The following is a 57,671-nucleotide window of genomic DNA, read 5'->3' on the forward strand; positions in this document are numbered from 1 at the left end:
GCGCCTAACCCCGCGATCCGCCTGGCGCCGAGAGCCGGCCGGGCCGGTTCACCGTTCATCAGTGTCCTGCGGCCGCCGGCCAACCCGGCAGCCGCAGGACCCCACCCCCGGCGGCGACCCCGACCCCGCCGCTCAGTCAGCCCGCCGATCCCTGACTGAACGCCGCGTCGAACGACGCCCGGGGCGGCTCGATCGCCGCCAGCCCCCGGACGAACCCCAGCGCCTCCGGGGCGCCGACCAGGCGGTCCATGCCGGCGTCCTCCCACTCGACGCTGATCGGGCCCTCGTAGCCGATCGAGTTCAGCATCCGGAAGACCGCCTCCCACGGGACGTCGCCGTGCCCCGTGGAGACGAAGTCCCAGCCGCGCCGGGGGTCGCCCCAGGGCAGGTGCGAGCCGAGGCGGCCGTTGCGGCCGTTGAGCCGGCGGACCGCGTCCTTGCAGTCCACGTGGTAGATCCGGTCGCGGAAGTCGTACAGGAACCCGGCTGCGTCCAGGTCCTGCCACACGAAGTGACTCGGGTCGAAGTTGAGCCCGAAGGCCGGCCGGTGGCCGACCGCCTCCAGCGCGCGCACCGTCGACCAGTAGTCGTAGGCGATCTCGCTCGGGTGCACCTCGTGCGCGAAGCGCACCCCGACCGAGTCGAACACGTCCAGGATCGGGGTGAAGCGCTCGGCGAACTCGGCGTAGCCGGCCTCGACGACATCGGCGGACACCGGCGGGAACATCGCCAGCAGGTGCCAGATCGGCGAGCCGGTGAAGCCGACGACGGTCCGCACCCCGAGCTCCGCCGCTGCCCGCGCGGTGTCGGCCAGCTCGGCCGCGGCGCGCGTCCGGACGCCCTCGGCCTCGCCGTCGCCCCAGATCCGGGGCGGGAGGATGTCCCGGTGCCGGCCGTCGATGATCGCGTCGCACACGGCCTGGCCGACCAGGTGCGTGGAGATGGCGTACACCTGGAGCCCGTGCTTGGCCAGCAGGGCCTTGCGACCGGCGACGTAGCCGGGCTCGTTCAGCGCCCGGTCCACCTCGAAGTGGTCGCCCCAGCAGGCGATCTCCAGGCCGTCGTAGCCCCACTCCGAGGCCAGCCGGCAGACCTCCTCGAACGGCAGGTCGGCCCACTGGCCGGTGAACAAGGTGATGGGCCGGGTCATGGTTTTTCCTCCGTGGTCACAGCGGTCCACGCGGACCGGTTCGCGGCACTGTCCTCCACCGCCGCCAGCACGCCCTGCACATACAGCCCGTCGGCGAACGACGGCACCGGCGGCTTCCCGGCCGCGATCGCCTCGACCAGGTCGCGCTTCTGGTTGACGAACGTGTGGTCGTACCCCAGACCGTGCCCCGGCGGCCACCACGCGTCCAGATAAGGATGCTGCGGCTCGGTCGCCAGGATGCGGCTGAACCCGGCGCCGGCGGCATCGGCGGTCGCGTCGTAGAACTGCAGCTCGTTCATCGCCTCGAAGTCGAACGCGACGCTGCCGTCAGAGCCGTTCACCTCGATCCGCATCGCGTTCTTCCGCCCCGGCGCGAACCGCGTGGCCTCGAACGTCGCCAGCGCCCCGCCCTCGCAGTCGGCGAAGAACACCGCCGCGTCGTCGACCGTCACCCGGCCCCGCTCGCTCCCGGCCGCCCCGCTCAGGCCCGACGCCGACGTCGCCAGCGGCCGCTCCTCCACGAACGTCCGTGTCAGGGCACTCAGGCCGGTGATGCGCCGACCGGTCAGGAAGTACGCGAGATCGACCAGGTGCGCGCCGAGATCGCCGAGCGCCCCGGACCCCGCCTCCTCCTTGCGGAGCCGCCAGACCAGCGGGAACTCCGGATCGTTGATCCAGTCCTGAAGGTAGACGGCCCGGATGTGCCGGACGTCGCCGACCCGCCCCTGCGCCACTAGATCCCGCGCGAGCGCGAGCGCCGGAGTCCGCCGGTAGTTGAACCCAACCATCGACAGGACCCCGCGCGCCGCCGCGTCCTGCGCGGCCGCCGTCATCTCCCGCGCCTCGTCCAGCGTGTTCGCCAACGGCTTCTCACACAGCACGTGCTTGCCCGCCGCCAGCGCCGCCAGCGCGATCTCGGCGTGCCGCGCGCCGGGGGTGGTGATGTCGATGACGTCGATGTCGTCCCGCTGGACCAGGGTGCGCCAGTCGTCGGTCCAGGACTGCCAGCCCCAGGCGCGCGCCGCCTGCTCGACGGCCGCAGGGTTGCGGCCGGCGATCGCGGTCAGCTCGGGCACCAGCGGCAGCTCGACGGCGCGGCCCACGGCCTGCCAGGCCAGCGAGTGCATCCGGCCCATGAAGCCGTGGCCGACCAGGCCGACGCGCAGTGGCGAGGCTGAAGTGGCAGGCACGGTGTTCTCCGCGCTCACGATCCGGCCGCCGGCATCAGCTGCGCCATGTTGAACTCGGCGACGTTCTTGTTGTCCCCGATGCCGCCGCCCCACTGCAGGTAGCCGTTGCGCACGCCGGTGTCGACGTTGTTGAACATCGCCGAGATGGAGAACACCGAGTTCGCGGTCGGCTGCAACGAGGTGAGGTCGGTCCACGGGATCGCGAGCTCGTACAGCGTGGTGTGGTTCGTGTCGTCCCGGGTCACATTGACCGAGGCGTCGGTGACCAAGCCAGAGCCCTGCGACGGGCTGAACCAGCGGTACAGCTGCGAGCCCGCCGGAGTGAGCGCGGCCCCGTACTCGTAGCGCCCCTCCAGCGAATCGTTGCTTGTGGCGACCGACGATCCCGGGACCCCCGAGGTCGCCGACACCTGAAGGCTGTCACCCTTCCAGATGTCACCGCCGGTGTTCGTCTGGGAGAACGCGGCCTCTGTCATGTCGGCGGTGATGTAGAGGTTCTTGGCGTCCCAGTTGAACCACATCTTGCCGGACAGGTATGACGCGCCGCCGTAGGGCAGAGAGCCGACCAGCGACCCCCAGGTCCCGTCAGCAGTGGTCGCCATGTCCACATACGGGCCGTCCTGCACCTGCGCCACCGTCCAGGAACTGCCCAGGCTCTTGTTGACCACCGGCAGGAAGGTGATGTGTCCGCCCAGGTTCTCCGAGGACAGGCCGCCGGAGATGACGCTGGACACCGTGAGCGGATAGATGGTCGCGAAGCTGATGCCGGTCACCGGGACCGTGACAGTGGTCGACGATCCGGCCGGGATCGTGGCGCTCACCGGCGCCGTGCCCGACAGAGTGCCGAGCTGCCATTTGACCGCGGTGACCGTCGTAGCGGTGTCGGAGGGGTTGTTCAGCACGACCTGGAGCGATCCGGCGGCCGGGCTGGTGCCGGTAATCAGCGGCGTGGCCTGCTCGGGGGTGGCACCGGAGGTCACCGTCACCGGGCCGACCGTGGTCTGGGTGTCGGGGCCGGCGCCGCCGGTGAAGGAGCTGACCGCGTCCAGCTCGGTCTGCGTGCCGGGGCTGGCGCTCGCCGGGATCGCGACGCTCCAGCTGGCCGTCACCTTCTGGCCGGGGGCCAGGCTCGGCACGGAGACCGGCGTGGTGGCGGTCGCGGTCCAGCCGGTCGGCGTGGTCAAGCCGAGCTTGAGACCGCGCACGGCCTTGGTGCCGGTGTTGGTGAACGTCTCGGTCGCGGTGACGCTGGTCGCCGGCTTCACGATGCCCGGGGCGGCCAGGGTGAACGGGTCCTGCACGACGATCGGGGCGGTGCCGGTCACGCCGTTCACCGTCACCTTGATCGACGCAGCACCCGGCGCGCGCATGGTCACGACGCCGGAGTCGCTGACCGTGGCGACCCGCGGGTCGCTGGTGCTGTAGCGGACGTGGGAGTGCGAGAGGTCGGCGAAGGACTGGTCATCGTTCACGGCCTCGACGACGTTGGCCGCCGGGGCGTGGTTCTGCTCCAGCGTGGCGTTGGTGTCCGGGGCGATCCAGGGGTTGGCGGCGGTGAGGTCCAGCGTCTGGCCGGCGTTGAAGACCACCTGGTCGGGCTGGACGGCGACGGACTGCACGTGCGGGGTCGTCGTACCGTGCACGGTCACGGTGCCGGAGCCGGCGGCCGTGGCGGAGTCCGGGCCGACGCGGAACTGGTAGGCGCCGTCGGCGACGACCTGCTTCAGGGTGCTCTCGTCCCACCGGCTGAGGCTGGAGACCTTGACCGACAAGGAGATGTGCTGGGACTGGCCGGGCTGGAGCGTCTTGGTCTTCTGGAATCCGGCGAGCTGTTCGCGGGCGGTGTCAGCGGTGCCGGCGCCGGGAGGCGCGGCGTAGAGCTGCGCGACGGTGGTGCCGGCGACGGTTCCGGTGTTGGTGACGTCGAAGCCGACGCGCACGGTCCCGTCCGCCGACGTGTTCTGCGGGCCGACCTGGACGTGGGAGTACGCGAAGTCGGTGTAGGACTGGCCGTAGCCGAACGGGTAGGTCGGGGTCCCGGTGAAGTACTGGTAGGTCCGTCCCAGGCCGGCGGTCTGCGAGGGGGTCAGTCCGTAGTTGTCCATCGGCGCGAGCTGTGCGTCGCCGGCGTACCAGGTGAAGTTCAGGTGCCCGGCCGGGTTCTGCTGGCCGAAGAGCACCTGCGCCAGCGCGGTGCCCTGGCTCTGGCCGTTGTAGCCGCTGAAGACGATCGCCGGGAAGTCCTTCTGGGCGTCCTGGATGTCGTAGGGGCCGTCGGCCTGCATCACCAGCGCGGTGCGCGGGTTGCCGAGCGCCGCGACCTGGGTGATCAGCGAGTCGTAGTCGCCCGGCAGGGCCAGGGTGCTGCGGTCGTTGGCCTCGTCGGCCACGCTGGTGTCGGAGCCGGCGACCACCAGGACCAGGTCCGCGGTCTTGATCGAGGCCTGGGTCGCCGCGGAGCACGCGGCCGGCGTGGTGGCCTTGGTGGAGGTGCCGCAGGCGTCGAAAGTGACGGTGGCCGAGGGGTTCGCCGCCTTGACCGCCGCGGTGATGCCCTGCACGGCGTTCACCTGGTACGTCGGCTCGCCGGAGTAGCCGCCGAGGGTCACCTTGTTCGCCAGGTCGCCGACGATCACGATGCTGGTGGTCTTCGCCGGATCCACCGGCAGCAGCTTCGAGGACGTACCGGCGACGGTGCTGTTCTGCAGCAGAACGATGTCGTTGGCGGCGACCTTCTCGGCCAGCGCCTGGTGCGCCGGGGACTCGATCTGAGTCTTGGTGATCTTCGCGTACGCGACCTTGCCGGCCGGATCGAACTCGCCGGTCTCCATCCGCACCGTGAACAGCCGGGTCAGGGTGGCGTCGACGACGCCGGTCGACAGCAGGCCGAGGTCGATGGCCGCGCTGATGTTCGCCGAGGTCATCTCCCCGCCGGCACAGTTGAGCTGGGTGCCGGCGCGGATCGCGAAGGCCTGGCCGCCGGCCGCCGCCGGGATCTGCTTGCCGGTGGCGGTGTTCGTCCAGCTGGTGCCGTTGCTGGTCCAGCCGGGCGGGGCCCAGCCGTGCGAGGCGGCGCCGTAGACGTCGCCGATCGCGCCGCAGTCGGAGGTGGTGTAGCCGGCGAAGCCGTAGGTGGCCTGCAGGAGTTCGTCGACGGTGTAGGTGTCGGCCGGGGAGGGCGTGCCGTTGACCGCGTTGTAGGAGGTCATGATGCCCGAGACGTGGGCGTTCTCCACCAGGCTGGCGAACTGCTTGGTGTAGTAGTCGCGGATGTTGGCGTCAGTGGTGTTGGAGCTGCCGGTGTGGCGGCTGTCCTCGACGTTGTTGAGCGCGTAGTGCTTGGCCGTGGCGGCGACCTTGAGATAAGGGGTCTGCTGCTGGCCGCTGATGGTCTCGCCCTGGTAGCCGTCGACGAACGCGCCGGCCATCGCGGAGGTGAGGTAGGGGTCCTCGCCGAAGGACTCGTTCGTGCGGCCCCACAGCGGATCGCGGTCCATGTTGACGTTCGGCGCCCAGAACGTCAGCGCGCCGTAGTCGCTCGCGGACGGGCCCAGGTTGTTCTGCCCGGTCCCCCACAGCGACTTGTCCAGTTCCCCGCGCACCTCGTCGGAGATGGCGGTGGTCTCCTGGTAGGTGAGCTCCGGATCCCAGCTCATCGTCGAGGCGAAGTTCACCGGGAAGCTGGTCGCGTGCACCCCGCCGGTGACGCTGCCCCGGTTGGAGTCGGCGCCCAGCGTGTTGATGCCGTGCTGCCCCTCACTCCAGTACGTGTACTCCTGCACCCCCAACCGCGGGATCGCCGGCGCGCTGTTGGTCTGCAACTGCGCGACCTTCTCCGGCAGCGTCATGCGCGACACCAGATCCGCCGCCCGCTCGGCGAACGTGTAGTGCGTGTTCAGATAGATCGGCTGCGCGGCCGCGGCGGCCTGCGCATCGGAGGCGGAGGCCGCCTGCGGACTCGCGTACGCGGCGGCCGGCACGAGGGCCAGGGCGAGGGCGGTACAGAGGAGTGTGCGAACTGGGCGCATCATGGGATGCATATAAAACCCACGCTGTTATCGGGGGCAAGGTTGCCGGGGAGTCTTTCGCGCGCAGGGCTCTGATCTGGGATAACGCCACTTCAATCAGCACTGGATAACGCGTGGGGCGGCGCAGATTGTCAATTAAGTGGCTTACCCTCGGCGGCGCGGGGGGGTTGGTGTGCGCACACCGTAACCTGTCAGTGCCGCCAGCTATCGTCGAATCAAACGCCACCGACCACCAGCGGCGAAAGGTGTGTGGACGATGACCACGTTCGTACTTGTCCCCGGTTTCTGGCTCGGCTCCTGGGCCTGGGACTCGGTCGCCGAGCGGCTGCGCGCCGACGGCCACGAGGTCCACGCGCTCAGCATGCCGGGGATCGCCGAGCGCGCCGGTGAGGCGACGCCGGAGACCGGGGTGCCGGCCGAGGTCGCCGACATCGTCGAGTACCTGCGGCGGCATGCGCTGCGGGACGTCGTGCTGGTCGGGCACAGTGGGGGCAACATGCCGGTCACCGGGGTGGCCGACGCCGTGCCGGAGCTCATCGCCCGGCTGGTCTATGTGGACACCGGCCCCATGCCGTCCGGGCTCGGCGTCATCGATTTCGGGCCGCCGGAGGCCCAGGAGGCGCAGCGCAAGCTGGTCGCCGAGCAGGGCGAGGGCTGGCTGCTGCCGCCTTCGGCGTTCGACGCCGCCGAGGATCCGGTGAACCTGGCCGGCATCAGCGAGGCGGACCTGGAGCGGATGCGGACGCTGGCCAGTCCGCAGCCGTTCCGCACCGTCACCGACACGCTCGACCGCCCCGGGGACGCACTGCCGGTGCCGGCCTCGGCCATCACCTGCACGTTCAGCCCTGAGCAGGTCACGCAGCTCGCCGGTGTGAGCCCGATCTTCGCGCTGATGACGAAGCTCGACCTGCACCACCTGCCGACCGGGCACTGGCCGATGTTCTCGCGGCCCGATGATTTGGCGGTGCTGCTGGCGGAAATCGGGAGTTGATGAAGGTCTTCATCTCCTCCGACATGGAGGGCACGGCCGGGGTCGTCAACTGGGACCAGTGCCGCCCCGGCCAGCACGACTACGAGCACTACCGCGCCCTGCTCCAGGCCGAGGTCAACGCGGCGATCGACGGCGCGAACCTGGCCGGCGGCCCGCACGAGTTCCTGGTCAACGACTCGCACGGCCGGATGGCGAACCTGCGCCCGGAGCAGCTGAGCGGCGAGGCCGCGTACCTGTCCGGGCACCACAAGCCGCTGTACATGATGCAGGGCCTCGACGAGTCCTTCGACGCGGTCTTCTTCGTCTCCTACCACGGCTCCGCCTCGGCCGGACCGGCCACGCTGTCGCACACGTACAACCCGGCGGCGATCGCCGAGGTCCGGCTCAACGGCGTGCTCGCCGGCGAGTCCGGCATCAACTCGCTGGTGGCGATCGCCTACGGAGTGCCGGTGGTCCTGGTGACCGGCGACCAGACCACGGCGAGCGAACTCCAGCCGTTCTGGCCGGAGGCGCGCGCCGCCGTTGTCAAGCAGTCGATCTCCCGCTTCGCCGCGGAGAGCCTGCATCCGGCGCGCGCCAACCGGCTCATCGCGAACCAAGCAAAAGAAGCGGTCGAGGCCCTGCGCGAGTCCGGCAGAAAACCGCAGGGCCGTATCGAACGCCCCGCCACCCTCACCGTGCGCCTGCGCAACCCGGACATCGCCGAGATGGCGACCTGGCTGGAGCGCGTCGAGCCGGACCAGGACGACCCCACCGTCGTGCAGCTGCGCGACGACGACCTCATCCGGCTCTACCGCACCTTCATCACGCTCGTCCTGCTCACCCGCGGCATCGCCGAATAGTCAGCGCACAGCCCCCGCCGTGCTCTCCCGCACCTTCAGCGCGAACGGGGCTCGCACGTCCTCCGGCTCGGAGCCTTTCTCGCCACGCCCGCCGCGTATCGGGTCGACCCGCCGGTCGGCCAGGTCCACCGCGGCCTCGGCGATCGCCGCCTTGTCCGGCGCGATCGTGGTCAGCGACGGCAGGCTGTAGCTCCCCTCGGCGATGTCGTCGAAGCCGGCGATGGCGACCTGCGTGGGGATGGAGACACCGCGTTCAGCGCCGGCCCGCATCGCGCCGATGGCCAGCAGATCGTTGCAGCAGAAGACCGCGTCCGGCGGCTCCGGGAGCTGGAGCAGGTGCGCCATGGCCTCGGCGCCGTCGGCGCGCTGGTAGTTCTCGACCGGGACGACCAGCGCCGGGTCGTACGGGATGCCCGCCGCGTCCAGGGCCTGGCGGTGCCCGGCGGTGCGCAGCGCGGCCGTGCCGCCGTTCTTGCCCGGCTGGTCGCCGATCACCGCGATGCGGCGCCGGCCGATGCCGATCAGGTGCTCCACGACGGTGCGGGCGGCGGCGACGTTGTCGATCGCGACGTGATCAGCCGGGCCGGGGATGTCGCGTTCGCCCAGAAGGACCAGCGGAGTCGCCGGATCCGCGCTCAGCAGGTCGTCGGGCTCCATCGCCAGCGGGCTCAGGATCGCCGCATCGATGCGCTGCGGCCCCATCGAGGTGATGACAGCCTGCTCGCGCTCGCGCGAGCCCTGCGTCTGCTCGACCAGCACGGTCCACTGCCGGCGGTGCGCGGCGGTGATGACCAGGCCGGTGAGCTCGGCGAAGTACGGGTTGTCCAGCTCCGGCACGGCCAGCACGATGAAGCCGGTCCGGCCCTTGCGCAGGTTCCGCGCGCCGAGGTTGGGGCGGTAGCCGGTCTCGGCGATCGCGCGCTGCACCCGCTCGCGGGTGGCATCCGTGATGAAGGCGTAGCCGTTGACGACGTTCGAGACCGTCTTGATCGAGACGCCGGCCCGTTCGGCCACGTCCTTCAGTGTTGCGGGCACCTGTCGGGACCGCCCTTCCCGTGAGTTCCGATCGGCTCAGCCTACGCCTTTACAACGTTGTAGACAACGATGTAGAACTGACCCCACCCCGATTTCCAGCACGTGACGGGGGTCACACGGCCGGAACGTATCGGCCGGTGTCAGACACGTCGTAGACAAGATCACAAGAGCTTCCAAGACCCTCACAGATTTCGAGGAGCCATGAAGACGCACGTGAAAGTCGCCGCAGCGGCCGTCGCCGCCGGCTTGCTCGCCGCCGCGGGTTGCAGCTCCAGCTCGTCCAGCGGCTCCGGGTCCGGGTCCGGCGGCGGCGTGGTGAAGCTGTCCGTGCTGACCGGGTTCACCGGCCCGGACGGACCCTCCTACCAGGCGCTGGTCTCGCAGTTCAACGCCTCGCACCCGAACATCAAAGTCACCATGGACATCCAGCCGTGGGACGCGATCGGCCAGAAGCTCCCCGCCGAGTGGGCCACCGGCCAGGGCCCGGACCTGGCCACGCCGAACTTCGACCCCGGCGTGATCTTCAACTACATCAAGACCAACTCGGTGCTGCCGCTGGACGCCTCGGTCGGCACCGGTGACGCCCAGATCAACTCCAGCGCGTTCCCGTCCTCGGTGACCAAGGCGTTCACCGTCAACGGGCACTTGTACGCGGTCCCGGCGAACCTGGCGACCGTCGCGCTCTACTACAACAAGGCGATGTTCACCGCCGCCGGCATCGCCGACCCGCCGAAGACCTCCGACGAGTTCGTGGCGGACGTCAAGAAGCTGACGCTCGGCGGGGCCAGCCCCACGCAGTACGGCATCTCCCTGGCCGACCACCAGACCATCGAGATGTGGCCGATCCTGCAGTGGATGAACGGCGGCGACATCGTCGGCCCCGACGGCTGCGCCACGATCAACTCCGCGGCCAGCGTGCAGGCGCTGTCGACGTGGGCCGGCCTGGTCCAGAACGACCACGTCAGCCCGGTCGGCCAGACCGGCGCGGACGCCGACACGCTGTTCTCGGCGAAGAAGGCCGCGATGGAGCTCAACGGCCCCTGGGCCGCCGACGGCTTCCGCAAGGCCGGCATCGACGTGGGCATCGCGCCGGTGCCGGTGGGTTCGGCGGGTCCGGTCACCATCGCCTCGACCGTGCCGATGATGATCGCCAAGAACACCAAGCACAAGACCGAGGCGCTGGAGTTCCTGAGCTGGTGGACCGGTAAGACCGCGCAGGCGGCGTTCTCCAAGAGCTCCGGCTTCCCGCCCTCGCGCACCGACGTCACGGTCGACGACCCCAACGTCGCGGTGTTCGCCCAGGCCCTGCCGACCGCCCGGCTGTACCTGGCGGGCCTGCCGTCCTCCTCGCAGATCGACAGCGACGTCTACACGCCGCTGCTGGGCCAGCTGACCCGGGGCGCGGACGCGCAGAAGTCGGCCGACGCCGCGGCCAAGTCGATCAACCAGCTGACCGGCTGCAAGAGCTGACGACGCAGGCGGGCCGCGAAGAAGGATGAAGAAGAAGGCAATCGATGGCACATCTCGCTGAACCAGCGGCCGAGGCGGCCAACCGGTCCGCACCGCGCGGACCGGAGCGCCGGGAACGGGGCCGGAGCCCGCGGTCCCGGTTCAACCCCGCGTACCTGTTCGTCGCGCCCGCGCTCCTGTTGGCCGCCGTCTTCATCGTGTGGCCGATCATCCAGTCCGGCTGGATGAGCCTGCACGACTGGACGATCGGCGACGACTCGCACAAGTGGCTCGGCTTCGGCAACTACACCGAGCTCTTCCACGACTCACGCTTCTGGAACTCCCTGAAGGTGACGCTCGTGTACGCGGTGTTCGTCGTCGTCGGCCAGGTGACGATCGGCCTGGCCCTCGCGCAGTGGCTGCGCCGCACCACCTGGTACACGATGCTGCTGCGCTCGGCGTTCTTCTTCCCGACGATCGCCTCGCTGGCCGTCACCGGCATCGTCTGGAAGTTCCTGCTGGACCCCCAGGTCGGGCTGGTCGACGGCTGGCTCGGCAAGCTCGGCTTCCACGCCCAGGCGTGGCTCCAGGACACGCATCTGGCGCTGCCGGCGCTGATCGCGGTCGGGATCTGGAAGAACTTCGGGTTCTCGATGATCGTCCTGCTGGCCGGCGTGCAGGGGGTCAGCAAGGAACTGCTGGAGGCCGCGACGCTGGACGGCGCCGGCGCGGTCGCGCGGTTCCGGCACGTGACGCTGCCCGCGCTGCGCCCGGCGATCCTGTTCTGCGTCGTGATCGGCACGGTCAACGCCCTGCAACTGTTCGACCTGACGTACGTGATGACCGACGGCGGCCCGCTGTTCCACACCGAGTCCATCGTCATGTACCTGTACCAGCGCGGATTCGTCGACTTCCGGCTCGGCTACGCCAGTGCGATCGCCTGGGTGCTGTTCCTGATCATCATCGCCGTGTCCGTCGTGCAACTCCGAATGCTGAGGTACCGCGATGACGACTGAGATGCCGACCGGCGCGTCCGCGCTCGCGGCCGCACCGTCCTGGGCCGCCCCGCTGCTGCGCGCGGCCAGGACCACCGCCAGGGTGCTGGCCTGGACGGTGCTCTCGATCGCGGCGCTGGCCACGGTCGTGCCGTTCCTGTGGATGCTCGGGGTGGCCTTCCGCACCCCGGCCGACCTGTACGCGGACCCGGCCCGGCTGTGGCCGGACCACTGGTCGGTCTCCGGCTTCCACGCGGTGTTCACCCAGCTACCGTTCCTCCGGCTGGCACTGAACAGCATCGTGTTCGCCGGCGGCACCACGGTCCTGCTGCTGCTCATCGACTCGCTGTGCGCCTACGCGCTGGCCCGGCTGCGGTTCCGCGGGCAGAACCTCGTGTTCTGGACCATCCTGCTCACGCTGATGGTGCCGTTCCAGGTGATGCTGATCCCGCTGTTCCTGACCGTGTTCCACCTCGGCTGGCTGAACACCTTCCAGGGCCTGATCATCCCGCGCTCGGTGAGCGCGCTGGGGATCTTCATGCTCCGGCAGTTCTTCGTGAAGATCCCGCGGCAGCTGGACGAGGCCGCGCGGGTCGACGGAGCCGGGCCGCTGCGCATCTACTGGCGCATCATCCTGCCGTTGGCGCGGCCGGCGCTGGCCTCGCTGTTCGTCATCCAGTTCATGGCGCTGTGGAACGACTTCCTGTGGCCGCTGGTCATCTCCAGCAGCACCGACATGCGGACCCTGCCTTCGGCGCTGACGTTGTTCTCCAGTACGTCCGGCGTGGACCACGCCGCACTCATGGCCGGCGCCGCCATCTCCCTGGCCCCCCTGGCCATCGCCTTCCTGCTCGCCCAGCGGTTCTTCACCGAGGGCATCGCCGCAACAGGTATCAAGTAAAAGGAACATCCCCTTGCTGACAGCACATGCCACCCTCGACCCGGCCTTCCGGATCGCCCCGGTCGACCGCCGCCTGTTCGGCTCCTTCGTGGAGCACATGGGCCGCTGCGTCTACGGCGGAATCTACGAGCCCGGACACCCCGAGTCCGACCCCGACGGCATCCGCCTGGACGTCCTGGAACTCACCCGCGACCTGGGGATAAGCGTCATCCGCTATCCCGGCGGGAACTTCGTGTCCGGGTACCGCTGGGAGGACGGCGTCGGCCCGGTCTCCGAGCGGCCGCGCCGGCTGGATCAGGCCTGGCGCTCCATCGAGACCAACGAGTTCGGCCTGAACGAGTTCATGGCCTGGACCAAGCTGGCGCACGTCGAGCCGATGATGGCGGTGAACCTGGGTACGAGGGGGATCCAGGAGGCCTGCGACCTACTGGAGTACGCCAACCACCCGGGCGGCACGTACTTCTCCGACCTGCGCCGCAAGCACGGCTTCGAGCAGCCGCACGACATCAGGCTGTGGTGCCTGGGCAACGAGATGGACGGCCCCTGGCAGACCGGCCACAAGAGCGCCGAGGAGTACGGCCGGCTGGCCGCCGAGACCGGCAAGGCCATGCGCCAGGTCGATCCCGGCATCGAGCTGGTCGCCTGCGGCAGCTCCAACGCGATGATGCCGACGTTCGGCTCGTGGGAGTCCACGGTCCTGGACCACACCTTCGACTACGTGGACTACATCTCCCTGCACGCCTACTATGAGCAGCACGGCGAGGACCGCGCCAGCTTCCTGGGCGCGGCGGTCGGGATGGACCGGTTCATCGACGGCGTGGTGGCCACCGCGGACCACGTGGCGGCGAAGAAGAAGTCCCGCAAGAAGCTCAACCTCTCCTTCGACGAGTGGAACCTGTGGCAGGAGAGCCGCTTCGCCGGGCACACGAACCTGGACTGGGAGCAGGCGCCGCGGCTGATCGAGGACACCTACACCGTGCAGGACGCGGTGGTGTTCGGCAGCCTGCTGATGTCGCTGCTGCGGCACGCCGACCGGGTCGCCATCGCGTGCCTGGCGCAGCTGGTGAACGTGATCGGCCCGATCCGCGCCGAGCCGGACCGCCCGGCCTGGGCGCAGACCATCTACTTCCCCTTCGCGCTCACCGCCCGGCACGCGGTCGGCGAGGTGCTGCGAGTCGAAACAGCGACGGCCGCGTACGACACCGCCGAGCACGGCGACGTGCCGCTGGTGGACGTGGTGGCCACGCACGACCCGGACAGCGGGCAGATCACGGTGTTCGCGATGAACCGCGCCACCGACGGCCCGGCCCGCCTGGAGATCGACCTGCGGGCGTTCGGCGAGCTGGTGGTGGCCGAGCACGTGCACCTCGGCGGCGATCAGGACCTGGACGCCGTGAACTCGGCCGAGGCGCCGCAGGCGATCGCGCCGGTCGGCGTCGAGGGCACGACCACCGAGGGCCGGCGCCTGACCGCGGCGCTGCCGGCGGTGTCGTGGAACATGATCCGGCTCGTTCCCGCCAGTCGGTAACGCAGCCGCCCCAGTCTCCCCGGCCAGTGACCTGCCGATCGCTGGCCGGGTGAGCCACATCTGGCGTAACCGGCGGACCCTCTTCCCTCCCGCCGGTGAACATTGCTCGGGCGCATCCGTCCCACTCCATCGAGCAAGTGATTGGAACCCTATGTTCAATCGCTCCGCCTCGGCGTCGCCACGCCGATTGCTCTCTGTTCTGGGCGCGCTGCTCGCAGTCGCGTCCATGCTGATCCTCAGTCCACCTTCACAGGCCTCTGCGGCTCCGAAGCCGACAGCGGCGGCCGCCTCGACGTCCCTCCCCTGTGACGCCTTCAGCAACGGCGGCACTCCGTGCGTCGCCGCGTACAGCTCCGTGCGCGCGATGTACGCGTCCTACAACGGCCCGCTCTACCAGGTGACGCGCGCCTCCGACGGCGCGGCGTCCGACATCGGGCTGCTGGCGGCCGGCGACTACGCCAACGCCGCCGCGCAGGACGCGTTCTGCGCCGGCACGGTCTGCACCATCACAAAGGTCTACGACCAGTCGGCCAACCACAACGACCTCACCATCGCCCCGGTCGGCGACGCCGGGTCCAGCGACGTGGGCGCGCGCGCCGACGCGCTGCCGATCACGGTCGGCGGGCACAAGGCGTACGGCATAGCCACGTTCCCGCGCACCGGCTACCGGCGCTCCGTGGGGACCGGGGTGGCGACCGGGAGCCAGCCGGAGTCGATCTACGAGGTCGCCAGCGGCACCAACGCGACCAACGGGTGCTGCTCGGACTTCGGCAACGTGGAGAACGCCTCGAAGGACACCGGCGCGGCCCACATGGACGCGCTGATTATCTCGACGTACTGTTCGGCGTCGCCGTGTTCGGGCCCGGGTCCGTGGATCCAGGCCGACCTGGAGAACGGCGTGTTCATGAGCGGCGGTTCCAGCAACCCGGCCAACACGAGCCTGCACAGTCCGTTCGTCACGGCAGTGTTGCGCAACGACGGGACGGCGAACTTCTCCCTGGACGGAGGTGATGCGACGCAGCCAACTGTGCCATCGCTGTACAGCGGCTCCCTGCCATCGGGCTACGCACCGATGAAGAAGGAGGGCGGCATAGCCCTGGGCACCGGCGGCGACAACAGCAACGCCGCCCCGGGTGCCTTCTTCGAAGGCGCGATGACGACCGGCTACGCCTCGAACGCCACCGTCGCTTCGCTCCAGACCAACATCTCCTCCGCGGCCTACACCGGGACCTCCGGCGGCGGCCCCGGCGTCGGGATCACCGGGCCAGGCGGCAAGTGCCTGGACGTCTACGGGGACGACAACGGGGCCAACGGCACGAACGTCGACCTGTGGGACTGCAAGCACGACGCGGTCGACCAACACTGGGAGTACATGCGGAACGTGCCGCTGGTCTACATCACCGGCGGGACTCCCGAGTACCAGAACGACCTGAAGACCCTGGGCCGCTGCCTGGACATCAAGGGCAACGGCACCGCGTCCGGGACCCAGGTCGAGCTGTGGGACTGCAACGGCGTCGGCGGCCAGCAGTGGGTGCCGCAGGCCAACGGGACGCTGCTGAACCCGCAGTCAGGGCTCTGCCTCACCAGCCCCGGCGGCAGCACCGCCAACGGCACGGTGCTGGACATCGAGGCCTGCACCGGCAGCGCCGGCCAGCGGTTCATCGTCTCCCCCGGACCGGTGTTCCAGAGCACGCCGATCAACGCTCCAGCCGGCAAGTGCGTCGACAACGCCAACGGCACCTCCGGCGCCGACGGCGCGAACGTCGTTCTGAACGGCTGCGCCCGCGAGGCCAACGGCCAGGCCTGGTGGAAGAACCCTGACGGTTCGATCACGACGCTCGGCCTGTGCCTGGACATCAAGGGCAACGTCACCACCTCCGGCACGCAAGTCGAACTGTGGGACTGCAACCAGGTCGGCGGCCAGAAGTGGGTGCAACAGGCTGACGGCTCCCTCCTGAACCCGCAATCAGGCCTCTGCCTGACCACGCCCGGCGGCAACACCGGCAACGGCACCGTCCTGGACATCGAGGCCTGCTCCGGCTCCGCCGCGCAGAAGTTCTTCGTGTCCGGCGGCGCGCCAATCAACGCCCCCGGCGGCAAGTGCATGGACGTCCAGGGCGACGACCGCTACGGAGGCTTCGGCTTCCCGGTGCAGCTGTGGGACTGCCAGCAGACCGCGGTGGACCAGCACTGGGTGCACACCGCGGCCAACACACTGGAGACCCTGACGCGCTGCCTGGACATCGACGGCAACTCGACCGCCGTCGGCGCCAAGGTGGAGCTCTGGAACTGCAACGGCATCGGCGGCCAGCAGTGGGTGCAGCAGGCCGACGGGACCCTGCTGAACCCGCAGTCGGGCCTGTGCCTCACCGACCCCGGCGCCAACACCGCGAACGGCACGGTGCTGGACATCGAAGCCTGCACCGGCGCGGCAAGCCAGGTGTTCACCTACCAGAGCACATCGGCACTGACCCCCGGCACGGAGGTCTCCTTCCGCGCCACCACACCGTGCTGCACATCGGACTACATCCGCCACCAGAACGGAGTGGCGAAGATCTCGGCGATCAACGGCGGCAACCCGACGCTGGACAAGCAGGACGCCACCTGGATCGTGCACCAGGGGCTGAGCAACAGCTCATGCCTGTCCTTCGAGTCGAAGGACTTCCCGAACGGCTACCTGCGCCAAAACGCCGGTGCGGTCTACCAGCAACAGAACGACGGCACCACACAGTTCGCCTCCGACGCCACCTTCTGCCCCGCACCCGGGCACAACGGGCAGGGCACATCGCTGTCGTCGGCGGCCAACCCCGCGCTCTTCCTGCGGCACTACAACGGGTTGGTGTACATCGCCAGCAACGGCGGACCCGACGCCTGGGACAACGCGACGTCGTGGACGGACGACACCAGTTTCATTCCGACGCCGGCCTGGGCTCCGTGATGCGCGACTGATGGGAGATGAGGCGCCGGTTCTGGGGACGGTCTACGTTCCTGGAACCGGCGTCGAGCTGCCACGCCACACCGGTCATCCGCTCCGACGCGTCCCACAGCCGGCGCGCGAGGTCCGCATCCTTCGCAGCAGCAGACCGGCCGATGAGTTCAGGAGCCCCGCGCATGTGCACGAGACGGCTCGGGCCGGCGAAGCTGTTGCCCGGGAGGTCGGCCACGGCCGCGTAAAGCACCGGAAGCGCACCCTGATCAGGGCTCTGAGCCAGCAGCCGCTGCAAGACCTTCGAGACGCGCCCGCTCTCGCTGTAAATCTCCGTCGCGACGAACCCCGGGTGCGCCGCCTGCGCGAGCACTTCGGATCCGGCGGCCTCCAGGCGCCGCTGAAGCTCCGCGGTGAACAGCAGGTTCGCGAGCTTCGCCGTCCCGTAGGCACGTGACGTCCGGTACTCGCGGCGTTCCCAGTTCAGGTCGTCGACGTCGATCCGCCCCATCCGCTCGGCCTGCGAGGCGACCGTGACCACGCGTCCGACGACGTGCGGCAGCAGCAGGTTGGTCAGCGCGAAGTGGCCGAGGTGGTCCACGCCGAGTTGCAGCTCGAAGCCGTCGGCGGTGCGGGTGAGCGACTTCGGGCCGGTCGCCGCCGCGTTGTTGATCAGCAGGTCGATCGGGTCCTGCCAGGCCGCGGCGAAGGCCCGCACCGACTCCAGGTCGGCCAGGTCGAGCACGCGGACCTCGGTCCGGCCGGGCAGACCGGACCGGCCGGACACGGACGCGGCAGCAGCCCGGCCCTTGTCAACAGCTCGCACGGCGAACACGACCCGCGCGCCGGCTCCGGCTAGAGCGCGCGCCGTGGCCAGCCCGATACCGCTGTTCGCACCGGTCACTATGGCGGTCTTCCCGGTCAGATCCGGCAGGTCGGCAGCACTGAATCTCGTCATGCCCCCAATGTAGGCAGCGTCTACAATGTTGTCAACGTCTACATCGCGATAGGCTGCCCCCGTGCCGGAACCAGAGCCGTATCGCAGCGGGGATAAGCCCTACCACCACGGCAGCCTGCGCGCCGCGCTGCTAGCCGCCGCCGAGCGCACACTGCGCGAGCAGGGCGTCGAGCAGGTCACGCTGCGCGAACTCGCGCGCCAGGCGGGCGTCAGCCACGGCGCGCCGAGCCGCCACTTCCGCGACCGCCAGGCACTGCTCGAAGAGCTCGCCGCCGTCGGATTCGCACGCCTAGGGGACGGGATCACCGCCGCGACCGAGAAGACCGGCGGGGATTTCGCGGCGCGGCTGCGGGCCGCCGCGACCGCCTACGTCCGCTTCGCCCTCGACAATCCGGCGCTCTTGGAACTCATGATGACCGGCGGCGGCACCGACGGACGGGAACCGGCGGCCAAGGTGTATCAGCGCCCGTACTTGATCCTCAAGGAACTGATCCGGCAGGGACACGAGTCCGGGGAACTGCGCCCCGGCGACCCCGAGCGACTGCTGCTGATCATCATGGCCACGTTCCAGGGCATCGCCGGGCTCGTCAGTTCCCTGAAGATGCCCCTGGAACAGGCCGAGGCGCTCGTCGCCGACGCGACCACGCTGTTCGTCGGGGGGCCTGCGGGCGGGTCCTGACCTCGAAGACGTCGTACGGCGGGCACACATCCTCGCAGTCCGGGCACCGTCGGCCTCAGCCCCGCACGTGCAGCCCGAACCCCGAGCGGCCCGCAGGCTCCAGTCCCGCGTTCAGCTGCAACGAGGGAATCTCGTAGTCACCGAAGTTCTGCGGCCGGAAAGCGATCGGCTCGGTCGACTCCAACGTGAGCAGGCGCCGCTCCCAGGCCTTGGCAACGTCCGGATAGTCCGCGTCGGTCATGCGGTCGGTCCCGTACAGCACGAACGGCGGCAGCACCTCGATGCCCGGGTAATACAGGATTCCGTGCTGGATCGGGAACAGCAGATCCTCAATGGGCCCGTTGATCCCCCGCGCCGCATAGTGCGACTCCGGTCCCCCGGCAGTCACCGACAGCAGCGCTCTCCGGCCGGCGAGGGTGCCTTCGCCGAAGCGTTCGCCGTACTTGGTCTCGCTGTGTTCACCGACGCCATAGGCGAAGTGGTAGGTGAACACCCGGTCCACCCAGCCCTTGAGGATCGCAGGCATCGCATACCACCAGAGCGGGAACTGAAAGATGACCGTGTCAGCCCACAGCAGCTTCTCCTGCTCGGCGCGGACGTCCGGGGTCAGCGTGCCGGCGTCGAAGGCCCGGCCGGAATCCTGGGCGACCTTCAGCGGATTCGAGGCGTCGGGGCCGTAGTCCGCGGCGTCCACGACCGCCTTCCAGTTCATCGCGTACAGATCACTGATCCGCACCTCGTGCCCGGCGGTCTCCAATGTGGAGACGGCCAGGTCCTTCAGCGCGGCGTTGAGCGACTTCGGCTCCGGGTGGGCGTAGACGATCAGGGTCTTCACGGGCACTCCTTCAGATCGGGTGCCCTCGATTCTGGACATCGCGGCGCCCGACATTCAGGGGCCCGACTTCCCACGGACTGGACTTCCTGGTAACGGCAGGACCACCCTCACGGGCAGCGCGCAGGCCGTACCGACGGTCATACTGAAGGTCATGGACGATCTTGCGGGCTTCCTCCGGACCCGGCGCTCCCGAGTCGACCCCGCGCTCGTCGGCATCCCCGTCGACAGCCGCCGCCGGGTCGAGGGGCTGCGCCGTGAAGAGATCGCGCACCTGTCCGGTGTCAGCGTCGACTACTACGTACGTCTGGAGCAGGGCCGCGCGACCCAGCCCTCCGAGCACGTCCTGGACGCGCTGGCCCGGGTCCTCGGCCTGGACGAGACCGAACGCGGGCACCTGTTCCGCCTCGCCCGGCAACGCCGCCGCCGCGCGAAGGCGCCGAGCGGACGGGTCCGGCCGGAACTGCTGCGCGTCCTCGACCTCGTCCCCGACGCCCCCGCGCTGATCATGGACCACCGCATGGACGTCCTCGCCGGCAACCGCCTCGCCGGGCTCCTCTACGGCCGGCCGATACCGGGCCTGAACACCGCCCGGCACCTCTTCCTCGAAGAGGCCGAGCACGGCCTGTACGCGGGCTGGGAGAACTGCACCCTCGACGTGGTCGGGCACCTGCGCCTGGCGGTCGGCAAATACCCGGACGATCCCCGCCTGGCCTCCCTCATCGGCGAACTCGCGATAGGCAGCGAACGCTTCCGCCGCCTCTGGGCCCGCGCCGACGTGCGCGCCCGCACGCACGGGCCCAAGTTCTACCGGCATCCCCTGGTCGGGCTGCTGGAGCTGCACCAGGAGAACTTCGCGCTGCCGGACGAGTCGAGCATGGAACTGCTGGTGCTGTCCCCCGCTCCCGGCAGCCCCTCCGAGGACGCGCTGCGCCTGCTCGCGGGACTCGGTGCCGACAGCACCTCCGGATCCACCAAACGGAACACGCTCCGGTTGTGCTAGCCTCGCTAACCGGAGCACGATCCGTTTCGCGACGGCTCCGCGAACCCGAGGAGATGCGAACCATGCAGCAGCACCACGACCGGCAGCGCAACGGCACGAGCCGGGCGGTCCGGTTCGAATCGTTCGGCGGTCCGGAGTCGCTGACCGTCCAGGACGTCCCCGAGCCCCACGCGGGCGCGGGACAGATTCGCATCCGCGTCGCAGCGGCCGGACTGAACCCGATGGACTGGTTCATGACCTCGGACGCGAAGACCGCGGCGCGGTTCGGCCTGAGCTTGCCCTGCGGATTCGGAACCGACTACGCGGGAGTCGTCGACGAGGTCGGTGCGGACGCGAGCGGCTACGCGGTCGGCGACCGGGTGTTCGGGACGGCCGTGTCCCGGGCGGTCGCCGACTTCGTCGTGGTCGACGCGGACGGGACCATCGCCGACGGCGTCGCGCACCACACCCCGGACGGCGTCGACGACCGCACCGCGGCCACGCTCTCGATCGCCGGCAGCACCGCGGCCGCCGCCCTCGCCGTCCTCGGCCTCGGCCCGGACGACACGGTGCTGGTCGGCGGCGCGGGCGGCGGGGTCGGGGTGTTCGCCGTCCAGCTGGCACGCATCGCGGGTGCGCGAGTCATCGGGACCGGGTCGCCGTCGACGGCGGACCACCTGCGCGCCCTCGGCGCCGAAGCGGTGGCGTACGGCGACGGCCTGGCCGACCGGGTGCGCGACCTCGCGGCGGGCCCCGTCACCGCGGCACTCGACCTCCACGGCACGGACACCGTGCACGCCGCCCGCGAGCTGGGGGTTCCGGACAGTCGCATCTGCACCGTCGCGGGCATGGTCGACGGGGTCCCGGCCGTCAGCGGCGCCAGCGCCGGGCCCGCCGCCCTCGACGACATCGCTCGCCTGGTCGCAGCCGGCCGCCTGCGCGTTCCCATCGCAGCGACCTACCGCGTCGAGGACATCCGCGCGGCCGTCGAGCTCCAGGCGGACCGACACGTCCGCGGCAAGGTGGTCATCGATCTCTGATCTCGGCGCCGCACCGGACCTGCCAGACGCCGACCGCAGCCAGGGCGGATACCTCGGCCCGCGCTCGGCCCGCGCCACCAATCGATCTCTGATCTCGGCGCCGCGCCGGACCTGCCGGACGCCGACCTCGGCCGGGGCGGATGCCTCGGGTTGTGCTCCGGTTGTGCCACCAACCGATCTCTGATCTCGGCGCCGCGCCGGACCTGCCGGACGCCGACCGCAGCCAGGGCGGATACCTCGGGTTGCGCTCGGGTTGTGCTCGGGTTGTGCTCGGCCCGCACCACCAGCGGCTCGATCCGCCTCCGGGGTTCGCAGCACCCTGACCGGGGAGCCGCCGCGTCAGCAGCTCCCCGGTCCTCGCTCCTTCAGGTGGCTATCCGGCTATCCGTGGGTCCACTTCTGGTTGCTGCCGCCGTTGCAGGTCCACAGCTCCAGCAGCGTGCCGTTGCCCGTGGCCGCTCCCGTGGCGTCGAGGCACAGGCCGGACTGAGCGCCGGTGATCGTGCCGCCGGCGTTCAGCGTCCACTTCTGGCCGGCGCCGCCGGTGCAGGGCCAGATGTCGACCTTGGTGCCCGCGCTGGTGCCCTGGCCGGAGGCGTCCAGGCAGTCGCTGCCGTAGACCCGCAGTTCGCTGGCGGCGGTGGCGGTCCACTGCTGGTTCGTCCCGCCGTTGCAGTCCCACAACTCGACCTGCGTGCCCTGCGTCTGCGAGGCGTTGGGCACGTCGACGCACCGGCCGGAACCCGTGCCGATGATCTCGCCGCTGCCGCCTCCGCCACCGCCGGAGCCGGGCGTGATCGACAGGTTGTCGAACTGCGCGGTCTCGCCCTGGCTGGTGGCGTAACCGATCTGACCGGCGCCCCACGTGTTGCTGTTCGCGGTGCCGACCTGCGTGCCGTCGATGGTCGCGGTGATGGTGCTGCCGGAGAAGGCCAGGGACAGGCTGTGCCAGCGGCCGGTGCCCAGCGCCGCGACGGTACCGCTGGCCAGGGTGCTGACGGTGGCACCGGTGTTCGTGCTCAGGATCGACCACGCCCCGGCGTCACTGACACGCAGATGGTAGGCGTTCAGCCCGCCGGCTCCGCCGTAGGACTGGGTGTTGGCCCGGCCCATCAGCTCGGCGTAGCCCGACTTCTCCAGCAGCACGTCCGAGCCGACCGTGTAGTTGCTCCAGCCCACATCGCCGAGCAACGCATGGGGATCGGACAGCGTGTCCCAGGTGATCGGCGCCTGCGGGCTCATCTGCCGCACACACTGCCCACTGCGACCACCGCCACAAGCAGCGACCTCGAAGGAACCCTGCCAGTCCATCAGGTACTTCGCTTCGCTGCCGGTCGCTTCGCCGTCGAAGCCGTCGCTGTACGGCAGGCTCATCGGCGCGGAGGCGGGACCGGCCGCCGTGCCCTTGCCCTGCCCCGTCGTGGTTGTCAGGGAGTAGACATAGCCGGGCTGCACAGTCAGGCTGAAGCTTCCGCCGGACGGCGTGACGTCAGTGGTGTGGACGAAGTAGTCGGCGGAGTTGTTGGAGTTGACGTTGGTCGCCCACACGTGCACCTGGCCGGTGGACAGTCCCCCGGCGACGGTGAAGTTCAGCGTCTGTGCGCCGCCGGCGTCGATCGTCTCGATGATGGTGGAGTAGTCGCTGTTGTTCGGCGCCTTGAGCGTCACATAGCTGCCGCTGCCGCGATTGCCGCCGATGTAGCCGCTGGAGGAATCCAGGTACTTCCAGCCCGGCGCGGTGAACTGCGTGGTCTGCGCCATCACCCACGCGTTCTTGCCCACCGAGTACGAGCCGGACCACGGCTGCGGCGCGGACGCCACACCCATCGTGGGATACGGCAGGTTCGGCGTGATCGCTGCGACGACCGGCCAGTTAAGGTACGCGGTCATCCGCCCGTCGATGTAGCCGCGGTTGATGCCGCGCGCCATCGCCTGCGCACCGGCGTTGTAGTCGTCCGAGCCGTTCTCGCTGGCCCACAACTGCTTGCCGGACGAGCTCGCGGCCGACGGCACGCTACAGCTGGACTGCGCCGAGCGATAGCCGCACGGATAGTGCGCCCCGAGGATGCCGACAGCGGAAGCGAAGGTCGAGTTGGAGTCGACGTCGTTGGCTATTGTCCAGTCGGAGTCCGCCCCCACGATCTGGACGCCGGCGTATCCGTTGGCGTTGAGCGCGCTGCGCAGCTGCTCGTACCAGGCGACGTTGTACCCGCGCTCATTCCAGCCGCCGAGGTAGTCGATGGTCAGACCCTGCGACTTCGCACATCCCAGCCAGGAGACCAGGTAGTTCACCATGTCGGTGGACCAGAAGTTCCCGCCGCCGATCCACCCGGGCGCACCCCACGCCAGGCCGTACAGCTTGATATTCGGGTTGCGGGCCTTGGCCTGCTCGGCGAGCCAGAACTCGTAGCCGACGGTGCAGTTCACCGCGCCGCGGCTGTGCTCGATGCTGGGCTCGGCGCCCGAGGTGGAGTTGGTGTCGCCGCCGATCTCGATCTTGAGGATCTGCGCCGCCGCGCCGTAGTCCGGCTTGAACATGTAGTCCAGGATCTGGCCGCGCTCGGGGTCCGGATAGTCAATCAGCAGCCTGCTGTTGCCGCCTCCGCCGCTGATCGCGCCGACGCCGTCGAAGGTGCGTCCGCCGGACGCGCCGTTGAGGGTGATGGAGGTGGCGGCATGGGCCGGTGCGGCCACGACCGCGACCACACCGCTCGCGGCCAGCACGAGGCCGGCGAGCGCCGCCGTGGAGGATCGCAGGCGTCTGAGGATTCGGCTGAGTCCTGACACGATCGCTTTCCCTTTCAGCTCGTGCTGCACGTCAGTGTGGGCGAGCTGTTAGTACCCGAGTAGCCGCCCTGGAAGCCGAACGACGTGTTGCCACCCGGGGCTATCGAGCCGTTGTAGCCCGCGTTCGTCACGCTCACGGCCGATCCGCTGGTGCTCACGACGCCGTTCCAGAGGCTCTGGATCTGCTGGTTGCCGCCCCAGGTCCAGGCCACCTTCCAGCCGTTGGTGGGTGCCGTCCCGGTGTTCGCCACGGTCACGTTGGCTGTGAACCCGCTGTTCCACTGGCTGGTCAACGAGTAGGTCGCGGTGCATCCGCTGCCTCCTCCTCCCCCGTTCGAGGTCGTCGTCGCGGTCACGCCGGCGGACTGCGCCGAGACGTTGCCGGCCGCGTCGTAGGCGGCGACGGTGTACGTGTAGCGCGTCGAGGCGGACAGGCCGGTGTCGGTGAACGTGGTGCCGGCGGTGGTGCCGGCCTGCACGCCGTTGCGGTAGACCCGGTAACCGGCCACGCCGACGTTGTCGGTGGACGGCGACCAGGACAGCGCGGCCGAGGAGGCCGTGGTCCCGGTGACCGCGAGGTTCGCCGGCACCGACGGCGGCGTGGTGTCGCCGCCGGAGCCGGTGGTGGCCGCGACCGAGAAGCTGTTGGTGCCCAGGCCCTGGCCGCCCTGCCAGATCTCGAAGCCGGCCTCGACGTCGAGCAGATAGTTCGAGGGGTTGATGGAGCCTCGGGCGACCGCGTCCTGGAACAGGGCCTTGAGGTCGAGGTTGGAGACCGAGGTGGCGCCGGGGTTCAGGACGTAGGAGATGATCTTCCACGAGGTCTGCTGGCCGGTCCACACGTTCCAGTTCATGCCGTCGACGTTGGTGTTGCCGGTCTGCGACCCGAAGGGCTGCACCCCGCCGCGGCTGTTGATCCAGATCATCACCTCGGTGCCGTCCGGCTGGCCGGTGGTGGTGGGCGTGGAGTTAAACCAGATGTCGTAGGCGACGTCGTACGTCCCGGACGAGGGCTGCGTGGTGTTCCATGAGCTGACCGCGCTGCCGAGCTTGCTCATCTGGATCGGGAACTCACTGTTCCCGGTGCACAGACCCCAGTGGCAGCCCTTGTAGATCGACGGATACGTGGCCGGCGCGCCACCGCTGAGATTGAAGTTCGCGGTGCTCACCGTCCACGCGGTCCCGCCGTTGTAGGTGACGCACTGCGGCGCGGTGGAGTTCCACTCGTTGGCCTGGATCACGTAGTCCCCGGCCGGGATCGTGCCGGTGCCCGAGCACGTGGTCGTGGCGGCCTGCGCGGCCGGCAGCGCGACCGCGGACAGCGCCGCCGTGAAGGCGATCGCGAGGGCAGCCGCGAGAGCACGCGCCCTGAGAAGACGAGCCATCTGGTCCTCATCCTTTCGAACATCCGCCGACGTACACCGCGTCGCCGGTGAAGGTGCCAAGAAGGCACCCCCACCGCAAGCTGCGTCGAACCGATTCGCTGCGGATGATGTCAGGCACATGTCGGACGCCGCAGGTCACGCGTCGTCGAGGCGCTTGCTGCCGGCGCACGGCTGCCGTGCGGCGCGGCGAAACTTTCAGCTGACCCCGCGGCAGGCACGCGCAACGGGCTCGCTTCAGGAACGAAGGCTCCTGAGACCGGTGCGGATCTCGCTGATCAGGATCTCGGGCTGCTCGAAGGCTGCGAAGTGCCCGCCCCGGCCGGCCTCGCCGTAGTGGATCAGGTCGGCATAGGTGTCTTCGATCCAGCTTCGAGGCAGGCGCGGGATGTCGCGCGGGAACACGGTCACCGCGACCGGCAGCGTGAGCTTCGGCCCGGCGAAGCTGCCCGACTTGTTCTCCCAGTAGATGCGGCCGGATGACGCGGCGCTGTTGGTGAACCAGTAGAGCGAAATCGCGTCCAGCATGTCATCGGTGCTGAGAGCGTCCTCGGCGAGCCCGCGATTGTCGGTCTTGGATTGGAACTTTTCGTAGATCCAGGCCGCCTGGCCGGCCGGGGAGTCGGCCAGAGCGAATCCGACGGTCTCCGGCTTCGTGCCCTGAAGATGGCTCGATCCACCCAGATCACCGTTGTAGAGGGCGAGACTTTCGACGGCATAGCGTTCTTCAGACGACAGCGTGTCGGGTATCTCCGCGGGAAAGGCGAATTGGGTGTTCAAGTGAATGCCGAGAAGCCCCTCAGGCCGCATGACGCCGAGGGCGGTAGTGACGACGGCACCCCAATCACCGCCTTGAGCGGCCCAGTTCTCATAACCGAGACGCGCCATGAGCTCCACCCAAGCGGCTGCGATGCGGGAGACAGTCCACCCCGCCTCGGTCGGCTTCTGCGAAAACCCAAATCCGGGCAGCGACGGGATGACCACATCGAAGGAATCTTCGACGTTCCCTCCGAACGCCACAGGGTCGGTCAGCGGGCCGATCAGTTTCAGGAATTCGACGATCGAACCCGGCCATCCGTGCGTCAGGATGAGCGGCATCGCGTTCGGATTCCTGGACTTGACATGGATGAAGTGAATATCGAGCCCGTCGATCGTCGTCAGGAACTGCGGGAACCGATTGATCTCCGACTCGAATCGACGCCAGTCGTACTCCCGCCCCCAGTAGTCGATGAGCGATTTGGCATTCTCCAGCCGGACACCCTGCGACCAGTCGGGAACGGTCTCCGGATCCGGCCATCGCGTCCTGGCCAGCCGCTGCTTCAAGTCTTGGATCTCGGAGTCCGGGATCGCGACGGTGAACGGGCGGACGAGGGCTGAAGGTGCCGGTGCGGGCGCGGGCGTCGATGCGGTCATTGGCCTGTTCTCCTGAACTCTTGCTCCACGGTGCGACGGCGGCGGCCGTTGCACACTCGTGTGCATTGCACACCGGTGTGCAATCTACCTCGTTGCACACCGGTGTGCAATGATGGAGCCGTGCAGACCGAACCCGCCCGGCCGCGCTCCGTGAACGACACCCGGGACCTCATCCTCGACGTCGCACTCGACGTCCTGGGCCAGAACCCGAACGCCGGCATGGGCGACATCGCCACCGCCGCCGGCGTGGTCCGCCGCACCGTCTACGGCCACTTCCCCACCCGCACCGACCTCGTGCGGAGCCTCACGCAACGGGCGGTCGACGAGATGGTCGCCGTGCTCACCGAGGTCAACGCGTCCGACGCAGCCGCCGAGACGGCATGGGTCGATTTCATCGCCCGCGTGTGGCCGTTGGCGCGCCGGTACCGAGTGCTGCTGACGCTTCGGCGCGGCGAGTACGGCGAGGAGATCCACGCCCTGCTGGGACCGGTCGACGAGATCCTCGCCGACCTCGTGCGACGCGGCCAGGACACCGAGGTCTTCGGACGACACCTGCCCGCGGACACTCTCAGCCAGGTCGCCTACGCCACCGTGTTCACCATCGCGGACAACCACCGTTCCGACGAGGCCCTCGATGTCCGCGCGGCGACGATCACCAGTCTGCTCATCCTGGGAGTCCCCGAGCCGCGCGCACAAGCGCTCGTGGACGGACAGCCCTGACGCGCGGCTACCGACCGGATCGTCGGCTTCATGAACCCTCCCCCACCAGCGCTGTAAGCCTCCGGTAAGGCAGCGCGACCTAGGGTCCGGACCGCTCCCGTGGGACGGGACACCTAGGAGGGACTCATGGACAAGATCAGCGGATTCCTGCTCCGGCATCGCGGGCTGGTGGGGCTCGCCTGGCTGGTGATCACCGTCGTCGGCGTCGTGCTGGCGCCGTCGGTGTCGGGCCGCCTGCAATCCGGCGTGCACGTGAACACCGCCGCCTACAACGCCAACGTACAGATCGCCAAGCAGTACGGCGGGGTGACGGAAGACCCCGGCGTGCTCGTCCTCAACCTGCCGGCCGGGCAGACGGTGACCTCGCCGCAGACCGCGGCCGAGCTGCGGGCCGTGGACGCCGCGCTGGCGAAGGCCGCGCCGGACGTGCGCACCGTCTCCTACGCCGCGACCGGCAGCCCGGCCCTGGTCGGGACCGGCGGCAGCAGCACCATCGTGCTGGCCTACCCGCCGCACCAGGGCGACGACGTCAGCACCGCCGTCGTCGACCAGCTGACCGCCGCCGCGAAAGCCGCCGCGCCGGGGCTGACCGTCCACGGGACGAGCGAGAAGGCGCTGGAGGCCGGCAACCAGTCCTCCGGCGGCAACTCCAGCGTCCTGGGCGAGCTGCTCATCGGGGCGATCGGCGCGCTGGTGGTGCTGGCCTGGGTGTTCGGCTCGTTCCTGGCGTTCCTGCCGCTCATCATGGCCCTGATCTCGGTGCTGACGATGCAGCTGCTCATCTACGCCCTGACCTACGTGATGCCGGCCTCCTCCCCCATCGCGCCGGCCGTGCAGTACATCGTCGCGCTGCTGGGCCTGGGGCTGTCGATCGACTACTCGCTGCTGGTGGTCAACCGCTGGCGCGAGGAGCGCGCCGCCGGGCGGTCCAACGATGAGGCCGTGCGGGTGGCGATGCGGCGGGCCGGGCACTCGGTGTGGTTCAGCGGCATCGTCGCCTCGCTCGGCCTGTTCGCGCTCACCGTCGTCCCCAACTCGCTGGTGCGCGGGATCGGCGTCTCAGGGCTGTTCATCCCATCGACCGCCACGCTGGTCGCGCTGACGCTGTTGCCGGTGGTGCTGTCGAAGATCGGGCCGCGCGTGGACTGGCCGCGGCGCAAGAAGTCGGGCAGCGCCAGCCGGTTCTGGAGCGCGTGGTCGCACGGCGTCATCAAGCACCGCGTGGCCGCGGCCGTGCTCGGCCTGGGCATCCTCGGCGCGCTGGCCGGGACCGCGGCGACGATCAACATCGCGCAGCCCACGACCGGCGCGCTGGCCTCGTCCGGCGCGTACACCGACGGCCTGCACGCCCTGACCGCCGACGGATTCCCCAGCGGCACGCTCACCGCCGTCCCGAGCTGGGTCCCGGATGCCACGCGGGCGCCGTCGATCGTGACCTCGCTGGACCACGTGACCAGCCTGTACGGCGCGGTCGCGCCGACCGGGTCGGGCTGGAACCCCGGCGGCAGCGCGATCGTCGTGGCGATCCCGTGGCACGAGGTCGGCACCGCGCAAGCAGGGACCTCGCTGGCCGACATCCGGAACGCGGTCCCGCCCGGCACGCTGACCGGCGGCGACGCGGCGTTCGAGACCGACCTGGTGAACTCCACCTACAACTCCTTCCCGCTGCTGTTCGGGATCGTCGCGGTGGTGACCTTCCTGCTGCTGGCCCGCGGCCTGAAGTCGATCCTGCTGCCGGCCAAGGCGGTACTGCTCAACATGCTGTCGGTGGCCGCCTCCTACGGTCTGCTGGTGCTGGTGTTCCAGCACGGCATCGGCATGCAGGCGCTGTGGGGCACGAGCTCCTACGGCTCGATCGACCGGCTGGCCCCGGTGCTGATCTTCGGGTTCCTGTTCGGGGTCTCGATGGACTACGAGGTCTTCATCCTGGCCCGGGTCCGGGAGGGCTACGACCGCACCGGTTCGACGCGGGACGGGATCGTGGAGGGCGTCTCGCGGACCGGGCGGCTGGTCACCAGCGCGGCGCTGATCCTGTTCTTCGCGCTGGCCGCGTTGTCCACGGCGAACGACATCACCGTGCGGCAGATCGCCGCCGGGCTGGCCGCGGGCGTCATCCTGGACGCGGTGGTGGTGCGGATGCTGCTGCTTCCGGCGCTGGTGTCGTTGTTCGGGAAGGCCAACTGGTGGATGCCGGAGCGGGTCGCGCGGCTGCTGCGGCTGCCCGCGTCCGACTCCACGGCCGAATCCGAGTCTGAGTCCGTGTCCGAGCGGCCGATCACCGAGCTGTCCGGAACCCCCACCGGAAAGGACTGATCCCGTGCGGATCCTGGTAGTCGAGGACGAGCCGGCCATGGCCGAGTCCCTCACCTGGGGACTGGAGCAGGAAGGCTATGTCGTCGTGGTGGCGGCGACCGGGGAGACCGGGCTGTGGCTGGCCGAAGAGGCCGCCCCGGACGTGATCATCCTCGATGTGATGCTCCCCGGCCTGAACGGCTACCAGGTCTGCGAACGCCTCAGGAAGAACGGCGTCTGGACCCCGATCCTGATGCTGACCGCGATGGACGACGACCTGGACCAGGCCGAAGGGCTGGACATCGGCGCGGACGACTACCTCACCAAGCCGTTCTCCTACCCGGTCCTGCTCGCGCACATCCGGGCCCTGACCCGGCGCGGCCTGCGCGAGCGGCCGGCGGTCCTCACCGCCGCCGGCCTCACCCTGGACCCGGGCAGCCGCTCGGTGACGCGCGACGGCGTCGCGGTGGACCTCCCGGCCCGCGAGGTGGCGGTCCTGGAGTACCTGATGCGCAGCCAGGGGCGCGTCGTGTCGAAGGCCGAACTGCTGGACCACTGCTGGGACGCCGCCTACGACGGCGGCCCGGCGGTGGTCGAGGTCGCCGTCCACCGGCTGCGCCGGAAGATCGACCCGCCGGGCGGGCCGCCGGTGATCACGACGCTGCGCGGCGAGGGATACCTGATTCGAGCACAGGACGAACGGTCATGACTTCTCCTGCCCACCGCGACGCCCGACGCGCGCAGGCGGCGGACGCCGAACCCGCAGACGGCGCCGGACCGGGCTCGGGCCGACCGGGTTCAGGCCAACCGGGCTCGGGCCGACCGGGTTCAGGCCAACCGGGCTCGGGCCAACCGGTTTCAGGCCGCGGCGCCGGTCCCGCCGCCCGGCAGCGCACACCGTGGCGGTCCCGGCTGCGCGCGATGCGCTCCATGCGCACCATGCGCGCTCGCGTGACCGTCGTGGCCGGATCGGCCATCACCGCCGGACTCGTGGCCGGCCTGCTGCTGATGTACCTGCTGCAGATGAACTCGGTCCGCAGCACCATCGACGGCCAACTGCGCACCTACGCCGTGCAGATCGAGCAAGCCGGCGAGTCGGGCACCTGGCCGCGCCCGCTGCCGCCCTCCACCATCGACCCCAACGCCGCGGCCCAGGTGACCGACGCCGAGGGACACGTCCTGGCCGCCACCGCCACGCTGTCCGGCGACCCGGCCCTCTACCGCCTCGCCCCCGGCTCCGACACGCCCACACGGCTGCCCGCAGCCGACGGCCGGCTCCCCGGCGAGGTCCGCGTCTACGGAACCCGAGCCACGGTCGCCGGCCAGCCGGTGAGCATCATCACCGGCACCGGCACGGGGCTGCTGAACCAGGTCAACGAACAGTCGGCACACGCCCTGCTGTTCGGGACCCCGGTCCTGCTCCTGCTGGCCGGCGTCACCGTCTGGCTGATCACCGGCAGGGCTCTGCGACCGGTGGAACAGATCCGCCACGCCGTCACCGAGATCACGTCGGCCAGCCTGACCCGGCGCGTGCCGGAACCCGGGACGGACGACGAGATCGGCCACCTGGCCGTCACGATGAACGACATGCTCGCGCGGCTGGACGAGTCCGCTCAGCGCCAGCGGCGGTTCGTCGCCGACGCCTCGCACGAGCTGCGCAGCCCGCTGGCCGCGATCCGCACCACGCTGGAGGTCGGCCTCGCGCATCCCGACGCCGCGCCGTGGCCGACGATCGCTCAACGGGCCGTGGAACAGGCCCGGCGGCTGGAGGACCTCACGCAGCAGCTGCTCGCGCTGGCCAAGACCGACGATCGGCAGCTGGCGGCCAGGGCACGACCGGTCGAAATCACCCGGCTGCTCGACGACATCCGCGCCACGAGCACGACGACCGCGACGAGCACGACGGCCGGGGACGCACCCATCGCCATCGCCGTCACCGCGGCTCCGGGCAGCATCGTCGGCGACCCGAACCATCTGGAACGCATGTTCCGCAACATCATCGACAACGCCGTCCGGTACGCACACAGCGTCGTCGACGTCACCGGAGAAGCCGAGGAAGACCGGATACGCGTCCTGATCGACGACGACGGACCGGGGATCCCCGTCGAAGACCGCGAGCGGGTCTTCAACCGCTTCGTCCGGCTGGACGAAAGCCGAGACCGCCACACCGGGAACGCAGGCCTCGGCCTCGCCATCGCGCGCGAGATCGTCGCCGCCCACCACGGCCGCATCGCCATCAGCGAGAGCCCGCAAGGCGGCACACGCGTGACCGTCGAGCTCCCCCGCGAACAAGCCGGCACGGACGCCCCGCGCGGAGGCGACGATCAGCCGCGCCTCGTTCCGTACTAGAGGTTCAGGCCGACTCCACCGCGTACCCCCGATGCAGCCGCTCCAGCCCCAGCCCGTCGCCGCTCAGGGCACTGATGACGACCGCCGGCCCGTCGAGCGGGAACACCGCCACGGCGCGGTGCGCGTCGTCGCGGGGTTCGAGCGTGAGGCGGTCGGCGGGCGGTACCAGCTCCCAGGCCGGGTCGACGATCACCGTGGTGGAGCTGGCGCGGTCGGCTCCGGTGACGGCGGGGCCGAGCGAGCCGGGGTGTTGCGGGCCCAGGGCCACGGTGTGGTCCAGGAGCGGGCGGCCGGCGCGGCGGACGCACAGCCGGGTGGCCACCGAGCCGGGTTCCTCGGCGTGGCGGCCGAGCAGCGTCTGTTCGTGCCAGGTCAGGTGGGCGTCGGCGGCCAGCTCGACGCGCACGGTGGTGCGGTGCCTGGCGCCGCGCGCCGCGATGAACGGCTCGGGGTCCCACACGAGCTCGGCACCGCTGTCGACGGACACGCTGATGTTCAGCGTCGACTCGCCGGGCCGCAGTCCCGGCAGGGCCACCGTGGCGGCGACGCTGCGGACCCGCACCTTGGCACCGGGGCCGAGGTGCACGCCGAGGTGAAGTTCATCGCCGCCGACCGGCCCGGCCGCCCCGGCGACGAGGTAGACCTGGGCGACGCCGGGGGCCTCGCCGTCCGCGAGGGTCTGGCGCAACAGCAGCGGTGCCTGGCCGGCGAGGGTGGTCAGCCGGGTCGTGCCGTCGGGCCGCGCCTCGGCCGCCAGGCGCGCTGTCGCCTTCATACCGGAGTCGGGGCGGCGGTCGTCGCAGCGACAGACGCCGCGGCGGCAGTCGTCGCATCGGCGGCCTTCGCGGCGGCGCGGCGCTCGGCGATCAGCCCCCTGATCCACGCCGCGACGTCCCCGGCCAGCGCGTCGGCGGCCAACGACATGAACACGGTCGGCCGCTCGGTCCCGTGCGCGTCGGTGCGCTGCCGCGTGGCATCCCGGCGCATCACGTCCAAGTCCGCATGGACCAGCTCGGCCAGATCCGTCTTGTTGATCGCCAACAGATCCGAAGAGATGATGCCGGGACCACCCTTGCGCGGCACCTTGTCTCCGCCGGCCACGTCGATCACGAATATCTGCCGGTCGATCAGGCCCTTGCTGAAGGTCGCGGTGAGGTTGTCGCCGCCGCTCTCGACCAGCACCAGATCCAGCGGCGCGAACCGGCTCTCCAGCGCTTCGACGGCTTCGAGGTTGGCCGAGATGTCGTCGCGGATCGCGGTGTGCGGACAGCAGCCGGTCTCGACAGCGGAGATCCGCTCGGGGTCGAGAACACCTTGGCGCAACAGGATCTCGGCGTCTTCGCGCGTGTAGATGTCGTTGGTCACCACGGCCAAGGCGTACTCGTCCCGCAGTGCGCGGCACAGCGCCGCGACCAGCGCGGTCTTGCCCGAGCCGACGGGTCCCCCGATGCCCACGCGCAACGGTCCGTCCGAGCAGGTATCGCTACGGCCGAATGCCATGCCTGTTCCCGTGGCTTCCTCAGGATATTTACGATGCAAAGAGACGCACCTCCCATGTGCTGTGATGTTCTGCCGAGATGTCCAGGCGGGGTGCGCTGAACGACGGCAACTCGCTGATCGGACCGAGCGCCGCCTTCACAGCACTGTCCGCGGTGTCCTGGATGAAGGGTTCGAGCGCGGCGAGAACCGCGGTGACCGCGTCGGGGTCGATGCCGAGCAGCCGCGTGGCAGCGTTCGCCGGGCCGCTGACGGAACCGAGCGCCGAGCCGACGGCGACGTCATACGCACTGAGCCCGGCGGCCGCGCCCGCCGCACCGAAAGCGATCGGCTGATGCGGTCCCTCCGGATGCACGGCGGAAGCCGCAGCGAGCGCCGGCCCCGGCCAGCCCGCCCGAACCGCGCGCAGCAACTGCCGGCCCAGCTTTCGCGAGGCGCGGCGTTGTGCCGGCGAAGGGGTACGCGCCTCGTACTCGGCGTCGAGCTCTGCCAGTAGCGCGCCGTCCGGCCCGCTCGCCGCGTCGTTCGCCACTGTTTCGCCCGCCACCGTTTCGCCTGCCGCCGCTTCCAGCGCCGCGGCTGCGAACGCGGCTCCGGTCAGCCCGGTGGTGGTGAGCCGGCCGAGCAGAAACGCATACAAGTCGGCAGCATCTCCGACCCGCCCGGCGGCGACAGCGGCTTCCAGCCCGCCCGAGTGCGCGTGCGTGCCCGCGGGCAGACGGCTGTCGGTCAGCATGAGCAACGAGGTCAGGTTCACGGATCCCGGGCCTCAGAACAGGAAGTACCGCTGGGTCAGCGGCAGGGTCCGGGCCGGCGCGGGCTCCACGACCTCGCCGTCGATGCGCACGGTGAAGGTGTCCGGCTCGACCTCGATCCGCGGCAGCGCGGTGTTCTCCGGCAGGTCCGCCTTCGTCAGTCCTCGGACATCCTTCTGCGCCACCAGCTCGCGCCGCACGCCGAGCCGCTCGGCGAGCCCGTCCTCCAGCGCGGCCGGTGCGACGAACGCGACGCTGGTCGCGGGAGCCGCGGCGCCGTACGCCCCGAACATCGGCCGGGGCAGCACCGGCTGCGGCGTCGGGATGGAGGCGTTGGCGTCGCCCATCGCGGCCCAGGCGATCGCACCGCCCTTGATCACCAGGTGCGGGCGGACCGCGAAGAAGCGCGGGTCCCAGAGCACGAGGTCGGCGAGCTTGCCCGGTTCCACGGATCCGAGCTCGGCGTCCATGCCGTGCGCGACGGCCGGGCCGATCGTGTACTTGGCGACGTACCGGCGGGCCCGGTGGTTGTCGGCCGCGCCGTCGCCGGGCAGCGCGCCGCGCCGTTCCTTCATCGCGTGCGCGGTCTGCCAGGTGCGGATGACGGTCTCGCCGATCCGGCCCATGGCCTGGGAGTCCGAGCCGATCATCGAGATCGCGCCGAGGTCGTGCAGGATGTCCTCGGCCGCGATCGTGGTGGGCCGGATGCGCGACTCGGCGAAGGCCAGGTCCTCCGGGATCGCCGGGGACAGGTGGTGGCAGACCATCAGCATGTCCAAGTGCTCGTCGATGGTGTTGACGGTGTGCGGCCGGGTCGGGTTCGTCGAGGCCGGGAGGAAGTTCGGCAGTCCGGCCACGGTGATGATGTCCGGCGCGTGCCCGCCGCCGGCGCCCTCGACGTGGTAGGCCTCGATGGTGCGCCCGGCGATCGCGGCGACGGTGCCCTCGACGAACCCGGCCTCGTTGAGCGTGTCGGTGTGGATGGACACCTGGGCCCCGGAGGCGTCGGCGACCCGCAGGCAGACGTCGATCGCGGCGGGCGTCGCGCCCCAGTCCTCGTGGATCTTGAATCCGGCCGCCCCGGCGCGCAGCTGTTCCCACAGCGCGTCCTCGTTGGTCGTGTTCCCCTTGCCGAGCAGCGCGAAGTTGACCGGCCACGGATCCAGGGCCTCGAACATCCGGGCCAGATGCCAGGCGCCGGGCGTGACGGTGGTGGCCTTGCTGCCCTCGGCCGGTCCCGTGCCGCCGCCGATCAGGGTCGTGACGCCGGAGGCCAGCGCCTCGGTGACGGACTGCGGGCAGATGAAGTGCACGTGCCCGTCGATGCCGCCGGCGGTGAGGATCTTGCCGTTGCCGGCGATGACCTCCGTGGACGGGCCGATCACCAGCCCCGGATGCACGCCGTCCATGGTGTCGGGGTTGCCGGCCTTGCCGAGCGCGACGATCCGGCCGTCGCGGATGCCGACGTCGGCCTTCACGATGCCCCAGTGGTCGAGCACGATGGCGCCGGTGATCACGGTGTCCGGGCTGCCGGGCACGTCGCCGCGTGCGGTGCGGGTGACGTGGCCCATGCCCATGGACTCGCGGATCACCTTCCCGCCGCCGAACACGGCCTCCTCGCCGTATCCGGCCGCCGCGCACAGGTCCTGCTCGACCTCGATGAACAGATTCGTGTCGGCGAGCCGGACGCTGTCGCCGACGGTCGGGCCGTACAGCGCCGCGTAGCGTTCGCGGGATATCTCAGCCATCGAGCCTGCCCTCCTGCCGCGCGCCGCTGATCCCGCGCAGTCCGGTCACGACCCGCCGCCCGGCGATCGGGACCAGCGCGACCTCGCGGGCCAGTCCCGGCTCGAACCGCACGGCGGTACCCGCCGGGATGTCCAGGCGCAGGCCCCAGGCGGCGTCGCGGTCGAAGTCCAGGGCCGGGTTGGCCTCGGCCAGGTGGTAGTGCGAGCCGACCTGGACCGGCCGGTCGCCGGTGTTAAGCACGGTGAGCGTCGTACGCGGCGCGCCGGCGTTGAGTTCGATCGGCTCGGTGGCGAGCCGGACCTCGCCGGGGATCGGTCCGGGGATCGGTTGCTGTGTGTCGTCCACGCCGGGCCTCATCCGATCGGCCGGTGCACGGTGACGAGCTTCGTGCCGTCCGGGAAGGTCGCCTCGATCTGCACGTCGTCGATCATCTCCGGCACTCCCTCCAGAACGTCCTCGCGCGTCAGCACGTGACGTCCGGCGTCCATCAGCTCACTGACGCTGTGGCCGTCCCGGGCGCGTTCGAGCAGGAACGAGGTGATGACGGCGATCGCCTCCGGGTAGTTCAGCCGCAGCCCGCGGGCCCGCCGTTCCCGGGCCAGGCCGGCGGCGACGTGGATGAGCAGGCGTTCCTGCTCGTGGGGGGACAGAAGCATGATTGCGCGCGCCTTTCGTCGATTACGCCGTGGTCGCGGTGAGCGGCATGCCCAGGTCGACCGGCCCGGAAACCGCCTTCTTGCACGCGTCGTGGCACGCGGCCTCCAGGCTGCAGCACAGCGAGCAGATCGGACCGTCATGGAACGGACAGGAGGCTATGTCGGGCCGTTCGAAGGCGTCCGCGCAGACTGTGCAGGTGAGCTCCACGGCCGACAACTGGCCGTCCACGATCAGCGGCTCGTCGAGGTCGTCCACGCGGGCGATGTAGTACTTGCCCTTCGTCGCGTAGGCCAGGATCGGCGGGAGGACCAGGCCGATGCCCAGGGCTATCAGCGGGGAGAAGGCCTTGGCGTAGGCGCCGAAGGCGTTGAAGTACGCGACGATCGAGACCGCGGAGGCGACGAGCATCGAGCCGAAGCCGACCGGGTTGAAGTTGTACAGGTGCGCACGCTTGAACTCGATGTAGGACGGGCTGAGTTTGAGCGGCTTGTTGATGACCAGGTCAGCGGTGACCGCGCCGATCCAGGCGATGGCGACGTTGGAGTAGAAGCCGAGGACGTTGTTCAGGAACCCGAAGACGCCGAACTCCATCAGGGCCAGCGAGATGCCGACGTTCAGGAAGATCCATACGACGCGGCCGGGGTGCTTGTGCAGGACGCGGGAGAAGAAGTTGGACCAGGACAGCGAGCCGGAGTAGGCGTTGGTCGAGTTGATCTTGATCTGCGACAGGACCACGAAGAACGTGGCCAGGCCCAGCGCGACCGGCGCCGCGAAGGTCTTCAGGCCCAGCAGGTACTGCTGGATCGGCTCGTCGGCGACGGACTTGCCGATCTTCTCGGTGACGTAGAACGCCAGGAACGCACCGCCCAGCTGCTTGAGCGCGCCGAGGACGACCCAGCCCGGACCGGCCGAGAGCACCGCGCCCCACCACTGCTTCTTGTTCTTCTCCGTCTTGTCCGGCATGAAGCGCAGGTAGTCGACCTGCTCGCCGATCTGCGCGATGAGCGAAAGCGCGACCCCGGCGCCCGCGCCGGCGCTGAGGAAGCTGAACCCGGCGCCGGTCGGCGAGTCGCCGCCGAAGTGCGTGAAGCGGCCGAACTGCCCCGGGTCCTTGATCGCGATCGCGATGAACGGCGCGACCATCAGGATCAGCCAGATCGGCTGGGTCCACACCTGCATCTTCGACAGCGCGGTCATGCCGTAGATCACCAGCGGGATGACCAGCAGGGAGGCGATCAGATAGCTGACGGCCAGCGGGATGTGCAGGCCGAGTTGGAAGGCCTGCGCCATGATCGAGCCTTCGAGGGCGAAGAAGATGAAGGTGAAGCTGGCGTAGATGATCGAGGTCAGCGTGGAGCCGAGGTAGCCGAAGCCGGCGCCGCGGGTGAGCAGGTCCATGTCGACGGAGTACTTCGCCGAGTAGTACGCGATCGGGATGCCGGTGACGAATATGACGAAGGCGGCGATGCCGATCGCGACGGCGGCGCTGGTGAACCCGTAGGAGATGGCGATCGAGCCGCCGATGGCGAAGTCCGCGAGGTAGGCGATGCCGCCGAGCGCGGTCGTGGCGACGACGTAGGGGCTCCAGCGGCGGAAGGACTTGGGCGCGTAGCGCAGCGAGTAGTCCTCCAACGTGTCGTTCTTGGCCCAGCGATGGTACGCGCGCTGGGCCTGCCCGGTGCTGGACGGGGCGGCCGGGCTGTCGGTGCCGGTGTGGGTGTCGGTCATGCCGGTTGAGCCTGGTGCGCGGGTGTTGAGACCGTGTTACGCAGTGTTACTTCACAGAGAAATTATTTCTGCGACGGGGTATTCCGGCCCTGCGCCGGTCTAGAGTTGCGCGACGATGTCGAAGTCGAAGGCGTCGGCCCTCGCCAGATAGATGGGTTGCTCCACATGGTTGCCGTGCAGCCGGACCGTGCCGCGCGGGCCCTCGTACGCCGCAGTCCGCCCCGCGCGAAGCAGGGTGCGGACGTCCAGGCTGTCGGCCCGTGCACCGAGGGCCGCCAGCAGCCGGACGCCCTCGTAGCAGGACTCCCCCAGGCTGCTGAGCACCGGAGCCTGCGTGCCGAAGCGCGCCGCGTAGCGACCGCTGAAGTCCAGGCTCTCCGCGGTGGCGAGGGTTTCGAAGTAGCCGGCCGCCGCCCACAGGTTCTCGGTGGCCTCGGCGCCGGTGGCCATCAGCATGTTCTCGTCCATGTGCGTGCTCAGTCGCAGGGCACGTTGATGCAGGCCGTAGGCCGCGTAGGCCCGGTTGAAGTGCACCGCGTCCGCGCCGATCAGCAGCATCAGGACGCCGTCCGCCGCGCTGCGCTCGATCGCGCGGACCACGCCGCTGTAGTCCTCGGTGCCGAGCGCGACGAACTCCTGGCCGCAGACGCTCCCTCCGCAGGCACGCGCGTAGCGCAGCGCGGCGCGCGCCGTCGCACGTGGCCACACGTAGTCGTTGCCGACCACGAACCAGCGGCGGACGCCGTGCGACCCGGCGAGCAGCCGCATCGCCGGAAGGAGCTGGCGCGCCGGGGTCTCGCCGGTCACGAAGACGCCGGGGGTCCGCTCGCCGCCCTCGTACTGCGCGGTGTAGACGTACGGCACGCGACCGGCGATGCGCGGCGCGAGCACCTTCCGCACGGCCGAGATGTGCCAGCCCACGACCGCGTCCACAGCACCGATGGCGACCAGGGCCTCAACCTCGGCCGCCACCTGCTGCGGCGGACCGCCGCCGTCCACCGGCAGCAGGCGGAGCCGCCGCCCGAGCACGCCGCCGGTGTCGTTGAGCTCGCTGACCGCCAGCCGCGCGGACAGTTCGCAGGACGGGCCGAAGACGCCCGCGGGTCCGGACAGCGGGATCACGAGCGCCACGGTCAGCTCCTCGCGCGATATGCGGGACAAGCGACCACCTCGGTGACGGATACGGGGATGCGAGGATGCGGACAATGGTGAGGGTGCGGCGGCGGACCGGGCTTCGGCTGGGGTTGGGGCTGGGGCTGGGGCTGGGGCTGGAGCTGCTGGGGCACCGCGGCGCGCGCCACGGTTCGACGCTGAACCTCGGGCGCTGCCATCCTGACCGGCACAGGGCCTGTCCGTCCAGCCCACAGCACACCGCGAACCGACCAGGAAGGGCGAACCGATGACCGGCACCGGACCCCGGCGCGACCTCGTGCACCTGCTGAGCGTGGCCGAGCACCACGCGGTCCGCCGCCAGGCGGCCGTCCTGCGGGCCGAAGCCGAGGACTGCTCGATCGAGCAGTGGCGGGTGCTCAACCTGCTCGCCGACGGAGACGGCCACACCATGACCGAGCTCGCCGAACACGCGCTGCTGCCCGCGCCGACCGCCACCAAGCTGGTCGACCGGCTCGTCACCGACAACCTGGTCTACCGGCATCCCGACCCCGCGGATCGGCGCCGCGTCCTGGTCCACGCCGCCGACCGCGGCCGCGAACTGCACGCTCGGCTCGCCGCGGCCCTGGCCCGGGCGGAGGCGGACGTGCCGCTGCCGACGGAGGCCGGCACCGAGTTGGCGGTGCTGCTGGATCGCCTGACCGACGGGCCGGACGCCGGCTCGGCGCGGAATCCTGGAATGTTTCATACTCTTCGCTCGGCCTCCCGTCCGTAGCAACGAGCTGACCTGGTTCATCAGCCGAGCCCACCGGGCACCGCCGGCGCCGCCCTTGCGGTCCGACTGGGCTCTTGGCAGCTTCACCTCTGCGATGACGACGACATCAAGGAGGCCTTGGATGTTTCCGACCAACCGCCCGACCATGGCGCGACGCCTGTGGCGCGGCGTCCTGGCCGTAGCCCTGAGCTTGGCAGCCGGCCCGCTGATGGTGTTCTCCGTCTCGGCCCCGCAGGCTCAGGCGCTGAACAACAATCTGGCGCTGACGCCGCAGATGGGGTTCAACGACTGGAACGCCTACGGCTGCAACGTGTCCGAGTCCCTGATCAAGTCCACGGCGCTGGCCATGCACAACGACGGGATGCAGGCGGCCGGGTACCAGTACGTCAACATCGACGACTGCTGGCTCACCCACAACCGCGACTCCTCCGGGCACCTCGTCCCGGATCCCGCCAAGTTCCCCGACGGGATCTCCGGCACCGCCGCCTACGTCCACTCCCTGGGCCTGAAGCTGGGCATCTACGAGGACGCCGGCACCATGACCTGCGCCGGTTTCCCGGGCAGCCTCGGCCACGAGCAGACCGACGCGAGCTCGTTCGCGTCCTGGGGCGTGGACTACCTGAAGTACGACAACTGCTACTCCGACGGCGTCAACCAGACCAGCAACGGCGGACCCAGCGCCCAGAGCCGGTACACCACGATGCGCGACGCGCTGGCCGCCACCGGCCGGCCGATCCTGTTCAGCCTGTGCGACTGGGGCTTCCAGAACCCGTGGAGCTGGGGCGCCGGCGTCGGGAACTCCTGGCGCACCACCGGCGACATCAACGCCAGCTTCGGCAGCATGCTGTCGATCTTCCACAGCAACGTGGGCTTGGCCGCCTACGCCGGCCCCGGCGCCTGGAACGACCCGGACATGCTGGAGATCGGCAACGGCATGTCCGCCACCGAGGACCAGAGCGAGTTCAGCCTCTGGTCGGAGATGGCCGCTCCCCTGATATCCGGGACCAACGTCGCCAACGCGAACTCCACGACGCTCGGCATCCTCACCAACTCCCGCGTGATCGCGGTCGATCAGGATTCGCTCGGGAAGCAGGGCACTGAGGTCGCCTCCTCCGGCGGTCTGGACGTGCTGGCCAAGCCGCTGGCCAACGGCGACGTCTCCGTCGCGCTGTTCAACGAGAACAGCGGCACCGCCACCATCTCCACCTCGGCCGCGGCGATCGGCAAGACCGGCGCGAGCAGCTACACCCTGACCGACCTGTGGAGCGGCGCGACGTCGACGACCACCGGCGCGATCAGCGCCTCGGTCCCCGGACACGGAACCGTCATGCTCCGGGTCGCCGGCGGCACGAGCGGCGGGGGCGGCGGGGGCGGCGCCGGTGAGGTGCACGCCGTCGGCGCCGGCAAGTGCCTGGACGTCCCGAACAGCTCCACCACCGGCGGCACGCAGCTGGACATCAACGCTTGCACCGGCGCCGCGAACCAGGTCTTCACCCACAACAGCTCCAACCAGCTGACCGTCTACACCGGAGCCGGCCAGATGTGCCTGGACGCCAACAACAAGGGCACCACCAACGGCACCAAGGCGATCATCTGGTCCTGCAACGGCCAAACCAACCAGCAATGGACCATCAACGCCAACGGCACCATCACCGGAGTGCAGTCAGGACTCTGCCTGGACGTCACCGGCGCCGCCACCACCGCCGGAACACCAGTGGAACTGTGGACCTGCAACGGACAGAGCAATCAGCAGTGGACGCTCAGCTGAGTGGGAGGTTTCAGGAGGCTGACACCCAGTAGTTGTTCACCTGGAAGTTCATCCCGCCGCTCGAAGAGGTGATCTCCCAGCCGAATTGCACGTTGCCGAGGGTGACGTTGCCGATCCAGTGCTGGGAGTTCTCCAGCCACTTCAGGACGGCGAGGATGTCGACCGTGCCGGAGGTGGAGTAGCCGGTGTTGAGGAAGGAGTAGACGTTGTTGGAGCCGTTCCAACCCTTGTAGACGTTGAAGTTGTAGCCGCCGACCGAGACGTTGGTGACGTAGGAGCCGATGGGGCCGATCGGGCCGGTCTTGTTCAGCCACACCATGATCTCGTCCGCGTTCGACGAGTCCCAGATGTCGTACGCGCTCTCGAAGGCACCGGAGGACGGCACGGAGACGGAGTACCCGGACGTGACCGAGTGCAGCGAGTTGATCGGCGTACCGACCCACTTGCTGACGTTGGGGTAGGACTTGATGCCGCCGGTGTTGGGCTGGTTCGACCACACGCCCCAGTTGCTCGCGGAGTTCGCCCAGATCGTCTGCGGCCCGGCGCCGCCGCCCCACACGTCGTTGTAGAGCGTGTAGCCGTTGTTGTTCCACGACGCGAACTTGTCCGAGGAGGACCACGTGGCCGCCTGCGCGGGGCCGGCCGCCAGCGCGACGGTCGCCACCGCGGCGGGCACCGCGGTGAGGACGAGCACGCTCCGGCGCTTGATGGTGGGGAGGAGTTTTGCCATGGCGAAGCCTCCGGTCCGGGAAGTGGTGCGGGTGAATGGCGCGAATGAAAGTCGAAGCGCTTCGAATAATCAGCCTGTTACATCGACGAGTCAAGACACTCACAGAGGATGCACCGGTAAAGAATCAGTCATCGAACAGCAACCACGTGTTCGACGAGAATAGTTCGAAGCGCTTCGACTACACCGCCAACGAGGATCCCGAAGTAGGAGCTTCCCCCGGAGCGACAAAGATCGCGTCGCGGTAGTACCGCAGCTCGGCGATGGAGTCGCGGATGTCGCCGAGCGCGCGGTGGTTACCGGTCCGCTTCGGCGAGTTGTTGCGGACCTGCGGATACCAGCGGCGCGCCAGCTCCCCCACCGAGGTGACGTCCACGATGCGGTAGTGCAGATACTGTTCGAGCTCTGGCATGTCCCGGGCGAGGAAGCGCCGGTCGAAGCCCACCGAGTTCCCCGCCAGCTGCGCCGTGCCGGGGTCGTGCACATGCTCGCGCACGTAGGCCAGCACCCGCTCCTGCGCCTCGGCCATCGGAATCCCCCCGGCCAGCTCCCCCAGCAGCCCCGACGCGGTATGCATCTCCCGCACCACCTCGACCATGCCGGCCACCAGGCCCGGCAGCTCGTCAGCCGGCGGCGCCACGACCACGTCGACGCCGTCCCCCAGGACGTTCAGCTCCGCATCGGTGACCAGGACGGCCACCTCGATCAGAGCGTCCTTGTCCAGGTCGAGCCCGGTCATCTCGCAGTCGATCCACACCAGCTTGTCACTCATGGATGAACCCTAGGACCTGTTTGAGAATGCGGGGAAACCCGTCAGGGTTCTCGAACAGGCCCCACCCGCGGTGCCAATGCGCTGCAATGGTCTGCATGTCCCGGAAGGCTTCTTCAAGAAGCGCTCAAGGCTCAACCCCCTCGAAGCGCCTCTCGCGTCTTATCGGGGCTGCTCAAGTTGGATCGCGCAAAGGCTGGCAATGGTGTTGGAGAAATCGGGGAGCTTTCGCGGTCGTAGGCGTTCTCGGATGCGCTGCCGTGCTCGTCGCCGTCTATGCGTGGTTCCCCTGGGAGATGGATGGCGCACGCCTGCGCGCCATGGCTCCCAAGGACGAGACCGCCGCACTGGCCGCTGATCGTGACGCGGTACTGAAGATTCTGGCCGGAATCGGAGGCGGCGTCGCGGTGGTCTACACGGTCCGGCGGCACACCATCGACCGGCGGACTCTGGAAGCCACGCGACAGCGTGACTCCGAATCGGCCCGGCTCACCACCGAGGCCCAGGCGACCGACCGCTACGTCAAGGCGATCGGGCTGCTGGCCAGCGACAAGCCGGAGGAACGGCTGGGTGGCATCTACGCGCTGGAGCGGCTCATGGCCGATTCACCTCGCGACCAGCACACCATCCTCGAAGTCCTGGCGGCATTCGCCCGCCGCACCAGCCCTGTTCCCAACCAGGCGCAGGCATTGCCGGCTGAGGATCTGTCCGCGGCGATAACCGTGCTGTCCCGCCGTCCGCGCAGTTCGGAATCGCACACCATCGATCTGCGTCGCACCCACCTGGCCGGACTGGAAATCCCGATCCGCAGCAAGGCAGACCGGGCCGGTGGAACTGGTCGGCCTGATCTGGCGCAGGCGGACCTGCGCGGCTCCGACCTGACCGGTGCGGACCTCGGAGAGATCGACCTGAGCGAGGCCAATCTCCATCAGGCGCGGCTGGCCGGTGCCCGCTTCCGCTTCGCCGACCTGAGCGGGGCCTACATGGACGAGGCGGTGCTGGTGAACGCTGTGCTGAGCCGTGTCGACCTGCATGGGGCGCGCCTGGCGGACGCGGATCTGACGGGTGTCGACTCGTTCCGTTCGAACTTCGCCCGTGCGGATCTGACCGGTGCGACTCTGACCGGCGCGAGACTGGTCAGAGTCAACCTGACCGGCGTCAGCTTCCGTCGTGCGGACCTCACCGGCGCGGACCTCACGGACTCGAACCTGACCTACGCCGCCATGGATGGGGCCGTCCTGAACGGTGTCACCCTGGCGCAATACTCGTTCACCCTCCGGTCGGCGACCGACGAGCCCCTGCCAGGAATCCATCTGGACGGCGCCGATCTGACGAGCGCGCATGTCACCGCCGCCCAGTTGGCGGGTGCGTACCTGACGGACTCGACCAAGCTGCCGGACGCCCTGGCCGCCGATCCGTGGGTGCGCGCCCGCATCGCGGAGTGCCAGGCCTGGGCAGCCGGGCTCAAGGCCAACGGAAGATCCGTGCCGGGGGACCTGGACGGCTTGCCACCGACCGCCGATCCAAGTCGGGTCGTAACGGCCCCCTGACAACGCCGCTTCGCCCTGTGCCGCATTCCCAACACGCAGATATGAACTCCGCTCGCAACTACCGACCCCCGGACACACTCCTCTGGACCAGCGGACGGAATCAGGCCGGAATGCCGGAGCCTTCTGATAAGCGCGGCGCGAGCCGCCTTGGTCCTCTAGCCGTTTTCGGCTTCGAACAATCCGATGGTAGGTCAGACTGCTGCTTCGGAGCGCCGCGCGAGGATATCGGCCACGGTCGCGTTCACGGTCCGCTCCGAGGTGTCGAGCCACAGGCCGATGTGTGGCGTACGTCGGCGGAGCTGGTCGTCCAGAGCCGCGATATCCAGTTCGCCCGGCCGGTACGCGACCTTCCCTTGTGCTATCTGCCTCGCCTGGTCGCGGCTTCGAACCACATCGGGTCGCGGTACGAGGACGACTACGTGGCATGGTCGGGTGCGGATCGCGGCGACCATGTCGGTCAGGTGGGTACCGAGGATGATGTCCTGGAGCACCACCGTGAACTCGGCGTCGGCGTACTCGTCGGCGACCGACGCGGCGAGTGCGTGGCGCAGCCGGAGCTGGCGGACCGCCTCGGCCGGCGGATCGGCCGGGCCCATCTCCGCGCGGCCGTTGACCACCATGCGGCGAAACACGTCACCGCGCACGTGCACCGAGTGCTCCAAGCGCTCGGCGAGGGCCTGCGCGAGGCGTCGACTTGCCCGATGCCTGGATGCCGGTGACGACGAAGACCTCAGCCATCGTTGAGCCGTCCCGAGCGGAACGCGCTGACCTCGAACCCTCCGGCCTCGAATCCGGCGGCCTCGACCGCCTCCCGCACTCCGGCCAGCGCCGCGACCGCCTCGACGTCGCCGGCGGGCACCTCCACGCGCGCCGATGTGCCGAGGTCGCGGACCCGGAGGTCGGTGACCGGGATCCGGGCCTGTGCCAGTACGGCGCGCAGCGCTGTCTCGGCGCGGTCGACGCGCGCCAGGCGGTGCGGGGTGACCTCGATGCCGTGGCGGATGCGGCTGGCCAGGCAGGGGGTGGCGGGTTTGTCCCAGGTGGGCAGGGACCAGGTTCGGCTGATCTCGCGGACGTCGGCCTTGGTGAGTCCGGCTTCCAGCAGCGGCGTGCGGATTCCGCGTTCGCGGCCGGCGGCGATGCCGGGGCGGAACGGGTCCGCGGCGTCGTCGGCGTTGGTGCCGGTGGCGACTTGGTCGAAGCCGTGCTCGGCGGCGAGGGCGACGATGGTGTCCAAGACCTCGGACTTGCAGAAGTAGCAGCGGTCCCGGCCGTTGGCGCGGTAGCCGGCGCTGCGCAGCTCGTGGGTCCGGGGCGTCAGGTGCTCCACGCCCTGCGCTGCGGCGAACGCCCGCGCCGGGTCGAGCTCCCCGGACGCGAGGCTCTCCGAGACCGCGGTGACCGCCAGGACCTTGCCGGGCCCGAGCGCCCGCGCAGCGGCGGCGAGGACGAGGGCTGAGTCGGCGCCGCCGGAGTAGGCGACCGCGAGGCGGCCGTAGCTGCCGACGATGTCGAGCAGTGTGTCGGCGGCAGTCATGCGGCACTCCCGATGCGAACGGTCTCCAAACCACGCGGCAGCACCACGTGATCGACGGTGCTGCGCCGGAGGCCGAGAGCACCGGTCTCGACGAACAGCAGCTCTTGCAGCGCGTCGCAGTCCTGCGGCCGGACCAGCAGGTGCAGGACGTGGCCGGGCCAGCCCTTCCTCATGACCGCCGGAGTCGCCCACGCATCGAGCGCGCCGGCTTCCAGCGAGCGCGCGATGACGTGGCCGAGGACCTCGCCGGTCATGTCGTCCAGGTTGGCCTCCAGAACGGCCACAGCCTCACCGTCGCCGCCACCACCACCGCGCCGCTCGCCGAGCGTCACACCGACGACGTTCGGCCGGTCGGCAAGGCAGCGCGTGCCCGCGCCGTAACCGGTGGCCCGCACCGTCATCGCCGGAACCGGATCGAAGCGCGCGTCGAGCGCGCGCAGCAGCGCCGCAGCGGTCGGGGTCACGGTCTCGCCGGGGATGTCAGTGCCGATGACCGCGGCCCCGGTGAGCAGAGCCAGCGTCGCCGGAGCCGGAGCCGGGATCAGGCCGTGCGCACTCCGCACGCGGCCCGTGCCCAGCGGGAGCGGCGCACACACGACGTCGTCGACGCCGAGCGCGTGCATCGCGGCCGCGACGCCGACGACGTCCACGATCGTGTCGTGCCCGCCGAGCTCGTGCAGGTGCACGGAGCCCGGGTCGGTGCCGTGGATGCGCGCTTCGACCTCTGCGATGGCCTGCAACGCGGCGACGGCGCGCGCCGCGACCGGCTCCGGCACCGCCGCCGAGGCCAGCGCGATGAGTTCGGCGGCACGGCGTTCGGCGGCGTGGTCGGTGACACGGACGTGGACGCGCGTGGCGGCCAGGCCGTGATCGGTGACGCGCTCGGCGATCAGGTCCCACCCGGTCAGCCCGGTGGCCGCGACGGCGGCTCGGACCGGCTCGATCGGGGCGCCGGCGTCGAGCAGGGCGGCGAGCAGCATGTCGCCGGCCAGGCCGGTGAAGGGGTTGATCCAGCAGATCACCGGCGGTCCTCCAGTACGCGGGCGAGCCGGTGGGCGGCCGTCGCGGCGAATCCGGGGCCGAGGATCCCGCTCACGACGCCGTGTCCGCGAGGTAGGGGATGGTCTGGGGACCCTCCGGCAGCACACACAGCCGCGCTCCGGCCCCGGCGCGCGCCAGCGCTTCGGCGACCGTCGCGGATATATCAGCGGTCTGTTCCAGATGCGCCGTCGCGAGCTCGGCGTCGCTGAGATGGGATGTGTGCATGACGACGCGGCTCCCCGACTGGATGCGTGCCTGGATCTGCACCTGCCACTGGTCGGGCACCGTCTCGGGCCGGGCGCTGATGGCGTCGAGCAGCGCGCGCGGCGACGCCGCCGAGGCCAGCACCTCGCGGTAGGAGCCGTGGTCGGGGAAGCCGTCGCGGCACTCGGCCGCGCAGACGATCATCCCGCCGGGCTTCACGACCTGGTATGCCGCGGACATGCCCTTCACAGCCTGGTAGAGGTTCTGGTCCAGCGGGAAGCCGGAGTTGGTGGTGACCACCACGTCGAACGGCGCCTCGACCGCCCGCATCGCGGTCCGGCGCGCGAGCGCGGTGGCCGCGGCGTGCATCGCCGGCAGGTCGCCGCCGAAGGCCGCGACGATGTCCTGCTCGCGGTTGAGGACCACGTCGAAGGCGAAGGTGACGCCGGTGGCATCGGCGATGGCGCGCACGTCGTCGTGCACCGGGTTGCCGTGGACGACGCCCCAGGTGGCGCGCGGGTCGCCGATGCGGGCGGCGTCGTGCAGGACCAGCACGGTCTCCAACGCGGCCAGCCCCGGCGCGACCAGCTTCGGCCCGCCGGAGAACCCGGCGAAGAAGTGCGGCTCGACGAAGCCGGTGGTGATCCGGACGTCCGCCTCGGCCCATTCGCGGTTCAGCCAGACCGGGACGCCGGCGCCGAAGGTGCCCATCCAGGCCAGCTGCCCCGGATCGCGGGCGTCGTGGTTGACGATCCGCACGCTGTCCACGACCTCGTCGCCGAACATCCGCCGCAGCTCGGCGTCGCTGTTGCCGCGGTGGGTGCCGGTGGCCACCAGGATCACCACGTCTTCGAGCCGGACCACGCCGTCCAGTTCGGCGAGGATCGCGGGGATCATCAGGTGGCGGGGCTGCGGCCGGGTGCCGTCGCAGGCGGAGATGGCGACGGTCTGGCCCCGATGCACGCGCTCCCGTAACGGCGGTCCGGCGACCGGATCGCGCAGCGCGGCCAGCAGCACAGCCGTCTGGTCGGCCGCCGCCTCGTGGTGGACGGGCTCGACGACCGTGGTCACCGCCGGATCCACGTCGATGTCGAGGCCTGATTCGCCGTACGCGAGCCGGACTCTCATGCCGACACCTCAGGCACAGCCGCGGCCGATGGCGACTTGGACAGGTGGTTTCGCACGAATATCAGCTCCGGTAGTGCGCGCACGGTATCGATTGTGACAGGGAGCTGATGCGGCAGAGCGAGCAGGTCGTCCACCGGACGCGCTTCGGCGACCGCGTCGATGCGGCGCTCCAGGCCTGCCCGACGAGGTGTTCGTCGAGTCTCACGCCTCGTCCTCGACCTGATGGTCGAGGAGATGGGCCCGGAACCAGGTCTCCGTGGTGCTGATGTGCAGGAGAGCCGCGGCCTGCGCCAGCGCCGCGTCGCCGGCGGCGAGGGCGTCGTAGATGGCCTGGTGTTCGGCGATGGTGCGGTCTGCGACGGCCCCGTCGACCATGCCGCGCCAGACCCGGGCCTGCACGGTGCGGCTGGAGATGCCCTCCAGCAGCGAGCTCAGAGTCTGGTTGCCGGTCGCGGCGAACACGGCACGGTGGAACGCGGCGTCGTGCTGGTTGAGCAGTTCCACATCGTCCTTGGCCGCACGCATCGCCTCCAGCTGGTTCGCCACCTCGCCGAGCTCCGCGGCGGTGATCCGCGCGGCGGCCACGCCGGTGGCGACCGGCTCGAAGAGCCTGCGCACCTCGGCCAGTTCCAGCTGGGTGTCGCCCTGCAGCAGTTCGAAGGCCGCGCCGAGCCCTTCGAGCAGGACCGCAGGCTCCAGGCTGGTCACGTACGTCCCGTCGCCGCGGCGGATCTCCAGCACCCGCGCCACCACCAGCGCCTTGACCGCCTCGCGCGTCAGGTTCCGGGACAGGCCCAGCTCCGAGGCGAGCTGCTGCTCCGGAGGGAGCCGCGATCCGGGCGGCAGCTCGCCGGACACGATGAGCTCCCGGATGCGGGTGATCGCTTTGTCGGACAGGGACATGGGCGGCAGCGTAACAGAGACATCCCATGTCTTCCGCTAGCCGGGGAGGACGACAGACCAGTTCATGGGACCGCCGACGATCACCGTGATCGGCATGTCTGAGGTCAGGGCGGGGAATCCGGCGCGTGCTCGCGCCGTCAACGCCTCAGGGCTCAGAGCGAGGACCGCCTGTTTCTCATCGGCGGCGGGGGCGAGCCTGGCGATCAGGCCGGAGAAGTCCTTGTTCGGACCGATCGCCGTGATCGCATCGCCGTTGGCCGCCTTGACGCCGATCACCGCATCAGCCAAACGCTTCGACTCGGCCAGGTACTCCTTCACGGAATACCGCGCTTCCACGACAGTCACAGTGATTCCCAGGGCCCTGTCACGCTCTACCTCAGCCGCCACATCCGCAGGGACCGAACCCTTCCACCGGACGATGATCGCCCGATTCGGCGTGTCCAAGGAGACCGCGGCGAAACCCGACCCGGGATTCTTGTCGGCCAGCGCGCGAATCCGATCAGCAGCCTGCGACAACGGCACCTGATCCGCCATCCGCTTCGCGACCTCCGGAGTGAGCCCCGGGGTGGTCCAATCATCCATTTCGCCCCAGCCCCCTGTGAAACTTTCATCGCCGCCCGCGAAACAGCGTGCTCAAGACCTGCGAGCAACGCCAGAGACCGCGATGACGCGTTGACACCGCCCCGAGCGCACTGGAGATTGCGGACACCGACCCTTCCACCAGTGAGGAACCATGCTGTCCAGAACCGCGAAACTCCTGCTCGCCGCAGGTCTCACCGTAACAGCCGCAGCCCTGGGCCCGGCCGCGGCGGGGGCGTCAGCCGCGAGCACCGGCCACACGCTGCCGCCGGACACCCGCTTCGCGGTCACGCCCGACAACGAGGCCGAGCGCCAGGCCCTCACCGACCTGCGCCAGGGCGACTTCACCGACGCCGCGGCCATGGCGAAGCTGGCCAGCTGGCCGGAGGCGACCTGGTTCACCGGCGGCACCCCGGACCAGGTCCGCAGCCAGGTCCGGGCCGCCGTCCGGACCGCCGCCGCCGAGCGCGCGGTCCCGGTGCTGGTCGCCTACGACATCCCGCTGCGCGACTGCAGTCAGTACTCCTCCGGCGGCGCGGCGTCCGACGCCGCGTACCAGCAGTGGATATCAGCGTTCGCACAAGGCGTCGGCTCCAGCCGGGCCGTGGTGGTCGTCGAGCCCGACGCGCTGGCGAACCTGCCCTCGGACTGCAGCGCCACCACCGACCCGACCGGGGCCCTGACCGCCGGCCGCATCGCTGACATCAACTACGCCGTGACCGCGCTCGAAGCCAAGCCGCAGACGGTCGTCTACCTCGACGCCGGGAACAGCCAGTGGCACTCCGTCGGCGACATGGCGCACCGCCTGATCCAGGCCGGTGTCGGCCAGGCCCAGGGCTTCTTCCTGAACGTGTCCAACTACCAGCCCACCGACCAGACCGACCACTACGGCACCTGGGTCTCCCAGTGCCTGTGGTTCGCCACCGACGGCCCGGCGTGGGCGGCCGGACACACCGACTACTGCGCCAGCCAGTACTACTCCTCGACCGCGCCGAACGACGGCAAGCCCGGCGACGCGGTGTCCCCGACCGACCCGAGCACCTGGCACTGGACCGACGCCTGGTACACCCAGAACGTCGGCACGCCCCCGGCCGCGCAGCTGACCCACTTCGTCGTGGACACCAGCCGCAACGGCCAGGGCGCCTGGACCCCGACGCCGGGCAAGTACACCGGCGACCCGCAGGTCTGGTGCAACCCGCCGGGGCGCGGCATCGGCGCCGAACCCACAGCCGCCACCGGCGTCCCGCTCGTCGACGCCTACCTCTACATCAAGACCATCGGCGAGTCCGACGGCAGCTGCACCCGCGGCACCGCAGGGCCCGGCGACCCCGAATACGGCGGCACGGTCGACCCGGCGGCCGGCGCCTGGTGGCCCGCGCAGGCGCTCACCCTCGCCGACAACGCGGTCCCGGCGCTGACGTTCAATCCCCGCCTGTTCCCCTGACCCGGCTCGGCGCGGTCGGCCGTAAGAACGCCGGCCGCGCCGACGGCCGCGGGGCGGGCCCGGTGCTGGCTCGCAGTGAGATCGGCGGCACGAACAGGCGGTGCCGGGCGGGGGCGTCGGGGTCGGCGATGCGCTCGGTGAGCAGATCCACCGCGACGGCACCCATCTCCATCGACGGCACGTCGGCGGCGGTCAGCGCCGGGTGGAACTCCTCAGCCCACTGATCCGCCGCGACCCCGGCGATGGAGAACGTCCTCGGGATCTCGTGGCCCGCCCGCTCCAGCCCGCGCTGGACCCCCGGCAGCGCCGCCTCGTTGACGGTGACGATCGCGGTCGTCGCGGGCCGCGTGGCCAGGATCTCCGCCACGCAGCGCTCGCCCCCGGCGACGTCGTCCTCGCAGGAGAACTCTGATCCGCTCACCTCGCGCCGTTCCACCGCCGCGGCGAACCCCTCCTGCGCCCGCCGCCCGGGGCCGTAGCCGGCGGCCACCATCCCGGCCGGCCGGTTGACCAGCGCGAGATGCCGGTGGCCGAGGTCGACCAGGTGGTCGACGCACCCGCCGACCAGGCTCGCGTAGTCCTCGTCGACCCACCACGTCCCCTCCGGTTCGGCGGTGCGGCCGATGGTCACGAACGGCATCTCGGTCTGCGCGAGGCGGTCGACGCGCGGATCGTCCAGCCGGATCTCCATCAGGATCACGCCGTCCACCCGCCGACCGCCGACCAGGCGCTCGAACGAGCCGTCGTGGTCGCCGCCGGACGGCGAGAGCAGCACGTCCAGATCCACCAGCGCCGCGGCCTCCACGACGCTGGCGACGAAGCCCAGCTGCATCGACGTCAGCCGCGCCCCGGCCGGCGGGATCACCAGGCCCACCGTCCGGGTCCGGCCCTCTTTCAGCGCACGGGCCGTGGCACTGGGGCGGTAGTCGAGCTCGTCGATGACCGCCTGGATGCGCGCCCGGGTCTCCTCCGAGACCGGCCGCTTACCGCTGAGCGCGTACGACACCGTGCTGCGCGCCACCCCCGAGCGGCGCGCTATCTCTCCGATGTTCATGACCCTCCGCGGTCGACAGGTCGAACCGATCATTGATCCGAAGTCTACGACCGCGACAGGGACCTCAACGGACCGTGAAGTCCTGGTTGCCTCCGGAGGTGTTCTTGCACTGCCACTGGTCGAGCTGCTGGCCCAGGTTGCTGCCGGCACCGTAGACGTCCAGACACAGACCACTGCCCTGGTTCCGGAACGAGTAGCCGCCGTCGGATTGCTGGACGGGAAGCCACAGGCTGCTCGCCGCGCCGTTCGGCACCTGCTGCACGATGTCGGGCTGACCAGCGGTCGTGGAACCGCCGGACACCGCCACATCGTCGCCGGAGTTCTGAGCCTGAAGCTCGCCGTAGCCGCCGGACACCGGCACGAACTGGAACTGCTGGTTGGTCTGGCCGTTGCAGGTCCACTGGTCGATCGCGGCTCCGGCCGCCCCGGCGGCGCCGTAGACGTCCAGGCAGAGGCTGTCGTTGCCGACGACGAGTCGGTGATAGCCGCTCGGGAACCCGGTCGTCTGGCCCTGCCCGATCTTCCACTCGTCGGAGCCCGCGGTGGTGCAGGCGGTCTGGACGAGCCCCGCGCCGCCGGCGGTACTGCCTCCGTTCGGAGCTACACACTGCCCCGAATTCTGTGCCACCACCTGGTAGATACCGGTCCCCACCGCATGCAGCGCGAACTGTTCGTCAGTGCCGTAGGTACACGGACTCTGAGTCACCGCCGTACCGGCCTGCACGCAGTCGCCGGGCGTCATCGGACGAATGAAGTACGTGCTGCTTCCGGCCGCCGTCGGGACGAACTGGAACTGCTGGTCGGCCCCCGCCCCGCACGAGCCCTGATCGAACTGCGCCGAAGCCACGGTGGTGAAGCCGGGGTTCTCCATGCACAGGTTGTCGCCCTGGTTGACCACGCTGCTGCTGAACCCCTGTGCGAAGCCGGGCAGCAGATACACCGCGAACGCGTCATGCGATGCCTGGAAGGTCAAAGGCAGCGTCACCGATCCGCCGGAGACGTTCACGATCTGATCCGACGCCACCTGCGGCGCCGTGAGCGCGGCCTGGTCCGGGATCCGGTAGACAACGGCTTCGACCGTGCCGTTGTTCGCCAGCCAGGGTACCGACGACAACCCGTTGAACGTCACCGACGCGGAGCCGGTGTAGCCGTTCGAATCCCCGACGACGGCCACCGCGCGCCGACGCGCACTGTCCTCCGCCGCCGAGATCGCCGTGGATCCGACCTGGCCGGAGGTGGAGACCAGGGAACCGGTCAGGTCCGCGTACGCCCGCATCGTCCACCAGTTGCCGGTGTACGCGGCGCCGCCGCTCGCGTTCGGATCGATGACGCCGGTCAGGTTCGGCGAGACGCAGCACTGCCAGTTGCCGCGCATCGCGTTGGTGTAGCCGGACTGCGCGAACCGTGCCAGATACCAGGCGGTCACTCCGGCCGTCTGCCGGTCAGCAGGCTGATATTCGTTGGCCGACAACGGGATCGGGTTGAGCCCGGCCGCCGAGATCGCGCTGTTCAGGGACTGGGAGACCGTGACCGGATCGTCGACGTCGCCCTCGTCGTGGTTGGTGATCATGTCCGGCACGGTCCCGGCCGCCTTCACGTGCGCCAGCCACGTCTGCCACTGGGCCGACCGGCTCTGCGGGGTGTAGGCGAACGACGGTCCGACGATCTGGGCGCCGGGGGCGACCCGCCGGATCTCGCGGTAGGCGGTGTCCCACATCTGGAAGTACTGCGCGCTGTTCACGCCGCGCGTCCAGAAGACTGAGATGTCCGGCTCGTTGTCGATGTCGTAGGCGAATTTCACACCAGAGGCCTGCAACGCCCCGACCGTCGAGTCGATGAACGAGACCCAGTTCGAGCAGTTGCCGTTGTCGCAGGGGTAGGTCGTGTTCGAGGGCTGTCCGCCGTTCAGGCCGTACATGTCCGTGACCAGTACCTGGTACTGCGCGTGGTACGGAGGCTGGGTGAGCCGGCGCGCCTGGTCGATGATCGAGGCGACGTCGGCCTGGCTGGCGGAGCCGTACTGGTAGCCGTCCTTGATCCAGCCACCCGAATACCAGCCGCCGCCCCGGTGCGCCGTGACGCCGAGGGGTTGCAGGTACTGGTCGGCAGGTTGCGTGCCGTCGACGGTCAGGCCGTACAGGAAACCCTCCCCCACGCCGGTGGCCGGACCGGTCGGGGCCGCGAGGTTCACGCTCAGCGCCTCCCCCGCCGCGGCCTGCCCGCGCGCCGCGGAGAACGACGGGATCGCCAACGCCACCACCACGGCGGCCGCCATCGCGATCCGCCTCATGCTTGTTCGAACTCTCATCCGTCACTCCCTGGTCGAATCGATTCGCGCGCCCGGCCGCAGAGGGCTGGGCGCGCTCACACAGATCTTGCGGAAGGACACAGACCTGGCGAAAGGTCCTAGCCGAGGGTCCATCGCTGGTTGCTCTGGCCGTTGCAGGTCCACAGCAGGACGAGCGCGCCGTTGGCGGTTCCGGCGCCGCTGACGTCGAGGCAGAGTCCTGATTGGACGCCGGTGATGGTGCCGTTGGAGTTCAGGTTCCACTGCTGGTTCGGCTGGCCGTTGCAGGGCCAGATGATGACCTTGGTGCCGTTGGTGGTGCCTCGGCCGTTGGCGTCGAGGCAGTCGGTGGTGCCGGAGTCGGTGACGGTGAGCTCGCCGGTGGAGTTGTGGGTGAAGCTCTGGTTGCTCTGGCTGTTGCAGTCGTAGATCTGCACCTGCGTGCCGCCGGTGGTGCTGGAGTTCGGCACGTCCAGACACTTCCCGGCACCCACCGCGTGCAACGGGGAGCCGTTCGGCGGCGGAGGCGTGGTGCCGCCGCCCAGAGCGGTCGCCGTGGCGTTGTAAGCGGGCTTGGGCTGGTCGTTCTGGTCGTACATGGTGGCCGCGCCGTAGCCGGGGAAGGTGCCCGGGATCCAGGAGTGCGCGTCGTCCACGCCCCACTGCGAGACGCCGACGCAGCGGCTGACGGCAAGGCAGTCCTTGACCACGGTCGAGTAGTCGGTGGCCTGCTGCTGAAGGCTCGACGAGCTGGCCGGGAGCTGGATCCGGTCGTCGAGCTCGGTCACCGCCACGTCCAGGCCGAGCGCGGCGAAGCGCTGCATGTTCGCCAGCATGCTGGACGGTACCTGCCCGACGATGAAGTGGCTCTCGAACCCGATGCCGTTCAGCGGCACGCCCTGGGCCAGCAGCGACTTCGCCAGGTTGTACATGCCGTCGCTCTTGGCGCCCTCGCCCTCGATGTTGTAGTCGTTGAGGTAGAGCTTGGCGTTGGGATCGGCGGCGTGCGCGGTGCGGATGGCGTCAGCGATGTAGTTCGAACCCATGGCGTTGTAGAAGACGTCCTGGCGGAGGCTGCCGTCTTCGTTGAAGGGCTCGTTGACGACGTCCCAGGAGTAGACCTTGCCCTTGTAGTGCGTGGCCTCCGTGGTGATGTGCGATTCCATCACGCCTTGGACCTGGTTCGAGGGCAGGCCGCTGACCCACCCGGGCAGCTGGCTGTGCCACACCAGATTGTGCCCGCGCACCCGGGCGTTGTGCGCCTGGGCCCAGGAGACGATCTGGTCTCCGGGCCCGAAGTTGTAGGAGCCGTTCGACGGCTCGGTGGTGTCCCACTTCATCTCGTTGCCCGGCGTCACCATGTCGAACTGGGCCCCGGCGATATTGATCTCGCCACTGACGTTCAGGTCGCCGTCGGTCAGCGCGGTGCCGAAGTACCGGTTCTGCGCTTCGGCCAGGCTGCGCAGCGATGTCGCCGCAGCCGCCGGCTGGGCTGCGAGGGCCGCCGCGACGGGGACCGCCAGGACGGCCGCGGCCGCCACAGCCAGGCCGCGGGCAAGACCACGACGTGCCGGGATTGCTTTGTGGATCATCAAGAACTCCGCTGGTCGGACATGACTGGGGAGCAGCTCGCGATGATCGGCCCGGCATCCGTGGTGGGCGAAGCTGCGAGTCACACGAAAGCCCGGATCGGGCAGTGGTGTCAACAACAATCAGCCAGCGTCGCGAAGCGACTCCATAACGGGTGGTGGTGGGCGACGGGTGGGAGAAAGTTTCGTAGTCGCGCTGTAACAACGTGACTGGTCATCAGAGAGCTCTTGACAGAACACTCAACGTGCAGCACCGTCTACCGCCGAGACACCCCCGCACCATCCGCTCGGTCGAGCGATGAACGCGGGCCGAAATGTTAGCGCTAACATTCCGCCGCTTCGGACCGGCAG

General features: G+C 69.9%; 47 protein-coding genes (1 of these 47 cut by a window edge). 19 read left to right on the forward strand and 28 right to left on the reverse strand.

The window, feature by feature from the left end; all coding sequences use genetic code 11:
• A protein-coding gene (locus ABH935_RS10125) for a hypothetical protein (RefSeq protein ID WP_370377553.1) crosses the window boundary here: on the forward strand, positions 1–8 show its end. Its footprint begins 415 nt before the window's first position; 8 of the gene's 423 nt are visible here — the last part of the coding sequence; its start codon lies beyond the left edge, outside the window; the stop codon is at positions 6–8.
• Positions 9–136: 128 nt separating this feature from the next.
• On the opposite strand, the gene ABH935_RS10130 is transcribed toward ABH935_RS10125, so the two are convergent.
• The 3 genes from ABH935_RS10130 to ABH935_RS10140 are packed head-to-tail and all read right to left on the reverse strand — an operon-like array spanning position 137 to position 6,380.
• A complete protein-coding gene (locus ABH935_RS10130) occupies positions 137–1,150 on the reverse strand; it encodes a sugar phosphate isomerase/epimerase family protein (RefSeq protein ID WP_370377554.1) in 1,014 nt (337 codons plus the stop codon).
• A complete protein-coding gene (locus tag ABH935_RS10135; protein ID WP_370377555.1) occupies positions 1,147–2,340 on the reverse strand; it encodes a Gfo/Idh/MocA family protein in 1,194 nt (397 codons plus the stop codon). The genes ABH935_RS10130 and ABH935_RS10135 overlap by 4 nt, the downstream gene beginning before the upstream one ends.
• Before the next feature lie 14 nt (positions 2,341–2,354).
• The gene (locus ABH935_RS10140; RefSeq protein WP_370377556.1) at positions 2,355–6,380 is read right to left on the reverse strand and encodes a glycoside hydrolase family 3 C-terminal domain-containing protein; all 4,026 of its coding nucleotides are present in this window, start codon (positions 6,378–6,380) and stop codon (positions 2,355–2,357) included.
• 244 nt (positions 6,381–6,624) lie between these two features.
• On the opposite strand from ABH935_RS10140, the gene ABH935_RS10145 reads away from it, so the two are divergent.
• Positions 6,625–7,359, forward strand: coding sequence for an alpha/beta fold hydrolase (locus tag ABH935_RS10145; RefSeq protein ID WP_370377557.1), 735 nt, complete (start codon positions 6,625–6,627; stop codon positions 7,357–7,359).
• Complete coding sequence (locus ABH935_RS10150; protein WP_370377558.1) at positions 7,359–8,201, forward strand: M55 family metallopeptidase; 843 nt, start codon at positions 7,359–7,361, stop codon at positions 8,199–8,201. The genes ABH935_RS10145 and ABH935_RS10150 overlap by 1 nt, the downstream gene beginning before the upstream one ends.
• Here ABH935_RS10150 and ABH935_RS10155 read toward each other — a convergent pair whose 3' ends face one another.
• Positions 8,202–9,236 carry a LacI family DNA-binding transcriptional regulator gene (locus ABH935_RS10155; RefSeq protein ID WP_370377559.1) on the reverse strand — a complete coding sequence of 345 codons (1,035 nt, stop codon included), beginning with the start codon at positions 9,234–9,236 and terminating at the stop codon, positions 8,202–8,204.
• Between the two features lie 201 nt (positions 9,237–9,437).
• Between ABH935_RS10155 and ABH935_RS10160 the strand changes: the two genes are divergently transcribed.
• From ABH935_RS10160 to ABH935_RS10180, 5 genes are all read left to right on the forward strand, one after another.
• Complete coding sequence (locus tag ABH935_RS10160; protein ID WP_370377560.1) at positions 9,438–10,706, forward strand: ABC transporter substrate-binding protein; 1,269 nt, start codon at positions 9,438–9,440, stop codon at positions 10,704–10,706.
• Positions 10,707–10,750: 44 nt separating this feature from the next.
• Positions 10,751–11,701 (forward strand): carbohydrate ABC transporter permease, encoded by a 951-nt coding sequence (locus ABH935_RS10165; protein ID WP_370377561.1) that lies wholly within the window; start codon positions 10,751–10,753, stop codon positions 11,699–11,701.
• Entirely contained in the window at positions 11,691–12,581 is an 891-nt protein-coding gene (locus tag ABH935_RS10170) for a carbohydrate ABC transporter permease (protein ID WP_370377562.1), read from the forward strand. The genes ABH935_RS10165 and ABH935_RS10170 overlap by 11 nt, the downstream gene beginning before the upstream one ends.
• 13 nt (positions 12,582–12,594) lie before the next feature.
• Entirely contained in the window at positions 12,595–14,109 is a 1,515-nt protein-coding gene (locus tag ABH935_RS10175) for an alpha-N-arabinofuranosidase (RefSeq protein WP_370377563.1), read from the forward strand.
• A gap of 226 nt (positions 14,110–14,335) precedes the next feature.
• A complete protein-coding gene (locus ABH935_RS10180) occupies positions 14,336–17,047 on the forward strand; it encodes an arabinofuranosidase catalytic domain-containing protein (protein WP_370377564.1) in 2,712 nt (903 codons plus the stop codon).
• On the opposite strand, the gene ABH935_RS10185 is transcribed toward ABH935_RS10180, so the two are convergent.
• Positions 17,019–17,993, reverse strand: coding sequence for an oxidoreductase (locus ABH935_RS10185; RefSeq protein WP_370377565.1), 975 nt, complete (start codon positions 17,991–17,993; stop codon positions 17,019–17,021). The genes ABH935_RS10180 and ABH935_RS10185 overlap by 29 nt on opposite strands.
• Positions 17,994–18,054: 61 nt before the next feature.
• Between ABH935_RS10185 and ABH935_RS10190 the strand changes: the two genes are divergently transcribed.
• Positions 18,055–18,672 carry a TetR/AcrR family transcriptional regulator gene (locus ABH935_RS10190; protein WP_370377566.1) on the forward strand — a complete coding sequence of 206 codons (618 nt, stop codon included), beginning with the start codon at positions 18,055–18,057 and terminating at the stop codon, positions 18,670–18,672.
• A gap of 55 nt (positions 18,673–18,727) precedes the next feature.
• Here ABH935_RS10190 and ABH935_RS10195 read toward each other — a convergent pair whose 3' ends face one another.
• Positions 18,728–19,507 (reverse strand): NAD(P)H-dependent oxidoreductase, encoded by a 780-nt coding sequence (locus tag ABH935_RS10195; RefSeq protein ID WP_370377567.1) that lies wholly within the window; start codon positions 19,505–19,507, stop codon positions 18,728–18,730.
• Between the two features lie 151 nt (positions 19,508–19,658).
• Between ABH935_RS10195 and ABH935_RS10200 the strand changes: the two genes are divergently transcribed.
• Both ABH935_RS10200 and ABH935_RS10205 read left to right on the forward strand, forming a co-directional pair.
• Complete coding sequence (locus tag ABH935_RS10200; RefSeq protein WP_370377568.1) at positions 19,659–20,507, forward strand: helix-turn-helix transcriptional regulator; 849 nt, start codon at positions 19,659–19,661, stop codon at positions 20,505–20,507.
• Between the two features lie 62 nt (positions 20,508–20,569).
• Complete coding sequence (locus ABH935_RS10205; RefSeq protein WP_370377569.1) at positions 20,570–21,526, forward strand: NADP-dependent oxidoreductase; 957 nt, start codon at positions 20,570–20,572, stop codon at positions 21,524–21,526.
• Positions 21,527–21,907: 381 nt separating this feature from the next.
• Here the strand turns inward: ABH935_RS10205 and ABH935_RS10210 are convergent, their stop codons facing one another.
• The 3 genes from ABH935_RS10210 to ABH935_RS10220 form a co-directional block, all read right to left on the reverse strand.
• Positions 21,908–24,313, reverse strand: coding sequence for a ricin-type beta-trefoil lectin domain protein (locus ABH935_RS10210; RefSeq protein WP_370377570.1), 2,406 nt, complete (start codon positions 24,311–24,313; stop codon positions 21,908–21,910).
• A gap of 14 nt (positions 24,314–24,327) precedes the next feature.
• Positions 24,328–25,698, reverse strand: coding sequence for a cellulose binding domain-containing protein (locus ABH935_RS10215; RefSeq protein WP_370377571.1), 1,371 nt, complete (start codon positions 25,696–25,698; stop codon positions 24,328–24,330).
• A 234-nt stretch (positions 25,699–25,932) separates the two neighbouring features.
• On the reverse strand, positions 25,933–27,108 hold the full coding sequence (locus ABH935_RS10220; RefSeq protein WP_370377572.1) for an epoxide hydrolase family protein: 1,176 nt from the start codon (positions 27,106–27,108) through the stop codon (positions 25,933–25,935).
• Between the two features lie 120 nt (positions 27,109–27,228).
• Here ABH935_RS10220 and ABH935_RS10225 point away from each other — a divergent pair, with 120 nt between their 5' ends.
• From ABH935_RS10225 to ABH935_RS10240, 4 genes are all read left to right on the forward strand, one after another.
• Entirely contained in the window at positions 27,229–27,828 is a 600-nt protein-coding gene (locus ABH935_RS10225; protein ID WP_370377573.1) for a TetR/AcrR family transcriptional regulator, read from the forward strand.
• Between the two features lie 126 nt (positions 27,829–27,954).
• A complete protein-coding gene (locus tag ABH935_RS10230; RefSeq protein WP_370377574.1) occupies positions 27,955–30,141 on the forward strand; it encodes an MMPL family transporter in 2,187 nt (728 codons plus the stop codon).
• Between the two features lie 4 nt (positions 30,142–30,145).
• Positions 30,146–30,829: a response regulator transcription factor gene (locus tag ABH935_RS10235; protein ID WP_370377575.1), complete on the forward strand. Its 684-nt coding sequence runs from the start codon at positions 30,146–30,148 to the stop codon at positions 30,827–30,829.
• Positions 30,830–31,059: 230 nt separating this feature from the next.
• Positions 31,060–32,469, forward strand: coding sequence for a sensor histidine kinase (locus ABH935_RS10240; RefSeq protein ID WP_370377576.1), 1,410 nt, complete (start codon positions 31,060–31,062; stop codon positions 32,467–32,469).
• A gap of 4 nt (positions 32,470–32,473) precedes the next feature.
• On the opposite strand, the gene ABH935_RS10245 is transcribed toward ABH935_RS10240, so the two are convergent.
• From ABH935_RS10245 to ABH935_RS10280, 8 genes are all read right to left on the reverse strand, one after another.
• On the reverse strand, positions 32,474–33,244 hold the full coding sequence (locus tag ABH935_RS10245) for an urease accessory protein UreD (protein ID WP_370377577.1): 771 nt from the start codon (positions 33,242–33,244) through the stop codon (positions 32,474–32,476).
• A complete protein-coding gene (gene ureG / locus ABH935_RS10250) occupies positions 33,241–33,969 on the reverse strand; it encodes an urease accessory protein UreG (RefSeq protein WP_370377578.1) in 729 nt (242 codons plus the stop codon). The genes ABH935_RS10245 and ureG overlap by 4 nt, the downstream gene beginning before the upstream one ends.
• Positions 33,970–33,997: 28 nt before the next feature.
• Positions 33,998–34,723, reverse strand: a complete 726-nt coding sequence (locus tag ABH935_RS10255; protein WP_370377579.1) for an urease accessory protein UreF — start codon at positions 34,721–34,723, stop codon at positions 33,998–34,000.
• Between the two features lie 12 nt (positions 34,724–34,735).
• A complete protein-coding gene (locus ABH935_RS10260) occupies positions 34,736–36,469 on the reverse strand; it encodes an urease subunit alpha (RefSeq protein ID WP_370377580.1) in 1,734 nt (577 codons plus the stop codon).
• Positions 36,462–36,827, reverse strand: a complete 366-nt coding sequence (locus tag ABH935_RS10265) for an urease subunit beta (RefSeq protein WP_370377581.1) — start codon at positions 36,825–36,827, stop codon at positions 36,462–36,464. Before ABH935_RS10265 ends, ABH935_RS10260 begins: the two co-directional genes overlap by 8 nt.
• Positions 36,824–37,126, reverse strand: a complete 303-nt coding sequence (locus tag ABH935_RS10270; protein ID WP_370377582.1) for an urease subunit gamma — start codon at positions 37,124–37,126, stop codon at positions 36,824–36,826. The genes ABH935_RS10265 and ABH935_RS10270 overlap by 4 nt, the downstream gene beginning before the upstream one ends.
• A 22-nt stretch (positions 37,127–37,148) precedes the next feature.
• Positions 37,149–38,855: a cytosine permease gene (locus tag ABH935_RS10275; RefSeq protein ID WP_370377583.1), complete on the reverse strand. Its 1,707-nt coding sequence runs from the start codon at positions 38,853–38,855 to the stop codon at positions 37,149–37,151.
• A 99-nt stretch (positions 38,856–38,954) separates the two neighbouring features.
• Entirely contained in the window at positions 38,955–40,016 is a 1,062-nt protein-coding gene (locus tag ABH935_RS10280; RefSeq protein WP_370377584.1) for a substrate-binding domain-containing protein, read from the reverse strand.
• Positions 40,017–40,254: 238 nt separating this feature from the next.
• On the opposite strand from ABH935_RS10280, the gene ABH935_RS10285 reads away from it, so the two are divergent.
• Together ABH935_RS10285 and ABH935_RS10290 are read left to right on the forward strand one after the other, a co-directional pair.
• Positions 40,255–40,740: a MarR family winged helix-turn-helix transcriptional regulator gene (locus ABH935_RS10285; RefSeq protein ID WP_370377585.1), complete on the forward strand. Its 486-nt coding sequence runs from the start codon at positions 40,255–40,257 to the stop codon at positions 40,738–40,740.
• A gap of 121 nt (positions 40,741–40,861) precedes the next feature.
• Positions 40,862–42,508: a ricin-type beta-trefoil lectin domain protein gene (locus ABH935_RS10290; protein ID WP_370377586.1), complete on the forward strand. Its 1,647-nt coding sequence runs from the start codon at positions 40,862–40,864 to the stop codon at positions 42,506–42,508.
• A gap of 10 nt (positions 42,509–42,518) precedes the next feature.
• Here the strand turns inward: ABH935_RS10290 and ABH935_RS10295 are convergent, their stop codons facing one another.
• Together ABH935_RS10295 and orn are read right to left on the reverse strand one after the other, a co-directional pair.
• The gene (locus tag ABH935_RS10295) at positions 42,519–43,238 is read right to left on the reverse strand and encodes a hypothetical protein (RefSeq protein WP_370377587.1); all 720 of its coding nucleotides are present in this window, start codon (positions 43,236–43,238) and stop codon (positions 42,519–42,521) included.
• A 178-nt stretch (positions 43,239–43,416) separates the two neighbouring features.
• Positions 43,417–44,007 carry an oligoribonuclease gene (gene orn / locus ABH935_RS10300; RefSeq protein ID WP_370377588.1) on the reverse strand — a complete coding sequence of 197 codons (591 nt, stop codon included), beginning with the start codon at positions 44,005–44,007 and terminating at the stop codon, positions 43,417–43,419.
• Positions 44,008–44,264: 257 nt separating this feature from the next.
• Here orn and ABH935_RS10305 point away from each other — a divergent pair, with 257 nt between their 5' ends.
• Entirely contained in the window at positions 44,265–45,554 is a 1,290-nt protein-coding gene (locus ABH935_RS10305) for a pentapeptide repeat-containing protein (protein ID WP_370377589.1), read from the forward strand.
• Positions 45,555–45,745: 191 nt separating this feature from the next.
• Here the strand turns inward: ABH935_RS10305 and ABH935_RS10310 are convergent, their stop codons facing one another.
• The 6 genes from ABH935_RS10310 to ABH935_RS10335 all read right to left on the reverse strand — a co-directional run bounded on the left by ABH935_RS10310 (position 45,746) and on the right by ABH935_RS10335 (position 50,712).
• On the reverse strand, positions 45,746–46,204 hold the full coding sequence (locus tag ABH935_RS10310; RefSeq protein WP_370377590.1) for a phosphotransferase: 459 nt from the start codon (positions 46,202–46,204) through the stop codon (positions 45,746–45,748).
• An 80-nt stretch (positions 46,205–46,284) separates the two neighbouring features.
• Positions 46,285–47,091: an ATP-dependent sacrificial sulfur transferase LarE gene (larE, locus tag ABH935_RS10315; RefSeq protein WP_370377591.1), complete on the reverse strand. Its 807-nt coding sequence runs from the start codon at positions 47,089–47,091 to the stop codon at positions 46,285–46,287.
• Positions 47,088–48,113 (reverse strand): nickel pincer cofactor biosynthesis protein LarC, encoded by a 1,026-nt coding sequence (gene larC / locus ABH935_RS10320; protein ID WP_370377592.1) that lies wholly within the window; start codon positions 48,111–48,113, stop codon positions 47,088–47,090. The genes larE and larC overlap by 4 nt, the downstream gene beginning before the upstream one ends.
• Before the next feature lie 70 nt (positions 48,114–48,183).
• The gene (gene larA / locus ABH935_RS10325) at positions 48,184–49,464 is read right to left on the reverse strand and encodes a nickel-dependent lactate racemase (protein ID WP_370377593.1); all 1,281 of its coding nucleotides are present in this window, start codon (positions 49,462–49,464) and stop codon (positions 48,184–48,186) included.
• Positions 49,465–49,665: 201 nt separating this feature from the next.
• Entirely contained in the window at positions 49,666–50,367 is a 702-nt protein-coding gene (locus ABH935_RS10330) for a FadR/GntR family transcriptional regulator (protein WP_370377594.1), read from the reverse strand.
• Between the two features lie 36 nt (positions 50,368–50,403).
• Positions 50,404–50,712, reverse strand: a complete 309-nt coding sequence (locus tag ABH935_RS10335) for a hypothetical protein (RefSeq protein ID WP_370377595.1) — start codon at positions 50,710–50,712, stop codon at positions 50,404–50,406.
• Positions 50,713–51,100: 388 nt separating this feature from the next.
• On the opposite strand from ABH935_RS10335, the gene ABH935_RS10340 reads away from it, so the two are divergent.
• Positions 51,101–52,390, forward strand: coding sequence for a glycoside hydrolase family 6 protein (locus ABH935_RS10340; RefSeq protein WP_370377596.1), 1,290 nt, complete (start codon positions 51,101–51,103; stop codon positions 52,388–52,390).
• Here the strand turns inward: ABH935_RS10340 and ABH935_RS10345 are convergent.
• The 3 genes from ABH935_RS10345 to ABH935_RS10355 form a co-directional block, all read right to left on the reverse strand.
• The gene (locus tag ABH935_RS10345) at positions 52,368–53,444 is read right to left on the reverse strand and encodes a LacI family DNA-binding transcriptional regulator (protein ID WP_370377597.1); all 1,077 of its coding nucleotides are present in this window, start codon (positions 53,442–53,444) and stop codon (positions 52,368–52,370) included. The genes ABH935_RS10340 and ABH935_RS10345 overlap by 23 nt on opposite strands.
• A 64-nt stretch (positions 53,445–53,508) precedes the next feature.
• Positions 53,509–55,752 (reverse strand): RICIN domain-containing protein, encoded by a 2,244-nt coding sequence (locus tag ABH935_RS10350; RefSeq protein WP_370377598.1) that lies wholly within the window; start codon positions 55,750–55,752, stop codon positions 53,509–53,511.
• Between the two features lie 98 nt (positions 55,753–55,850).
• Positions 55,851–57,323, reverse strand: coding sequence for a lectin (locus tag ABH935_RS10355; protein ID WP_370377599.1), 1,473 nt, complete (start codon positions 57,321–57,323; stop codon positions 55,851–55,853).
• Positions 57,324–57,671: the final 348 nt, after the last annotated feature.

This window comes from Catenulispora sp. GAS73 (assembly GCF_041262085.1).
GTDB lineage: Bacteria > Actinomycetota > Actinomycetes > Streptomycetales > Catenulisporaceae > Catenulispora.

Excerpts from the sequence above, each read along its gene's own strand:
- ABH935_RS10205 (WP_370377569.1), top strand. The coding sequence starts at position 20,570 with ATGCAGCAGCACCACGACCGGCAGCGCAACGGCACGAGCCGGGCGGTC.
- orn (WP_370377588.1), bottom strand. The coding sequence starts at position 44,007 with ATGAGTGACAAGCTGGTGTGGATCGACTGCGAGATGACCGGGCTCGAC.
- ABH935_RS10285 (WP_370377585.1), top strand. The coding sequence starts at position 40,255 with ATGACCGGCACCGGACCCCGGCGCGACCTCGTGCACCTGCTGAGCGTG.
- ABH935_RS10145 (WP_370377557.1), top strand. The coding sequence starts at position 6,625 with ATGACCACGTTCGTACTTGTCCCCGGTTTCTGGCTCGGCTCCTGGGCC.
- ABH935_RS10265 (WP_370377581.1), bottom strand. The coding sequence starts at position 36,827 with ATGAGGCCCGGCGTGGACGACACACAGCAACCGATCCCCGGACCGATC.
- ABH935_RS10165 (WP_370377561.1), top strand. The coding sequence starts at position 10,751 with ATGGCACATCTCGCTGAACCAGCGGCCGAGGCGGCCAACCGGTCCGCA.
- ABH935_RS10245 (WP_370377577.1), bottom strand. The coding sequence starts at position 33,244 with ATGAAGGCGACAGCGCGCCTGGCGGCCGAGGCGCGGCCCGACGGCACG.
- ABH935_RS10330 (WP_370377594.1), bottom strand. The coding sequence starts at position 50,367 with ATGTCCCTGTCCGACAAAGCGATCACCCGCATCCGGGAGCTCATCGTG.
- ABH935_RS10290 (WP_370377586.1), top strand. The coding sequence starts at position 40,862 with ATGTTTCCGACCAACCGCCCGACCATGGCGCGACGCCTGTGGCGCGGC.
- ABH935_RS10170 (WP_370377562.1), top strand. The coding sequence starts at position 11,691 with ATGACGACTGAGATGCCGACCGGCGCGTCCGCGCTCGCGGCCGCACCG.
- ABH935_RS10215 (WP_370377571.1), bottom strand. The coding sequence starts at position 25,698 with ATGGCTCGTCTTCTCAGGGCGCGTGCTCTCGCGGCTGCCCTCGCGATC.
- ABH935_RS10350 (WP_370377598.1), bottom strand. The coding sequence starts at position 55,752 with ATGAGAGTTCGAACAAGCATGAGGCGGATCGCGATGGCGGCCGCCGTG.
- ABH935_RS10260 (WP_370377580.1), bottom strand. The coding sequence starts at position 36,469 with ATGGCTGAGATATCCCGCGAACGCTACGCGGCGCTGTACGGCCCGACC.
- ABH935_RS10270 (WP_370377582.1), bottom strand. The coding sequence starts at position 37,126 with ATGCTTCTGTCCCCCCACGAGCAGGAACGCCTGCTCATCCACGTCGCC.
- ABH935_RS10220 (WP_370377572.1), bottom strand. The coding sequence starts at position 27,108 with ATGACCGCATCGACGCCCGCGCCCGCACCGGCACCTTCAGCCCTCGTC.
- larE (WP_370377591.1), bottom strand. The coding sequence starts at position 47,091 with ATGACTGCCGCCGACACACTGCTCGACATCGTCGGCAGCTACGGCCGC.
- ABH935_RS10230 (WP_370377574.1), top strand. The coding sequence starts at position 27,955 with ATGGACAAGATCAGCGGATTCCTGCTCCGGCATCGCGGGCTGGTGGGG.
- larA (WP_370377593.1), bottom strand. The coding sequence starts at position 49,464 with ATGAGAGTCCGGCTCGCGTACGGCGAATCAGGCCTCGACATCGACGTG.
- ABH935_RS10345 (WP_370377597.1), bottom strand. The coding sequence starts at position 53,444 with ATGAACATCGGAGAGATAGCGCGCCGCTCGGGGGTGGCGCGCAGCACG.
- ABH935_RS10275 (WP_370377583.1), bottom strand. The coding sequence starts at position 38,855 with ATGACCGACACCCACACCGGCACCGACAGCCCGGCCGCCCCGTCCAGC.
- ABH935_RS10150 (WP_370377558.1), top strand. The coding sequence starts at position 7,359 with ATGAAGGTCTTCATCTCCTCCGACATGGAGGGCACGGCCGGGGTCGTC.
- ABH935_RS10185 (WP_370377565.1), bottom strand. The coding sequence starts at position 17,993 with ATGACGAGATTCAGTGCTGCCGACCTGCCGGATCTGACCGGGAAGACC.
- ABH935_RS10160 (WP_370377560.1), top strand. The coding sequence starts at position 9,438 with ATGAAGACGCACGTGAAAGTCGCCGCAGCGGCCGTCGCCGCCGGCTTG.
- ABH935_RS10140 (WP_370377556.1), bottom strand. The coding sequence starts at position 6,380 with ATGCATCCCATGATGCGCCCAGTTCGCACACTCCTCTGTACCGCCCTC.
- ABH935_RS10130 (WP_370377554.1), bottom strand. The coding sequence starts at position 1,150 with ATGACCCGGCCCATCACCTTGTTCACCGGCCAGTGGGCCGACCTGCCG.
- ABH935_RS10180 (WP_370377564.1), top strand. The coding sequence starts at position 14,336 with ATGCTGATCCTCAGTCCACCTTCACAGGCCTCTGCGGCTCCGAAGCCG.
- ureG (WP_370377578.1), bottom strand. The coding sequence starts at position 33,969 with ATGGCATTCGGCCGTAGCGATACCTGCTCGGACGGACCGTTGCGCGTG.
- ABH935_RS10200 (WP_370377568.1), top strand. The coding sequence starts at position 19,659 with ATGGACGATCTTGCGGGCTTCCTCCGGACCCGGCGCTCCCGAGTCGAC.
- ABH935_RS10295 (WP_370377587.1), bottom strand. The coding sequence starts at position 43,238 with ATGGCAAAACTCCTCCCCACCATCAAGCGCCGGAGCGTGCTCGTCCTC.
- ABH935_RS10340 (WP_370377596.1), top strand. The coding sequence starts at position 51,101 with ATGCTGTCCAGAACCGCGAAACTCCTGCTCGCCGCAGGTCTCACCGTA.
- ABH935_RS10355 (WP_370377599.1), bottom strand. The coding sequence starts at position 57,323 with ATGATCCACAAAGCAATCCCGGCACGTCGTGGTCTTGCCCGCGGCCTG.
- ABH935_RS10240 (WP_370377576.1), top strand. The coding sequence starts at position 31,060 with ATGCGCGCTCGCGTGACCGTCGTGGCCGGATCGGCCATCACCGCCGGA.